The organism is Lachnoclostridium phytofermentans ISDg (assembly GCF_000018685.1).
Lineage (GTDB): Bacteria > Bacillota > Clostridia > Lachnospirales > Lachnospiraceae > Lachnoclostridium > Lachnoclostridium phytofermentans.
On sequence record NC_010001.1, the window covers coordinates 2,064,802 to 2,122,472 of the forward strand.

At 37.0% G+C, this 57,671-nt stretch carries 44 protein-coding genes and 1 riboswitch (2 of these 45 only partly in view); of the genes, 34 read left to right on the forward strand and 10 right to left on the reverse strand.

All coding sequences use genetic code 11. The features are described from left to right. Positions 1 to 522, forward strand: partial view of an ABC transporter ATP-binding protein gene (locus CPHY_RS08720; RefSeq protein WP_012199708.1) — the end only. The gene continues 1,320 nt to the left of window position 1, outside the view; 522 of the gene's 1,842 nt are visible here — the last part of the coding sequence; the start codon falls outside the window, past its left edge; its stop codon occupies positions 520 to 522. A 224-nt stretch (positions 523 to 746) separates the two neighbouring features. Beyond that, positions 747 to 1,412: a helix-turn-helix domain-containing protein gene (locus tag CPHY_RS08725; protein WP_012199709.1), complete on the forward strand. Its 666-nt coding sequence runs from the start codon at positions 747 to 749 to the stop codon at positions 1,410 to 1,412. 163 nt (positions 1,413 to 1,575) lie between these two features. Here the strand turns inward: CPHY_RS08725 and CPHY_RS08730 are convergent, their stop codons facing one another. From CPHY_RS08730 to CPHY_RS08740, 3 genes are all read right to left on the reverse strand, one after another. Further along, on the reverse strand, positions 1,576 to 2,910 hold the full coding sequence (locus tag CPHY_RS08730) for a cysteine desulfurase (RefSeq protein ID WP_012199710.1): 1,335 nt from the start codon (positions 2,908 to 2,910) through the stop codon (positions 1,576 to 1,578). Then, on the reverse strand, positions 2,900 to 3,844 hold the full coding sequence (locus CPHY_RS08735; protein ID WP_012199711.1) for a family 2A encapsulin nanocompartment shell protein: 945 nt from the start codon (positions 3,842 to 3,844) through the stop codon (positions 2,900 to 2,902). The genes CPHY_RS08730 and CPHY_RS08735 overlap by 11 nt, the downstream gene beginning before the upstream one ends. Before the next feature lie 323 nt (positions 3,845 to 4,167). Continuing rightward, positions 4,168 to 5,238: a lactonase family protein gene (locus CPHY_RS08740; protein ID WP_049762471.1), complete on the reverse strand. Its 1,071-nt coding sequence runs from the start codon at positions 5,236 to 5,238 to the stop codon at positions 4,168 to 4,170. A 552-nt stretch (positions 5,239 to 5,790) separates the two neighbouring features. Here CPHY_RS08740 and CPHY_RS08745 point away from each other — a divergent pair. The 8 genes from CPHY_RS08745 to CPHY_RS08775 all read left to right on the forward strand — a co-directional run bounded on the left by CPHY_RS08745 (position 5,791) and on the right by CPHY_RS08775 (position 12,840). Next, a complete protein-coding gene (locus tag CPHY_RS08745) occupies positions 5,791 to 6,801 on the forward strand; it encodes a polysaccharide deacetylase family protein (protein WP_012199713.1) in 1,011 nt (336 codons plus the stop codon). 159 nt (positions 6,802 to 6,960) lie between these two features. Then, entirely contained in the window at positions 6,961 to 8,754 is a 1,794-nt protein-coding gene (locus CPHY_RS08750) for a WD40/YVTN/BNR-like repeat-containing protein (protein WP_012199714.1), read from the forward strand. Between the two features lie 178 nt (positions 8,755 to 8,932). Next, positions 8,933 to 9,064: riboswitch (cyclic di-AMP (ydaO/yuaA leader) on the forward strand. A 142-nt stretch (positions 9,065 to 9,206) separates the two neighbouring features. Further along, positions 9,207 to 10,445, forward strand: a complete 1,239-nt coding sequence (locus CPHY_RS08755; RefSeq protein ID WP_012199715.1) for a cation:proton antiporter — start codon at positions 9,207 to 9,209, stop codon at positions 10,443 to 10,445. Positions 10,446 to 10,480: 35 nt separating this feature from the next. After that, positions 10,481 to 10,831 carry a hypothetical protein gene (locus tag CPHY_RS08760; RefSeq protein ID WP_012199716.1) on the forward strand — a complete coding sequence of 117 codons (351 nt, stop codon included), beginning with the start codon at positions 10,481 to 10,483 and terminating at the stop codon, positions 10,829 to 10,831. Between the two features lie 217 nt (positions 10,832 to 11,048). Then, a complete protein-coding gene (locus CPHY_RS08765; protein ID WP_049762334.1) occupies positions 11,049 to 11,654 on the forward strand; it encodes a GNAT family N-acetyltransferase in 606 nt (201 codons plus the stop codon). Between the two features lie 175 nt (positions 11,655 to 11,829). Beyond that, positions 11,830 to 12,183: a hypothetical protein gene (locus CPHY_RS08770; RefSeq protein ID WP_012199718.1), complete on the forward strand. Its 354-nt coding sequence runs from the start codon at positions 11,830 to 11,832 to the stop codon at positions 12,181 to 12,183. A 26-nt stretch (positions 12,184 to 12,209) separates the two neighbouring features. After that, positions 12,210 to 12,440, forward strand: a complete 231-nt coding sequence (locus tag CPHY_RS21670; RefSeq protein ID WP_157668686.1) for a DUF7666 domain-containing protein — start codon at positions 12,210 to 12,212, stop codon at positions 12,438 to 12,440. After that, on the forward strand, positions 12,385 to 12,840 hold the full coding sequence (locus CPHY_RS08775; protein WP_012199719.1) for a hypothetical protein: 456 nt from the start codon (positions 12,385 to 12,387) through the stop codon (positions 12,838 to 12,840). The genes CPHY_RS21670 and CPHY_RS08775 overlap by 56 nt, the downstream gene beginning before the upstream one ends. Before the next feature lie 412 nt (positions 12,841 to 13,252). Here CPHY_RS08775 and CPHY_RS08780 read toward each other — a convergent pair whose 3' ends face one another. After that, entirely contained in the window at positions 13,253 to 16,699 is a 3,447-nt protein-coding gene (locus tag CPHY_RS08780; RefSeq protein WP_012199720.1) for a beta strand repeat-containing protein, read from the reverse strand. Between the two features lie 73 nt (positions 16,700 to 16,772). Next, positions 16,773 to 17,855, reverse strand: coding sequence for a glycosyltransferase (locus CPHY_RS08795; protein ID WP_012199721.1), 1,083 nt, complete (start codon positions 17,853 to 17,855; stop codon positions 16,773 to 16,775). A gap of 252 nt (positions 17,856 to 18,107) precedes the next feature. On the opposite strand from CPHY_RS08795, the gene CPHY_RS08800 reads away from it, so the two are divergent. From CPHY_RS08800 to CPHY_RS08825, 6 genes are all read left to right on the forward strand, one after another. Beyond that, positions 18,108 to 18,599, forward strand: coding sequence for a MarR family winged helix-turn-helix transcriptional regulator (locus CPHY_RS08800; protein WP_012199722.1), 492 nt, complete (start codon positions 18,108 to 18,110; stop codon positions 18,597 to 18,599). Positions 18,600 to 18,783: 184 nt separating this feature from the next. Then, positions 18,784 to 19,965 carry an ArsA family ATPase gene (locus tag CPHY_RS08805; RefSeq protein ID WP_012199723.1) on the forward strand — a complete coding sequence of 394 codons (1,182 nt, stop codon included), beginning with the start codon at positions 18,784 to 18,786 and terminating at the stop codon, positions 19,963 to 19,965. Further along, positions 19,962 to 20,192, forward strand: coding sequence for a hypothetical protein (locus CPHY_RS08810; RefSeq protein WP_041703400.1), 231 nt, complete (start codon positions 19,962 to 19,964; stop codon positions 20,190 to 20,192). Before CPHY_RS08805 ends, CPHY_RS08810 begins: the two co-directional genes overlap by 4 nt. After that, positions 20,192 to 21,349 (forward strand): ArsA family ATPase, encoded by a 1,158-nt coding sequence (locus tag CPHY_RS08815; protein ID WP_012199724.1) that lies wholly within the window; start codon positions 20,192 to 20,194, stop codon positions 21,347 to 21,349. The genes CPHY_RS08810 and CPHY_RS08815 overlap by 1 nt, the downstream gene beginning before the upstream one ends. Positions 21,350 to 21,393: 44 nt before the next feature. Then, positions 21,394 to 22,650 carry a condensation domain-containing protein gene (locus CPHY_RS08820; protein WP_012199725.1) on the forward strand — a complete coding sequence of 419 codons (1,257 nt, stop codon included), beginning with the start codon at positions 21,394 to 21,396 and terminating at the stop codon, positions 22,648 to 22,650. 283 nt (positions 22,651 to 22,933) lie between these two features. Continuing rightward, positions 22,934 to 23,173, forward strand: coding sequence for an alpha/beta fold hydrolase (locus CPHY_RS08825; protein ID WP_012199726.1), 240 nt, complete (start codon positions 22,934 to 22,936; stop codon positions 23,171 to 23,173). Positions 23,174 to 23,219: 46 nt separating this feature from the next. On the opposite strand, the gene CPHY_RS08830 is transcribed toward CPHY_RS08825, so the two are convergent. The 4 genes from CPHY_RS08830 to CPHY_RS08840 all read right to left on the reverse strand — a co-directional run bounded on the left by CPHY_RS08830 (position 23,220) and on the right by CPHY_RS08840 (position 26,447). Then, a complete protein-coding gene (locus tag CPHY_RS08830) occupies positions 23,220 to 23,594 on the reverse strand; it encodes an aminotransferase class V-fold PLP-dependent enzyme (RefSeq protein WP_012199727.1) in 375 nt (124 codons plus the stop codon). A gap of 8 nt (positions 23,595 to 23,602) precedes the next feature. Next, positions 23,603 to 23,719 (reverse strand): aminotransferase class V-fold PLP-dependent enzyme, encoded by a 117-nt coding sequence (locus CPHY_RS22640; RefSeq protein WP_012199728.1) that lies wholly within the window; start codon positions 23,717 to 23,719, stop codon positions 23,603 to 23,605. Positions 23,720 to 23,977: 258 nt separating this feature from the next. Then, positions 23,978 to 25,051 carry a lactonase family protein gene (locus CPHY_RS08835; RefSeq protein WP_012199729.1) on the reverse strand — a complete coding sequence of 358 codons (1,074 nt, stop codon included), beginning with the start codon at positions 25,049 to 25,051 and terminating at the stop codon, positions 23,978 to 23,980. Between the two features lie 316 nt (positions 25,052 to 25,367). Next, a complete protein-coding gene (locus CPHY_RS08840; RefSeq protein ID WP_012199730.1) occupies positions 25,368 to 26,447 on the reverse strand; it encodes a lactonase family protein in 1,080 nt (359 codons plus the stop codon). 602 nt (positions 26,448 to 27,049) lie between these two features. Here CPHY_RS08840 and CPHY_RS08845 point away from each other — a divergent pair. The 8 genes from CPHY_RS08845 (at position 27,050) to CPHY_RS20760 (ending at position 39,535) form a co-directional block, all read left to right on the forward strand. Then, positions 27,050 to 28,114: a hypothetical protein gene (locus tag CPHY_RS08845; protein WP_012199731.1), complete on the forward strand. Its 1,065-nt coding sequence runs from the start codon at positions 27,050 to 27,052 to the stop codon at positions 28,112 to 28,114. Next, a complete protein-coding gene (locus CPHY_RS08850) occupies positions 28,089 to 30,425 on the forward strand; it encodes a helix-turn-helix domain-containing protein (protein WP_012199732.1) in 2,337 nt (778 codons plus the stop codon). The genes CPHY_RS08845 and CPHY_RS08850 overlap by 26 nt, the downstream gene beginning before the upstream one ends. Before the next feature lie 344 nt (positions 30,426 to 30,769). Then, on the forward strand, positions 30,770 to 32,662 hold the full coding sequence (locus tag CPHY_RS08855; protein WP_012199733.1) for an ADP-ribosylglycohydrolase family protein: 1,893 nt from the start codon (positions 30,770 to 30,772) through the stop codon (positions 32,660 to 32,662). Positions 32,663 to 32,863: 201 nt separating this feature from the next. Next, positions 32,864 to 34,420 (forward strand): ABC transporter substrate-binding protein, encoded by a 1,557-nt coding sequence (locus tag CPHY_RS08860; protein WP_012199734.1) that lies wholly within the window; start codon positions 32,864 to 32,866, stop codon positions 34,418 to 34,420. 196 nt (positions 34,421 to 34,616) lie between these two features. Next, positions 34,617 to 35,540 carry an ABC transporter permease gene (locus CPHY_RS08865; protein ID WP_012199735.1) on the forward strand — a complete coding sequence of 308 codons (924 nt, stop codon included), beginning with the start codon at positions 34,617 to 34,619 and terminating at the stop codon, positions 35,538 to 35,540. A gap of 18 nt (positions 35,541 to 35,558) precedes the next feature. Continuing rightward, on the forward strand, positions 35,559 to 36,461 hold the full coding sequence (locus CPHY_RS08870) for a carbohydrate ABC transporter permease (protein ID WP_012199736.1): 903 nt from the start codon (positions 35,559 to 35,561) through the stop codon (positions 36,459 to 36,461). A 157-nt stretch (positions 36,462 to 36,618) separates the two neighbouring features. After that, complete coding sequence (locus CPHY_RS08875) at positions 36,619 to 38,481, forward strand: glycosyl hydrolase family 28 protein (RefSeq protein WP_012199737.1); 1,863 nt, start codon at positions 36,619 to 36,621, stop codon at positions 38,479 to 38,481. 49 nt (positions 38,482 to 38,530) lie between these two features. After that, positions 38,531 to 39,535 carry an alpha/beta hydrolase gene (locus CPHY_RS20760; protein ID WP_012199738.1) on the forward strand — a complete coding sequence of 335 codons (1,005 nt, stop codon included), beginning with the start codon at positions 38,531 to 38,533 and terminating at the stop codon, positions 39,533 to 39,535. A 199-nt stretch (positions 39,536 to 39,734) separates the two neighbouring features. On the opposite strand, the gene CPHY_RS08885 is transcribed toward CPHY_RS20760, so the two are convergent. After that, positions 39,735 to 41,099: a discoidin domain-containing protein gene (locus CPHY_RS08885; protein ID WP_012199739.1), complete on the reverse strand. Its 1,365-nt coding sequence runs from the start codon at positions 41,097 to 41,099 to the stop codon at positions 39,735 to 39,737. 247 nt (positions 41,100 to 41,346) lie between these two features. Between CPHY_RS08885 and CPHY_RS08890 the strand changes: the two genes are divergently transcribed. The 10 genes from CPHY_RS08890 to CPHY_RS08935 all read left to right on the forward strand — a co-directional run. Then, positions 41,347 to 44,202: an endo-beta-N-acetylglucosaminidase gene (locus CPHY_RS08890; protein ID WP_012199740.1), complete on the forward strand. Its 2,856-nt coding sequence runs from the start codon at positions 41,347 to 41,349 to the stop codon at positions 44,200 to 44,202. A gap of 414 nt (positions 44,203 to 44,616) precedes the next feature. Then, on the forward strand, positions 44,617 to 45,567 hold the full coding sequence (locus CPHY_RS08895; RefSeq protein WP_012199741.1) for an ABC transporter permease: 951 nt from the start codon (positions 44,617 to 44,619) through the stop codon (positions 45,565 to 45,567). A gap of 11 nt (positions 45,568 to 45,578) precedes the next feature. After that, complete coding sequence (locus CPHY_RS08900; protein WP_012199742.1) at positions 45,579 to 46,511, forward strand: carbohydrate ABC transporter permease; 933 nt, start codon at positions 45,579 to 45,581, stop codon at positions 46,509 to 46,511. A 58-nt stretch (positions 46,512 to 46,569) separates the two neighbouring features. Continuing rightward, a complete protein-coding gene (locus CPHY_RS08905; RefSeq protein ID WP_012199743.1) occupies positions 46,570 to 48,075 on the forward strand; it encodes an ABC transporter substrate-binding protein in 1,506 nt (501 codons plus the stop codon). Positions 48,076 to 48,375: 300 nt separating this feature from the next. Continuing rightward, on the forward strand, positions 48,376 to 49,332 hold the full coding sequence (locus CPHY_RS08910) for a glycoside hydrolase family 130 protein (RefSeq protein ID WP_012199744.1): 957 nt from the start codon (positions 48,376 to 48,378) through the stop codon (positions 49,330 to 49,332). Positions 49,333 to 49,369: 37 nt separating this feature from the next. After that, positions 49,370 to 50,653 (forward strand): glycoside hydrolase family 125 protein, encoded by a 1,284-nt coding sequence (locus tag CPHY_RS08915; RefSeq protein ID WP_012199745.1) that lies wholly within the window; start codon positions 49,370 to 49,372, stop codon positions 50,651 to 50,653. A gap of 170 nt (positions 50,654 to 50,823) precedes the next feature. After that, positions 50,824 to 53,955 (forward strand): alpha-mannosidase, encoded by a 3,132-nt coding sequence (locus tag CPHY_RS08920; RefSeq protein WP_012199746.1) that lies wholly within the window; start codon positions 50,824 to 50,826, stop codon positions 53,953 to 53,955. Positions 53,956 to 54,193: 238 nt separating this feature from the next. After that, positions 54,194 to 55,915 (forward strand): sensor histidine kinase, encoded by a 1,722-nt coding sequence (locus CPHY_RS20765; protein WP_012199747.1) that lies wholly within the window; start codon positions 54,194 to 54,196, stop codon positions 55,913 to 55,915. Then, on the forward strand, positions 55,908 to 57,434 hold the full coding sequence (locus CPHY_RS08930; RefSeq protein ID WP_012199748.1) for a response regulator transcription factor: 1,527 nt from the start codon (positions 55,908 to 55,910) through the stop codon (positions 57,432 to 57,434). Before CPHY_RS20765 ends, CPHY_RS08930 begins: the two co-directional genes overlap by 8 nt. A 77-nt stretch (positions 57,435 to 57,511) precedes the next feature. Next, positions 57,512 to 57,671, forward strand: partial view of an ABC transporter substrate-binding protein gene (locus tag CPHY_RS08935; RefSeq protein ID WP_012199749.1) — the 5' portion only. It continues 1,361 nt past the right edge of the window; the window shows 160 of its 1,521 coding nt (coding positions 1–160); it begins with the start codon at positions 57,512 to 57,514; the stop codon falls past the right edge of the window.

Genomic DNA, 57,671 nt, shown 5'->3' on the forward strand with positions numbered 1-57,671 from the left:
CAGTTACGACGTGAAGATGTTCATGAACAATTTTGCATGGTACTTCAAGATACGTGGATTTTTGAAGGAACGGTCCGTGAAAATCTAGTATATAGTACAGAAAATGTTTCTGAGCAAACGTTAGAAGAGGCATGTAAAGCAGTTGGCTTGCATCATTTTATACGTACGCTTCCACATGGATATGATACGATGTTAAATGATCAATTGAGTCTATCGGCAGGACAAAAACAGCAGCTTACAATAGCGAGAGCCATGATTGCAGACCGACCAATGTTAATTCTTGATGAAGCTACAAGTTCTGTAGATACTCGTACTGAGTTAATCATTCAAAATGCTATGGATGAGTTAATGAAAGGACGTACTTCATTTATTATTGCTCATAGGCTATCAACTATTAAAAATGCGGATTTGATTCTTGTTATGAAAGATGGTGATATCATAGAGAGCGGAAACCATAACGAATTAATGAAACAAGGCGGATTCTATGCAGACCTATATAATAGTCAATTCGATGCGGCGTAATAAAATAATAAATAATTATATGATGCACTCATTTAAGTTAATGAGTGCATTTTGCTGTTGTAATATGTATTTTCTTTGTAGTTTTATATTTTTTGGTATATACTGGAGGAGAATAATAGGATTATGTAGTGTTTTAAAGATGAAAATACTCTTTCCTATTAGCAATCAAGGTCAAGAAATAGAATTCCTTATGAGATATACTTATGTCATTGGGAGGTGAGAAAATGGATGAGACTGAAACTATTATGTCGGTACAACGCATGCAAGAATATATTGATGTAAATATTTTAAGAAAAATCACAATAAAAGAATTAGCTGTTGCAGCAGGATATTCACCATGGCATGCTGCAAGACTGTTCAAAGAAGTTACCGGTAAGGCACCATTTGAGTACATTCGTGCATTAAGACTTACTAAAGCGGCATTAATACAACGTGATAGTAATGAAAAAATAATAGATGTAGCGATGGATTTTGTGTTTGATTCTCACGAGGGATTTACGAGAGCTTTCTCAAAGCAATTTGGTATGACACCAAGCAAATATAGTCAATACACACCGCCAATAAAATTGTTTATGCCTCAGAAAGTTTTCGATACCTACCGAGCATTTCATAAAGGAGGAAAAATGATGAGTGAAGCAAATATTACTAAATCTATATTTGTTCAGGTGATTGAGCGTCCTTCACGAAAGGTTTTGCTAAAGAGAGGAAAAAATGCAATCGACTATTTTGAATACTGTGAGGAGGTAGGTTGTGATGTGTGGGCAGTTCTTTCAAGTGTAAAAGAAGCGATGTATGAGCCAATTGGAATGTGGCTTCCAAGGCATCTTAAGGGCACCAGAAGATGCACCAAGATTTCAGCTTGCACCAATGGGATACAGAGGGTATATTGAAGCACGTCCTGTTAAAGCAATAAGCTAAATATTTAATACAAAAGTTGTCTTATGCTTTGGCTTACTTGTCCGCCAAGGAAGGGATTGCGGCCATTCCGGTGATGAATTGGGAAAAGTATTCTTCCAAAACCGGAAGGCCAATCGGCAGACCAAAATACTATATTTAAGTATACGTCTTTGTTATTAGTTTCCATAGAGTATCTATCAGTACATCGATCTCTCTGTAGGTATTATAAAAAGCTAATGAAATTCTGGCTGTGCTTTCTACGCCAAATCTTCTTAAAATTGGTAAAGAACAATGATGGCCTGTACGGACTGCAATCCCTTCTTTATCCAACATCTGTCCGATGGATTCTGTGGCAATACCGTTTAGTGTAAAAGAGATGACTCCAGCTTTTTCTGAGGCTGTTCCTATGACAGACAGTCCGGGAATATTACGTAAGGCATCAGAAGTATACGACAAAAGACTATGCTCATATTTAGCAATATGATCCATTCCTATATGCTGCAGATAATCCACGGCAGCACCTAGTCCCACAGCGCCTGCTATATCGCCTGTACCCGCTTCAAATCTTTGGGGTGTCAGTTGATAAGTAGTTTTTTCGAATGTTACATTGTCAATCATATTTCCGCCGCCTTGATAGGGCGACATTTCATTTAACGTATCCTTTTTACCATATAATATGCCGATGCCTGTGGGTCCAAATAGCTTATGACCTGAAAAGACAAGAAAATCACAGTCTAAATCATTAACATCCACTTTAAAATGAGGTACTGCCTGAGCAGCGTCGACCAAAACTTTTGCTCCATATTGATGTGCCATAGCAACAATGTCCTTAATGGGCGTTATTGTGCCAAGAGAATTGGATACATAGGAAGCGGCCACAATTTTTACTTTGGGTGACAACAGCTTCTTATATGACTGCATATCTATCTGTCCGGTATCATCGACAGGTATAATACGTAGTACAGCGCCTGTTTCCGCGCAAAGCATTTGCCAGGGTACAATATTAGCATGATGTTCGAGACAGGAAACGAGAATCTCGTCATCCTTATTTAGGTTATGTCTCCCATAAGATGCTGCTACCAGATTAATACCTTCCGTAGCACCTCGTACAAAAATAATTTCTTCGTAAGAAGAAGCGTTTATAAAATGTTTAATTTTGTTTCTCGCCGCTTCATAAGCATCTGTAGCCGTAGCAGCAAGGGTGTGTGCGCCTCTGTGGATATTTGAATTTTCGTGTTCATAGAAATAGGAAAGGCGATCTATAACAGGCTTAGGTTTTTGGGTTGTTGCGGCATTATCAAGCCAAATCAAGGGTTTTCCATGAACCTTTGTTGAGAGGATCGGAAAATCGTTTCGCAGCGCGTCCACATCAAATGTAGATGCATGTATTGGTGATTCATGACCTTCAGACTTATAAACACTTAAGACATCAATAATTGCATTTTCATATTCACTCCATGAACAATACGTTTGCATAAGTTCAATACTCATAATAATTACCTATCTCCACATCTTCCAGTACGGCAATGGCGTCATCTGTTAAAACAGCAGCCGAACAATAAATCTTAAGTAGATAGGTCCCGATGCCTAAATTATCAATTCCCATGAATCTAACCGATAGTCCCCTGGATTCCTCTCCCGGGAGCCCTCCTTGATGAAGTCCTATGACACCCTGTTTTTGCTCGCCGGTACGGATAAGCAGTATATTGGTTTTACCTGATTTCATTTCAGGTTTTCTAAGCCCGTCAACCAGAAGTTTATCAGTTGGGAAAATTGGTATCCCTCTCCATGTTATAAAATGTGAGTTGTACAGATTAACAGTAACAGGAGGAACACCTCTGCGTGTGCATTCGCGGCTAAAAGCGGCAATAGCTGTTGGATGGGCCAGAAAAAAAGAAGGCTCTTTCCACACTTTTGCAATCAGCTCATCCATATCGTCAGGTGTTGGATAGCCCTTTAACGTTTGAATGCGTTGGGAAGGGGCAATATTATTAATTAAGCCATATTTCTTATGGTTAATCAGCGAACTCTCTTGTCTTTCTTTCATGCTTTCAATACCTAAACGCAACTGTTCCTTGATTTGATCATAGGGTTTACTATAAAGGTCCGAAACTCTTGTATCAATTTTGATAATGGTTGAAATTGAGTTTAATATATATTCTCTGGGATTTGGTTCATAATCTATAAAACTCTCGGGAATTTTATTATCATCTTCATCCTGGGAACAAAGTACATCCAAAAGCGTTTCACCTTGTCTTACCTTATTTAACCTGAATATACCAGTATCCAATGATTTCCATTCCAACAGCCTTGTCAACCATCTTGGACTTATTGCGTCATACTGAGGGGCAGTTTTCGCTACATCGGCAAGATTATAAGCAGTATCAGCAGATAGCGCATCATTTTTTGTGTTTATATATTCCATATAATACTCCCTTATAAAACATAACATTTTTAACATTTTTTCCAAATATTATTAATTTTATACAAAAGTTAAGATAGTACAAAATATAAAGGCTGGATAGCAGTCCTGTTACCCAATGATTGTGCTTGTCTGCTCTAGTACCTGCTTTAGGCCCTAAACCAAATTTTCCTGATTATCTACAGGATCATAAAATTTTTAAAAGAAAATAAAAGCCACAATTTACCTGACAGGAGTGTAAATGACATCAGGCAAATTGTGGTTGAAATTAAGGGAAAAGGGCTGTATTTTTTTGCACTAAGAAAATGTAATTATAAACAGATTATTTAATATCTATTTGGTAAGCATAGGATCGCCAAACCTTGTGAACCCAAATTCGGAAGTTGTGTGTTGCTGAAAACTTGCTTTCGGATTAGTTTGCCTTCTCGGCCAGTGATGAAAACGCTGATGGATCCCTCATTTCCGTTTAGTACATACAGATAATTGGTACAAACACCACTATCAATTGGTGCACCAGACCCATCTTTCGTGTTATAAACAATATTTGAAACGCTCACATGTCCATCATATTCAACTTCATACGTTGTTATTGTGTGGCTGCCAGCATTGGAAGTATAGGCAAAACGTCCGTCTTCAGATAGTGCAACCCAACAGGTAGCTGATTGAAAATTCAAAATGGATGAACTGATTACAGAAAGTGTTCCATTATGATTAACTTTATAAGAAGATAATGCATTTGTTCCAGCCTCCGTAACCAGTAAAATTTCATTTGTAAAGAAAACAGAGCCAAAAGGTCCAGCACCGCTAGAATTACTGACGATAGGGCCGGTGAGGGATCCGTCTGGTTGAACGGTAAATACACTGATTAGGTTAGTGCTCTGCTCGGAGACTGCTATTTTTTTACCGTTATAATTGATGACAATGCATGTTGGATTGGCATTTTTTGAACTCAATGATTTAGTAGAGCCAATGATTTCGAAAAGCTTGCCGTTTTCGTCCACCTGAAAACCAGTTATATTGGACGCAATGCTGCTCCCATTGCCTGCATTTGTCACATAGAGAAGATTACTTTGAGTTGTTAGGCTTTTTGGGAAGAAACCGCCGGATTGTTTCACGTCTGCAAGAATCAGGGTTCCCGAGTTGGTGATTTTGAAGCTAGTGATACTATTGCTACCTGCGTTCACGACGAAGAGGAAATGTCCGTCATCTGATAGTATGATTGATCCCTGTGATCCAAGGGGATCAACAGCTTGGGCACCAGTGCCTTTACCGCCTGTTTTGTAAGCCTTAACAAATGTAAGATTATCACCGGAATCATGACGAATAGCTACAACTTCATTACAATCAGCAGCATTCGACATAGAATAAACCATGTATCCATGCCTACAATCTATCATATCATACATTATTTTACCACTCCTTAAACGATTTGTTTTTAATAAGAATAAGTACGCATTTGGCGACGTCTTATTGGTATCAATATATTCAATTTATTTACTAAAATGCCAAAATATTTATTGACCTTCAAGTAGGGGTAGAGCAAGACCATCAGCTATGCCGGTGGTTTCTATTGAACCGCTACTGCCGGAATCGCATGAGTGGTGTGAGAGGAGGTAGCTGAAATAATCAACTACCTCCTACTATTTATAATGTGATAAAAAAAGTGCATCAGCGACATAGCCGAAATAACCATGTAACTTGATTTCGATTATCCTTATATCGGCCTCGGAAGCTCCACATCAAATGATTGGGTTGTAACGAAAGAACTTGCATAAAATTACATTTTATGCTAATATAAATTTGTAAATATTTACCATATTATGCATGCAGTATTTTTAAATGCTAAGGGCTTCGAGGGTGGTCTTGATTAGCATTTCCTAGTAGCATAGTAGTGTAACAACTCTGAGTTGAGATGTATATTGTTAATCAATCTGAAAGGAGGAACACATATGAAACGAAAAGTGAATTTATTACTAGCTCTTATATTGTGTTTTACGTTTGCATTTCCTGCAACTAATGCACTGAGCGCAACTACCAGATATGAATGTGAGAATATGACCCTTGGCGGTCAGTACGCCGGAAAAATTAGTTCGCCGTTCACTGGAGTCGCTTTATACGCTAATAATGATTACTGCCAAACCGGTAATATTACCTGGAACAATACCCAGAAGACTATTAGTATCAGGGGGAGTTCAAGTAATTCGAATACCGCTACAGTGGTTGTGAAGATGAACGGAAATGAAATGGGTAAGGTGAATTTCACCGGTACTACTCCTACGGTACAGTCCTTTACCTGCACCCCGCAATCCGGTTCCTACCCGGTCCAGCTTATTGTGACCAACGATAATGGGACTTGGGATGTCTACGTGGATTACTTGGAGATCAGCGATACCAGTAGTGGTGGAGGCGGCACCAGCGGTAATGTTTATCTTACCTTTGATGACGGACCACTTAATGGAAACTCACCAACCCTGATTAATAACCTAAAAAGTGCAGGATGCAGCCAGGCCACTTTATTCGTCTGGGGTAACAGGATCAGCAGCAACCAGACTGGCTGGAATGCCTACTTAAATTCCGGATTTAGCCTCCAGAATCATAGCTGGACGCACTCGCATATGACCAGCTGGAGCTATCAACAGGTCTATAACGACCTCCAACAATGTAACCAAGCTATCCAAAACGCCGGGAAACCAAAGCCTACGAAGATAAGGCTTCCTTATCTCGAGAGCAACTCAACGATACAGCAAGCTTGTTCAGCACTGGGCCTGTCGATCGTCAGTCCTAATGTTGACACTCAGGACTGGAACGGCGCCAGCACACAGTCAATCGTTAATGCTTGCAACAACTTGCAGGCCGGTGGTAACCCGTTGATGCATGATGGATATCAGACGACTAACTCGGCTATAGCCACCATCGTTTCGAATCTAAGGAACCGTGGTCTCGGTTTTGCACAATACTAAACTGTAATGGCATAAAAAGCCGCCTGTTTAAAGCGGGCGGCTTTTTATCTACAATTTTGGACATGTAATCGGATACCTATAAATAATCTAATATATTGATTAAGATAGGCTCCTTCTCACAATCCAAGGAGAAAAGATTTCTCAATTAAGGAGAAAAACATGAAAAAGATTTATCTATCTCTATTGCTTGTGCCATTGTTATTGCTTGCAGCATTCTTATTAGTTCCTAAAAAAACGTCCTCTGCACCATGGATACAAACCAATGGACCATACGGTGGTTATATTCATTGTTTCGCAATTGAGGGTAAGAATATATATGCCGGAACGGAAGGCGGTGGCATTTTTCTTTCCAGCGATGGTGGTACAAGCTGGAATGAGATCAATTCAGGATTGACAAATAAGAATGTCTATTCCCTAGCTGTAGGTGGTACTAATATCTTTGCCGGAACCGGCAGCGGTGTTTATATCTCCTCCAACAACGGAGAAAGCTGGAAGTTGATCGATTCAGAATTAACCAATACGATTGTCCTATCTCTTGTCATAAATGGCACAGATATCCTCGCCGGAACCAGCAGCGGTGTTTTTCTTTCTGCCGACAATGGCACAAGTTGGAGAAGTATTAATTCGGGTTTGACATCCGCTAATGTCAATTCTATAGTCATAAGCGGAGCAAATATCTTTGCCGGAACTCAGGATGGCGGTATTTTTCTTTCTACCGACAATGGTAGTAACTGGAGTCCGGTTAATTCAGGTTTAACAAACCCTCATATAAATTCGCTCGCTATAAGCGGCACTACAATCTTTACCGGATCATATGGTGGCGGTGTTTATCTTTCTGACAATAACGGAAAGAGCTGGAAGGCTGTTAATGAGGGCTTAACAAACAAGTACGTCAATTCTATTGCCGTAAGTGGAACGGATATCTTTTCCGGAACTGAAGACGGTGTATTTCTTTCTTCTGACAACGGAAATAGCTGGAGTGGTGTTAGTTCCGATATGACAAATAATTATATTTTTACTCTTGCCGTAAGTAATACTAATATCTTCGCTGGAACTAATGGCGGGGGTGTTTATCTTTCTACAGACAGCGGCACTCATTGGGATGCTATTAATTCCGGTATGGCAAATACTCATGTTGGAGCTTTTGCAATGAATGGTACCTCTATTTTTGCCGGAACGAATGGGGCAGGAGTATTTCACTCTGAGAACAACGGTGAAAGCTGGAAGGAGATCAACTCCGGTTTGACGAACCCTTATGTCTTTTCGATAGCTGTAAGCGGCTCTAATATCTTTGCTGGAACCAATGGCAGGGGTGTTTTTCTCTCCAGCGACAATGGTTATAGCTGGAGGGAGGTTAATTCCGGCTTGACAAACCAATACATATATTCTCTTGTCGTCAGTGGCTCTAATATCTTTGCCGGAACCTTGGGTGGAGGTGTTTTTCTCTCTACTAATAATGGTATAAGCTGGTACCCGGTTAATTCGGGTTTGAACAACAATTATGTCGGTTCTCTTGTCGTGAGCGGCTCTAATATTTTTGCCGGAACTTTTGGTGGTGGAGTATTTCTTTCCACCGACAACGGTGCAAGCTGGAGTGCAGTCAATTCAGGGTTATCAAATACTCAGATATTTTCTCTTGCTATGGACGGAACCAATATTTATGCAGCAACTCCTGGCGATGGTGTTTTTATATCCACCGACAACGGTACAAGTTGGCGACCGGTTAATTCAGGTCTGACAAGCACACAAATCGATTCTCTAGTCGTCAGGGGCACAACAATCTTCGCCGGAACCTATGGCGGCGGAGTTTTTCATTCCACCAATAATGGCACTAGCTGGAGTGAGGCTGATTCAGGATTATTAAATATTGATGTTTATTCTTTTTGTATAAGCGATACGAATGTCTTTGCCGGAACGAATGGCTGGGGTGTCTGGAAACGGCCATCAAATTGAGTCTCCAGAGGAAGAAAGAGATAAAAGCCTTTCTTCCTTTTGGGTTAGTAAAATATATGCTCAACTAGGAAAAACTAATTGGAATATCAGAAAATAAACCGAAATAATCCTGTAAAAACAATTAAAAATGAACAAAACGGCCATTAATTTGACTATTTTGCACGTCTATGCTAAGCTAGATGAAACAAATCCGAATATCTTTATGGTAGTGGGGGAACCAATTTCAGGGGTGAATCTTAGTATTTTAAGAGGGGCAGCTTGGGAGCCCTAATCCGTCAGCTAATCCCATAGGAGAATACCAAGCGAATGACGAAGCTCAGTATGAGTTAGTTTATCCGCTTTTTTGATGTGCAAAAATATACTAATAGGGAGGCTCATAGTAGGAGAGTGTCAATATTTGCAAAAAGCGTTAAACTTGTCTAAGGTTTAATATTATTATTTGGAGGAAAAAATTGAATTTACTATTGAAAATCAGTATTGTGATGCTTGTTGGAATTATAGGCGGGAAGGCAGCCAAAGTTTTTAAACTTCCCAATGTATCCGGATATTTGGTAGCAGGATTATTTTTAGGACCCTCATTTTTAAAATTTATTGGTTCAAGTGATATGGAATCATTTTCTGTAATAAATGAATTAGCCTTAGCGATAATTGCATTTAGTATAGGAAATGAATTTGTTATTAAAGATATGCTAAAATTAGGGAAGTCCATCGTAATTATTACCCTAGCAGAGGTTGTCGGAGCAGTTGTTATTGTTTTTTCGGTTATGTATTTTTTACTAAATCAACCTTTTGCATTTAGCATTGTAATAGCATCTATGTCAGCTGCTACGGCACCGGCTGCAACTTTATTAGTAATAAGGCAGTATAACGCTCATGGACCATTAACAAGAACAATATTACCGGTAGTTGCTTTAGATGACGTTTTTGGAATAATAGCGTTTGGAATTGCCATGTCTTTGGCTAAGTTAGCGACTGGACAACAGGATTTTTCCATAGGGCAAATGCTTAGCGGATTGGTTATTGAGATAGGCGGTTCCATTTTACTGGGCTTGGTTCTGGGATTGTTGCTTACTATTATATCAAAGAAATCCAGTGGTCGTGACGAACTTCAGGCTGTCGCTTTAATGGCGATTGGCATCGCAACAGGAATTTCGATTAGTTTAGGATTATCACCTTTATTAACATGTATCATGATGGGTACTACAGTAGTAAATGCTTTTAAAAAGTCAAAAAGAGTTTTTGATTCGATCAATGACTTTGCATCTCCGGTCTATATCTTATTCTTTACATTAGCGGGTGCCAGCTTGGATCTAAGTATCTTAGTCAGCGTTGGAATTGTGGGGGTCGCTTATGTGATTGCAAGAGCCGGGGGAAAAATGCTGGGTGCATGGAGCGGTGCGAAAGCGGTAAAAGCCGATCCAAAAGTTACGAAATACCTTGGCTTAGGGTTACTCCCTCAAGGTGGTATATCGATTGGTCTTCTTGTTCTGGTTCGCCAGCAATTACCGGAATTCGCCGTGGCTATTGGTACTATTATCATGTTTAGCGTTCTAATTTATGAAGTAACAGGTCCTATATTTGCTAAGATTGCGATACAAAAAGCCGGTGAAATTGAAGGACTAAATAAGAAGAATGAAAAATTTAGCAATAAGAAAAATAATGTTTCTCAAGTTGCGCAGTTTAATGATTAATCAAATTAATTAAAATATAAAACTGAGGTGGAATTATGCATGTTTTGTTCATTGTATTAAATGATGTTGATAGTATAGATGATATTTTATCTGGTTTTGTAAGGGAAGGGATTAGTGGCGCAACCATATTGGACAGCCAGGGAATGGGAAGTGCTATTGTGAATAATGATAACCGGAATGTTCCTCTATTTAGCACATTACGCATGCTTCTAAGCGACTCACATCCCTATAGTAAAACGATTTTTACCGTCCTTGAAAATGAGAAGATGGTTGATAAGGCGGTAGCAGTAGTTCAGGAAGTTGCGGATGGCATTTCAAGTACTGGGGTAGGATTTATGTTTACCGTTCCCATCGGTAAAGTTTATCAGATGAAATGTGAAGACTAATCGAATGATATAGCAAAAGACCCTAGTTCGTAATCCGAACATAGGTAAATACACCGCACCGATGGGCAGAAAATAAAGGCTATTCTAGTATAAATAAACCTGTGGTAGCGTTTAAAATCATATTGAAAACCTATTGAAAAGCTTGCCTGATCTGCTATAATGGAATATGGTTAGTTGATGCTAACTTGAATCGAAACACAAGGAGTGGATGAGAATTATGATAAAAGTAACAAGCGTGAGTGAAGAAAAAATAAGAGAAATCGGGGAAAAAATAGGTCAGGCTTTCTGGGCTGAGAACTGCGGGGTGGCAACGCTTTTTTCAGAGAAGGAATGTATCTCATTCTTTCGTATCATTACGCAAGTTTGTTACCGTGCAGGTTGCCTTTATACAACCTCTGATAATATGGAAGGTTTTGTGGTGTATTACAGGAAGAAGGAGAAGCCGGCCCTTCGCTATCAGATGCAGATGCTGCGTTTGTTTCTGAAAGAAATACCAATGTCAACATGGCTTCATTTTCTGAAAAACCAAAGAGGATGGAAGGGCTTTGAAGCGAGGTGTAAAAAGGAGCCGGACTATGTGTGCGTATTCATGCTAGTGGTGTTAAAGGAGTTCCAGGGAAAGGGATTTATGCGGCAGATGCTTCATGACCCCTTTGCAGTAGCTAAGGAAAAGCATATTCCCTGCGTGCTGGACACGGATACCCTGTTAAAAACGCAAAAGTATCAGCACTGCGGCATGAAGATTGTAGTAAGAAACGATATTCCGATACGTTTACCATGTATGCGATGGAATATAGGTAATACTATGATATATAAGTGTTAATAAGAAGGTGTTTGAAATCTACTTATAAGTAAATAATGAAATAGTTAAACTGATTGATAGAAGATTAAGGGCGATTATTGGGATTATAAACAAGAATACATAGTGAAATCAACCTTCATCTTGATATATTATGTAACAGGTTGCTTAAAATTTTAATAGTATTAAGGAGCTTGTAATGGAACATAAATTCTATATAAATTCAAGACATGGTTATGCCGTTATGTTAGAGCAATATAAAGCCATGCATGAGCAAATTGGGAATGCTCGTTTCTTGCCTAACCACGATATGAAGAAGGATATCGTTTATGATATAAAACCGGAGTTTGGCAAGGGAACCATACAAATATATAACTTGCTTGGCAATGTTATGTTACTTATCTATGATTTTGTATTTTATGAAGATATCGTAACAGTATTTGACTTAACCGATAATTATTTTGAAATTGAATACTGTATAGATGGACGCATGTATATAGAAGCAGAAAGCATTTGGAGTAAAAAAATAGTTCGGTTTGGATGTTTATTATAAAATCAAAGAATTGTGGAGGTAATGAAATGAGTGAAACAACAAAATGCTACCGTTTCGTGAAAGATGACATGACTTCTGAAAATGGGAGCTTCTCTTGGGAAATCGGGGAATGGAATCAAGTAAGTGGAGAACTCGTCTGCTGTAGTAATGGCTTACATGCCGCTCAAAGAGATTCCTGTGATAGTTCTTCAAAGGTTTGCTGTGTGGTGTGCTACGGATTGCCTAAAATATTACGAGAACAACTATCCAGACGATAAAAAGTTGCACGAATGTATCCAATTAGCAGAAAAATATCACGATCAAGCTAAGGCGGATGAGTTAGTCAAAATGCGCGAGTCGGTTTCTGTCATTACGGTTGGCGGCGCTGCGGGACGCGCTGCTGCATCCGCCATTGCCGCTCTGTTTTCCATTCTTGACCCTAATTCTGCTTCATGGGCAAATGCCGCCGCTCACCTTACTGCTGTTGCTACCGATACAGCAATGACACTCGTTGATGCACAATCCAAAGCTCATAATGTCGCAACGGCGGTGAATGCCGCTAATATTGCCGATAATGCAGCAATAGCGGCTCATAGGGCTGCCGCCGCTGGTGCCATTGCTCACGATGCTGATGTAACCGCTTCTCGAAATACCACACCTGCCCGATACTGCTGCTGATGTTTACTATTCTTCTTTTGCCGCTTTTTCCGCACTTGACACTGATGTGTATTACACCAAGCAAAATGAGAAGCTAATAGAATTGATAGAGCAGACAGTATGGAATTGTTAGTTAAAATAATCATCCGGCGGTAACATCAGCTGGGTGCCCGCCGGCATGTATTCGCTCATTTTCTGCAAATCGGGCATTTCCTTAATGCATGGCTAGCAGCATTTGCATGATCTCGTCAAAATGAAGAAGATATCAATTCTTTATAAGTACAGGCGATAGTAATAAATTATATTTAACATAGAGGATATTAGTTCTACAACATAGACTTTCTTCTGTTTATATAATAAAACTCTGGTCCATAAGAATAAAACTTATAGACCAGAGTTGAAATATTATATCAGCTTATTATCATAACTCTTTTTACGAAACTTGTGTGATAACAAGATGTGCTGAAACAGGTCTTGTTCCACCGGCAAGGGGAGTGATAGTTAGTGCTGTTGAATTACCTGCCGGATTTCGTACGGTGAGTATTGAATTTATGACTGTTGTGGTTACAAGTGCCATACCTACAATCTGAGAAGTGCCTGTTGCTCGTCCGGCCACCGTATACGCTAAATCTGAGCCACCAAGCGTCAAAATCAATTGGCCTGCTTCGTCTACACTGACTTGAAACAATACTTGATACGTGCCAATTGCAGCCAAGTTAAATGAGCTGGGACCAGTACGGGTAATGGCTAAACCACTCGTAGGTCCATCTTGAGGAAAGCTTACATCTGTGCCAGGCGCAACTGTTGCTGAATTATCTGGAGGCATCAATGCAAAAAAGTCTGAAAAGTTTAATACTCCAGTAGCTCCAGTAGCACCTGCAGGACCAGTAGCACCAGTAGCTCCCGTGTCACCTGTTAATCCAGTGGCTCCTGTTGCACCAGTAGTACCCGTCGCTCCAGTATCACCTGCAGGACCAGTAGCACCAGTAGCTCCCGTGTCACCTGTTAATCCAGTGGCTCCTGTTGCACCAGTAGTACCTGTCGCTCCAGTATCACCTGTTGGACCGGTAGCACCAGTAGCTCCCGTATCACCTGTTGGACCGGTAGCACCTGTTGCACCTGTGTCGCCTGTTAATCCAGTGGCACCTATTGCACCAGTAGTACCCGTGGCTCCCGTATCACCTGTTGGACCGGTAGCTCCAGTAGCTCCCGTATCACCTGTTGGGCCGGTAGCACCTGTAACTCCTGTGTCACCTGTTAATCCGGTAGCACCTGTTGCACCAGTAGTACCCGTCGCTCCAGTATCACCCGTTGGACCGGTAGCACCTGTTGCACCTGTTAATCCAGTAGTACCTGTCGCTCCAGTATCACCTGTTGGACCGGTTGCTCCAGTAGCTCCCGTGTCACCTGTTAATCCAGTGGCACCTGTTGCACCAGTAGTACCCGTCGCACCAGTATCACCTGTTGGGCCAGTAACACCTGTAGCACCTGTGTCACCTGTTAATCCAGTGGCACCTGTTGCACCAGTAGCACCAGTAGCACCAGTAGCTCCAGTATCACCTGTTGGACCGGTAGCACCAGTAGCTCCCGTATCACCTGTTGGACCGGTAGCACCTGTTGGACCGGTAGCACCTGTTGCACCTGTGTCGCCTGTTAATCCAGTAGCACCAGTAGCTCCCGTGTCACCTGTTAATCCAGTGGCACCTGTTGCACCAGTAGTACCCGTGGCTCCAGTATCACCCGTTGGACCGGTTGCTCCAGTAGCTCCCGTATCACCTGTTGGGCCGGTAGCACCTGTAACTCCTGTGTCACCTGTTGCTCCTGTTGCACCAGTAGTACCCGTCGCACCAGTATCACCCGTTGGACCGGTAGCACCTGTTGCACCTGTGTCGCCTGTTAATCCAGTAGTACCAGTAGCTCCAGTATCACCTGTTGGACCGGTTGCTCCAGTAGCTCCCGTGTCACCTGTTAATCCAGTGGCTCCTGTTGCACCAGTAGTACCCGTCGCACCAGTATCACCTGTATCACCTGTTGGGCCAGTAACACCTGTAGCTCCTGTGTCACCTGTTAATCCAGTGGCACCTGTTGCACCAGTAGCTCCAGTATCACCTGTTGGACCGGTAGTACCAGTGGCTCCAGTATCACCCGTTGGACCGGTTGCTCCAGTAGCTCCCGTATCACCTGTTGGGCCGGTAGCACCTGTAACTCCTGTGTCACCTGTTAATCCGGTTGCTCCTGTTGCACCAGTAGTACCCGTCGCTCCAGTATCACCCGTTGGACCGGTAGCACCTGTTGCACCTGTGTCGCCTGTTAATCCAGTAGTACCAGTAGCTCCAGTATCACCTGTTGGACCGGTTGCTCCAGTAGCTCCCGTGTCACCTGTTAATCCAGTGGCTCCTGTTGCACCAGTATCACCTGTATCACCTGTTGGGCCGGTAGCACCTGTAACTCCTGTGTCACCTGTTAATCCGGTTGCTCCTGTTGCACCAGTAGTACCCGTCGCTCCAGTATCACCTGTTGGACCGGTTGCTCCAGTAGCTCCCGTATCACCTGTTGGACCGGTTGCTCCAGTAGCTCCCGTATCACCTGTTGGGCCGGTAGCACCTGTAGCACCTGTGTCACCTGTTAATCCGGTGGTTCCTGTTGCACCAGTAGTACCCGTCGCTCCCGTATCACCTGTTGGACCGGTTGCTCCAGTAGCTCCAGTATCACCTGTTGGACCGGTAGCACCTGTAGCACCTGTGTCGCCAGTTAATCCAGTAGCACCTGTAGCACCTGTGTCACCTGTTAATCCGGTTGCTCCAGTAGCTCCAGTATCACCTGTAGCACCTGTGTCACCTGTTAATCCGGTTGCTCCTGTTGCACCAGTAGTACCCGTCGCACCAGTATCACCTGCTGGACCGGTTGCACCAGTAGCTCCCGTGTCACCTGTTAATCCAGTAGCACCTGTTGCACCAGTAGTTCCCGTTGCTCCCGTATCACCTGTTGGACCTGTAGTACCGGTTGCCCCTGTATCGCCTGTTGGGCCGGTAGCACCAGTAGCTCCTATGTCGCCTGTTAATCCAGTAGCACCTGTTGCTCCCGTGTCACCTGTTAATCCAGTAGCACCAGTAGCTCCTGTGTCACCTGTTAATCCGGTGGTTCCTGTTGCACCAGTAGTACCAGTCGCTCCCGTATCACCTGTTGGGCCGGTAGCACCAGTAGCACCTGTGTCGCCTGTTAATCCGGTTGCTCCTGTTGCACCAGTAGTACCCGTCGCTCCCGTATCACCTGTTGAACCGGTAGCACCTGTTGCACCTGTGTCGCCTGTTAATCCAGTGGCACCTGCTGCACCAGTAGCTCCTGTGTCACCTGTTAATCCGGTAGTACCTGTTGCACCAGTAGTTCCCATTGCTCCCGTATCACCTGTTGGACCGGTAGCACCGGTTGTCCCTGTGTCGCCTGTTGGGCCGGTAGCACCTGTTGGACCAGTAGCTCCTGTGTCGCCTGTTAATCCAGTTGCCCCTGTTGGTCCTTTTGGTCCTTTTGGTCCTGTTAGACAACAACACTGTTTACAATGACAATTTCGGTCATAATCGCAGTCATCACAATCACAATCACAATTGCGCTCGCAATAATTATTGCGGTCGCACTCTCGGTTGTGTTCGCAATTATTATATCGGTCACACTCTCGGTCGTACTCGCAATCGTACTCGCAATCGTTATCGCAGCCGTCACAATCGTAATCGTGCTTGTAATCATAATTGCGGTCGTGTTTACAATCAAAATCGTGTTCGCAATCATTATCTCGGTCGTGTTCACAATCGCACTCGCAATCGTTATTACGGTCACAAACAAAGTCGCGTTTATATCTTTTGTTATAATTTTCAAAAAATGACATTATATTCACCTCGCTCGTATAATTTTTTAGACAATATTGTCTAATTTATTATATGAAGAGGGGAAGAAATGAGTTAATAAGATTTGTCTTGTTTCAATGATGCAAAATAATTTCTGTTGTATAAAACTGCATTTGAATTTGGCTTATACTTAGCAGCAGCTTCATTAAACAAAACCGCTTTTTCAATTTCACCCAATTTATCGTAACATACAGACAATTCAAGATTCGGTATAAAGCCCCAATAATCATTGAGTAAAAAGCCTAATGTGTTTGGTTTTTCCAAGTGAGTAGCTAATAAAAACCACTTTGAAGCCTTTTGGTAGTCATTTTTATTTATATAGAAATATCCAAATTCACAACATATTTCTGCTCTGGGTGCATCATAGTTAAAGCTTCTTATTAGTGACTTAAGGACTTTATCTTCTTGATTAAGCATTTTGTAGCATAATGCCAAGCTGTAGCAGGAAGCTATATTATCTTCTACCCACCCCAACTTACCTTCAAGAAATTGCTCAAAATAATAAATAGCTTCTATATATCTTTTGTGGTCTTTTAACTCACGTGCAAAATAATATAGACTTCTCGGACTAAGTTTTTTGCCCTCTTGTACTTGATTTTCGTAAATTTTCAAATTTCGGTCGGTGTAAGTGGCTTCTTTTTTATGTGTTATGAAAATATCATTGGCATAATATATGTTACCTCTAAGTTCAACGTATTCGTGTATGGGATCATTCCATACGTAATTTTTTTCTCTTTTAAACAACCGTCCTCTTGTTGAAGTTAAAATTGGGTTGTTGTCTTTATCAAAATGAGTATTATATTTAAACGTAACAATATCAATATTTGTATCTAATTCACTTTTTAGTTTTAATATTTTTTGTTTGTCTTCTTCGGTTATGATATCATCGGCATCTAACCACATCTGATACTCTTTGGTTGCTTTTGAAAAAGAGTAATTTCTCGCTAAAGAAAAATCATTTGCCCATTCAAAGTCATATACTTTATCGGTATATTGATAGGCAATCTCTTTTGTTTTGTCTGTCGATCCTGTATCTACCATAATAATTTCATCTACCACATCTTTTGCACTTTCAAGACATCTTGATAAAACATCTTCTTCATTTTTAACAATCATACATAAACTAATAGTAATCATTTTAATCTCCAAATCAGTGTAGTGAGTTGACACTTTAAACTTTTATTTTCAATTATTATATTTTATGTACATACTTATAGAATTGTGAATAAATACACATACCTGTTTTGATTTAACCCAAGTCACTAATAATTTGTTTCAGTTATTTTACTTTTGCGTATTAAAGCTTATGAAAGATGCCCTCAGCATAAACTCTATTGACAAATAAATACTTCGGGTGTAGAATTAATTTAATTCGAAGGAGGAAATATATTGCAGTTAAATCAAAATAGTATAGAAGATATTTTATTTGAGTACGTGGAACAGTTTCGCCTTATTATTTCTCCGGAGACTTGGGGAAATGTCTTGATGGAGTGCTCAAAAAATGAAATGCTGGTGTTACTTTTTCTCTACCGAAAGGGAGAAAGCAATATGTCACAAGTTGCCGAGTATCTCAATACACCTCTAAACACAGCCACAGGTATTATTACCCGAATGGAGAATAAGAAGATGGTTTCGAGGAACCGTAATTCGGATGATAAACGGGTGGTAACCATTATATTAACTGACATCGGGAAGCAACAAATTGACGGAATTATCAAGAATTTTGCACGGTATGGTCAGCGGTTGATGGATGATTTGACACAAGACGAATTGAAGATCCTTATGTGTGTTATGGATAAAGTACTTAATATGCTACGTGATGTGCAACACCAGGATAACCAAGAGATGACTAAAAAGATAAGAAAGATACCAATTGAATAAAAAATCAAAGATTAGAGAGTGCGAACCAAAGGTTCGCTTTTCTAAAAAAATATACTTCGGACGTGGAAATATTCGAAGATTGAAGTTTAATATAAGAATTATTAGAATTGGATATTTAGAAAAGAAATGAAAAAGGAAAAACTAAATGAAGTTTATGAGAACATAAAAATGGAGGTATTTTTTTATGACCAGAATGCTTATATTCACCGGTAAAGGCGGTGTCGGAAAAACAAGTGTCGCCGCTGCACATGCCAGAAATTCATCCAATGAAGGTAAAAAGACCCTAATTGTAAGTACTGACATGGCTCATAATCTTAATGACATATTTAACCTACGTATCGGAAAAAGCATTCAGGAAGTATCCGACAATCTATATGCTCTTGAGATTGATCCGAATTATATTATGCAGGAAGATTTTGCAGATATGAAACAGGCGTTTACAAAAAAAATTGAATCATTCGGAATTCCGATGGGTAATATTGGACAGTTATCAATGTTTCCCGGAATGGATGAACTCTTTTCACTCTTGAAGCTTATGGAAATCCATGCAAGTGGAGAATATGATCGAATCATCGTTGATTGTGCTCCGACAGGGGAAACTCTTGCACTACTTAAATTTCCGGAGCTGCTTGCTTGGTATATGGAAAAGTTCTTTCCGATAGGTAAAGTTGCCATGAGGATTTTAGCACCGATATCAAAGACTTTTTTCAAGATCCAATTACCAGATAATAATGCCATGACTGATATTGAGAAATTATATCTGAAGCTGATAGAGTTACAGGATTTTTTAAAAGACCGTCAAACAACATCAATTCGGATCGTTACTATGCCAGAAAAAATGGTGGTTGAAGAGACAAAGCGAAACTTTATGTATATGCACCTATATGATTATCACGTAGATGGTATTTATATTAACCGCATTTTACCTAAATATATGGATAATCCGTTCTTCAATGAATGGATAGCCATTCAAAATCAATATATTGAAGAACTAGAGGCGGTTTTTGAAGGTATTCCTATTTATAAAATCCCTTGGTTTGACACGGATTTGAATGGTTTATCCGGTGTAGATCGTATTGAACAAAATGCCCTGAAAGGTAGGGATGTTTTTGGTGTACATGAGGAGTTGTTTAGTCAATGCTTCGAAAAAGTCGAAACCGGTTACAATCTACTATTAAAGCTTCCGTTTATTGAAAAGGGAGAACTGAGTCTACACGAATCTGGAACAGATATTATCCTTAAGATTGGAAACTTCAAAAGGTGTATACCGAAACCTAATTCCTTAAGAAATTATGTTGTATCAGGTGCGAGGTTATCTGAGGGCATATTAACGGTTAATTTTATGGAAGGAGAGATAAGGCAATGAATCGAACCGATATAATGGTATTTTCGCAAAAGATGATGGAAGCAAAAAAGATGGAGGTAGAGGCACTAATGTATCTGTTACCGGAGCAGACTCAAGACCATATGAAAGTAATTGGAAAAGAACTGGAGTCCATGATCAAAGAGTGCTTTGTGGTACCTGAAGGAACTCAGCAGAAAAAATCGAAAAAAGCTTCTACATCAGGAACTAGAAAGGTGGATATCGATTGATGAGAATAATATTATATACCGGAAAAGGTGGAGTAGGAAAGACTAGTATCAGTGCAGCCACTGCTGTTAAGCTTGCCCAAGAAGGTAAAAAAGTCTTGATAATGAGCACTGACCAAGCTCACAGCCTGGGAGATTCATTAGGTTTTTCGTTAAATGGGATACCTCAAACAATTGCTCCCAATTTGGACGCCCTTGAAATTGATGTTGTTGAAGAAAATGAGAAAGCATGGGGGAACTTTAAGGGATTTTTCAAGGAGTTACTTACATCTCGAGCTGAAGGTGGCATTGAAACGGAGGAGCTTCTTGTCTTTCCTGGATTAGAAGAATTGTTCGCACTGTTCAAAATATTAGAAATATATGAGAATGAACAATATGATGTGCTAATAGTTGATTGTGCACCCACAGGAGAAACGCTAGCCCTTCTTAAATTCCCGGAATTGTTTGGGGATGTGATCAGCAAGGCTTTACCTATGAAAAGAAAGACTGCTAAAATTGCACGACCATTAGTGAAAACATTGACTAAGATACCAATGCCAAAGGATGAAGTCTTTGATGATTTTGAGCGGTTAATGGATAAGTTAGGGCGACTACAGGTGCTGATGCTTAATAAAGATATCGTATCTTTACGGATTGTTACTACGCCTGAGAAAATCGTCATCAGTGAAACGAAAAGAAATTACACCTGCTTGCACCTGTATAACTATAATGTGGATGCAATCATTATAAATAAGGTGTACCCTAAAGAAGCTTTAGAAGGCTATTTTAATAAATGGGTAAAATTACAGAAGGATGGTCTAAATGAGATTAGAGAAAGCTTCAGAGAAATTCCAGTGTTTGAACTTCAATTACAAAAGCAGGAATTAAAAACAATCCCGATACTTGAAAATCTGAGTAGTTTATACGGAACATACAATCCCATTGATGTATTGGCAAAGGAGGAAATATATACGATAAATAAAGATGGAGATATCTATATAATGGCGATCAGCCTTCCTTTTGTTGATAAATCAGAGATGGATTTAGTGCAACAAAACGGAGAAATTCAAATTTCATTTAAGAACGAAAAACGCTGCCTAACACCCCCGGATTATCTGAAAGACAAAGAGATATCAAGTGCTAAAATGGAACAGGGTAAGTTAATCATATATTTTGAGTAAAATTAGCAGAATCCTCACTGCTTGAATTATATATAAAGAATCCAATGGTTTGTAAGGAAATTGAAAAAGTATTTGAGTCATATACTGGCAGTAAACTGTCTGATGTATTTATTATTGATAGCATACCCAAAACTGTAAGTGGTAAGAAGCAAAGATTCCAAGTTCAATTTGCTAAAGAAATAATAAGAGTAAATGAACCGGAAACCGTAAAACATGAAAAACCATCTTCTCTCTTGGAGATTCAAATTGCAAAAGTTTGGGAAAGTGTTCTAAATGTACCTGTTTATGATATATACACTTCATTTTTTAAGATGGGGGGAGACTCTCTTGCAGTATTTGAATGTGTTATACAACTAAATAAATTAAATTTGTACATTTCTTCAGAATATTTCTTTTCACACCCAACAATAGCTGAGTTGGCTAGGAAAGCGGAATTAGAAGAAGGCGCTATTATCGCAGAACAAGAAGTGGCTGCTGGCTTTGCAGACCCTTTGCCATTCCATTGTAGTATATTACATAAAAAGCATATCAATCAATGGAATTTCAGCTGTTTATTAGATTTGGACCCAATGCCAACCAACGATACTCTAAAAAATATTTTGAAGTATCTTATTATGCAGCATGATGGCTTGCGCTATAGGTTTAAAATTGAAGGTTCAAACATAACAGAATATATCGCTGAAGTTGAAGAGAGTGCTTGTATCGAACTAATCAGATATAAAGAGGAAGATAACTTAGAGCCTGTTTTTGCAAAGTATCAGGAAACTCTGGATATTACGCAGTGTCCTCTTAAATTGGTTGCCTTTTATAAAGAAGATGAGGATTACGGAAAATTACTTGTTATGTGGCATCATGTATTAGGCGATGCTTATTCCATAGGTAAATTCATGGAGGATTTCATTGATATTTATAGAACAGTAGTTGTGAATAAGAATGAATATATATTGAAAAGAAAGACTACATCCCTGAAGCAATGGAGTGCTATAGTAAATAAATTCGCCTTTGATAAGGAATGCATAGCAGATATTGATTATTGGAAACAGACTTGCAATTCAGATAATATAATCCCAACTGAGTATAACTGGAGTCTGAGAGATAATATAATGGATTACGAAAAAATACACGAATTCTTATTATGCCGAGTTGATGATTTAAAAGATGCGGGAGAGCTACAATATAAACTTCTAGCAGCATGGTCAGAGACTATAAGAAAATGGACACAGCAAGATGAAATAAATTTATCGTATACTTTAAATGGGCGTCACGGTATAATTATATGCAAAGATTCACTATTGTTCTAAAATACATAGTCAGAAAACAATACAGCATCTTGCTAACGAACTTAAAAACCAAGTTCAGAAATTTTGTGAATATAAGACTGATGAGTCATCTAAATCAGAGTAGAGCTATTCTAAGTGATGTTCACAGCCTTTGAGAAGCTTTAGAGGATATGGTTTTGAAAGGGGGTTCGACTCCTCTCACCTTCACCAAATCAAAACGTCAATATCGATACAATTCTGACGAGCCGGAAAGTCCAGTGATACTGGGCTTTTTCGGTTTTTAGGGATTATTTTTATCAATGAAGTGCTGTTTTCAGATTTAGAGACAATAAATGTTCCAACTTTAATTATTCACGGTATTCATGATAAGGTGGTTCCATTTCAACTTGGTCAGATACAAAACGAAAGCATTAAAAATTCAAAGCTCATACCGTTCTATTACAGTGGTCATGCAACTTTCTACGATCAAAAGGATGAATTTAATGAAGTGTTAGTAACGTTTGTTGTATTCTTAAGCCATAATGAATTAATGGAACAAGGTTGATTCTATGCAAAACCGGAAGGTCAATCGGCAGACCATAATACTATATTTAAGTATACGTCTTTGTTACTTGTTTCCATAGAGTATCTATCAGTACATCAATCTCTCTGTAGGTATTATAAAATGCTAATGAAATCCTAGCTGTACTCTCTATGCCAAATCTTCTTAAAATCGGTAAAGAGCAATGATGGCCTGTACGGATAGCAATCCCTTCTTTATTAAGCACCTGCCCGATGGATTCTGTGGCAATACCGTTTAACGTAAAGGAAATGACTCCAGCTTTTTCTGAGGCAGTTCCTATGATAGACAGACCAGGAACATTACGTAATGCTTCGGAAGTATACGTAAAAAGCCTATGCTCATATTCCGCAATATTATCCATTCCTATATCCTGCAGATAATCCACTGCAGCACCTAGTCCCACAGCGCCTGCTATATCGCTTTAGTAACAATTTCCTTAATAGGCGTTATTGTACCAAGAGAATTGGATACATATGCGGTAGCCACAATTTTTACTTTGGGAGACAACAGCTTTTTATATGACTCCATATCTATTGCGTCATACTGAGGGGCAGTTTTTGCTACATCGGCAAGATTATAGGTAAGGTAGTACTAATAATAACGGCTAGCGGCTTTAGACATCGGACTTGGATGAGACCCAATACTTTGTAGAAATGAGCTTGGCAGTAAATAAAGATCACAATTTGCCTGACAGGTGTGCGAAAATGATATCAGGCAAATTGTGATTGAGTTAAGGGAAAATGGCTGTATTCTTTGGTACTAAGAAATGTAATTATAAACAGACGATTATTTGGTAAGGCATAGGATCGCCAAACCTTGTGAACCCAAATTCGGCAGTTCTGTATCTCTGATAACCTGTGTTCGGATTAGTTTGCCATCACGGTCATTATGGAAAACGCTGATGAAACCCTCATTTCCATTGAGTACATACAGATTGTTGGAACTAACGCCACTATCAATTGGTGCACCAGACCCATCTTTCGTACTATAGATAATATTTGAAACACTCAGATGTCCATTATTTTCAACTTTATACGTTGTTATAGTATGGCCACCAGCATTGGAAGTATAGGAAAAACGTCCGTTTTCAGATAGTGCAACCCAACAAGTAGCAGTCTGAAAATTCAAAACGGATGAACTGATTACAGAAAGTGTTCCATTATGATTAACCTTGTAAGATGATAATGCATTTGTTCCGGCCTCCGTAACCAGTAATATTTCATTTGTTAAGAAAACAGAGCCAAAAGGTCCGGAGCCACTGGAATTGCTGACGATAGGGCCAGTGAGAGTTCCGTCTGGTTGAACGGTAAATACACTGATTAGGTTAGTGTTTTGCTCGGAGACTGCTATTTTTTTACCGTTACAATTGATGACAATGCATGTTGGCTTGGCATTTATTGAACTCAATAATTTAGTAGAGCCTATGATTTCGGTAAGCCTTCCTTTTTTGCCCACTTGAAAACCAGTAACATTGGACGCAATGCTGCTCCCGTTTCCTGCATTTGCCACATAGAGAAAATTATGGTGAGTTGTTAGGCTTATTGGCAAGAAGCCGCCAGATTGCTTCACATCAGCAAGAATCAGGGTTCCCGAGTTGGTGATTCTAAAGCTAGTGATACTATTGCTGCCTGCGTTCACGACGAAAAGGAAATGTCCGTCTTCTGATAGTATGATTGATCCCTGTGAACCAAGAGGATCAACAGTTTGGGTTCCAGTGCCTTTACCGCCTGTTTTGTAAGTCTTAATAAATGCAAAATTATTACTGGATTCCTGACGAATAGCCACAACTTCATTACAATCAGCGGCATTCGACATAGAATAAATCATGTATTCATGCCTACAGTCTGTCATACCATACATTTATTTACCACTCCTTTATACGATTTATTATTAATAGGATAAGTACGCAATTTGGCGTTAGGTCTCATCTTAGTATTAATATATGATATATCTACAAAAATGCGAAGAAATCAATCATACTCAATTTCCCAGAGTATGGAATCCAAATGGCAACCGCCAAATACGACCGCATACATAGCAGGAGGCCGCTTATTCTCCAAAAGAAGAATGAGCGGCCACATGTTTTTTAAAAAACCACCATAAAATTGTAATTGAAATGAAGGGAAATTGGCTGTAGTTGTGGTGTTAAGAAAAATGTAATCAATAAACAGACGATCTAATTTCTATTTGGTAGGCATAGGATCGCCAAACCTTGTGAACCTAAATTCGGAAGTTGTGTATTGCTGAAAACTTGTTTTCGGATTAATTTGCCTTCTCGGCCAGTAATGAAAACGCTGATGGATCCCTCATTTCCATTGAGTACATACAGGTAGTTGGTACAAACGCCACTATCAATTGGTGCATTAGACCCATCTTTCGTGCTATAAATAATATTTGAAACACTCACATGTCCATCATATTCAACTTCATACGTTGTTATTGTGTGGGTACCAGCATTGGAAGTATAAGCAAAACGTCCGTCTTCAGATATTGCAACCCAACAGGTAGCTGCCTGAAAATTCAAAACGGATGAACTGATTACAGAAAGTGTACCATTGTGATTAACTATGTATGAAGATAATGCATTTGTTCCAGCCTCCGTAACCAGTAATATTTCATTTGTTAAGAAAACAGAGCCAAAAGGTCCGGACCCGCTAGAATTGCTGACGATAGGACCGGTGAGGGATCCGTCTGGTTGAACGGTAAATACACTGATTAGGTTAGTGTTCAGCTCGGAGACCGCTATTTTTTTACCATTATAATTGATGACAATACATGTTGGTCTGGCATTTTTTGAACTCAATGATTTAGTGGAGTCAATGATTTCGGTAAGCCTACCGTTTTCATCCACCTGAAAACCAGTTATATTGGAGCCAATGCTGCTCCCATTGCCTGCATTTGCTACATAGAGAAAATTACGGTGAGTTGTTAGGCTTTTTGGGAAGAAACCATCGGACTGCTTCACGTCTGCAAGAATCAGGGTTCCCGAGTCGGTGATTTTGAAGCTAGTGATACTATTACTGCCTGCGTTCACGACGAAAAGGAAATGTCCATCATCTGATAGTATGATTGATCCCTGTGAACCAAGAGGATCAACAGTTTTGGTTCCAGTGCCTTTACCGCCTGTTTTATAAGCCTTAATAAATGTAAAATTATCACCAGAATCATGGCGAATGGCTACAACTTCATTATAATCAGCAGCATTCGACGTAGAGTAAATCATGTATCCATGCCGATAATCAATCGTATCATACATTTTTTAACCACTCCTTAAATGATTTGCTATTAAAAAGATAAGTACGTAATTTGGTGCTAACGTCTCCTTGGTATCAATATATTCAATTTATTTACTAAAATGCGAAAATATTTATTGACCTATAGCAACCGTATTCATTGCGTCCACTCCAGTTCTATACTAATTTACTAATAAAGTATCGATTTGCATTGCTTCATAAAAGTATGGACCATGAGTATTTTGTAGAAATATACTTTCCCCATCACCTAACATAATCGGATTAAAAAAAAATATAGAAACTAAAAGAGGCTAAGTTTTTAGGTCGATTTCAATGACTATAGACTTAGCCTCTTTTCTTATGCTAAAATACAGGAAGGAATAACTCAACTCCAAACTCAAATGAACTTGATAAGAAAAATTTTATTGCGGTAAAATAGAGTTTACAAAAGAGGACACAAAAAGCGAGGAAATAAATTTATTTTACATAGTATGATTTGAACAGGGAGGGAAGAAATGCAGGGATTAAAGAAGTTAAGTAGCTCTATTGGGATGGTAATAAAAAGTCAGGACACAACTTGCTTTACCTGCTATTGTACTTTAAAAATGAAAGGGATGGACATAAAATGAAGAAAATTTGTACTATCTTTACGATTATAGGAATCATGTTAATGCTGTTTATCGTAGTTGTTACCACTCAGATTTATCAAAATTCTACGGATGATTCTACGATTATGTTTTCAAATGTGTATTATGGTTTTATTATAATTGATTTTTTGTGTTTTGCTGTTGGCGGCTCCCGTCTGGTTTATAAGCAGTTTAAAAAATGGAGTGAGCAGATAAAGCTAATTTTGGAAACAAGGAAGACAAAGAAAATACCAGCAAAAAAATCAATATCGCAGCACAAGGCTCCGATTCCGGCTGCAATCCGGTTTCAAAAACCGAGTGTGCCTGATAATGTGTCACAGCCGCAGCGGATTCAGTCACTATATCTTTGCGAAAACATTCATCCGCTGGTTACGATAAGGTATATTGTGGGGATTATAATGATGGTAGGAACATTAGCATCCATACCGGTTTTGGCGGATCAGTTGCCGCCAGATTACACATTGGCCTACATAACAGCTGCGACTGTATTATTTTGGAGCGGAATTATAATCTTAAGAGCAGCCAGAATAAATAGAAAGCTGCAAAAGACAACGGGTTTTGTAATAACAATGGATGGTTTTCTCTATTATCTTAGTATGGACCTGAGGGTATATCAGGATAACAGGATGCCGTTTACAAAGGTCGGAGAAATTATCCATAATAGCAGGGAAATTCAACAAATAAGTGAAGCTGAGAGAACACAGGAGGCATTTTTAAATAGTAAGGAGGCAAAAGAGGAAATTGAAGAATGCCTGAATGGAAATAAGGTTCGGGGGCTATTTCGTATAACCCGCATGGATGCACCGCAGATCCTACGAAAAAACACAAGTAATATTCAAATAAAGTTTTGGAATGAAAATTCGGTTCGTGTCGAAAAGATAACTTTATTCAAGAATAACAAAGGCTTTGAGCAGATTTTAGGTGCCATAAAGAAACTGGACCAGAAAATTGACTATAAACAATTCGAAAAGCTGAATAAAGTGGGTATTTCATTACAATATGAGGAGAGAAAAGAAATTGGAAAATACAAATCAAAACTTTAAGAATAATAGTTTCTTTAAGAAAGTACTTTTTAGTATTATAACACTGATAATTATAATAATACTAACCTATGCGACTGTTACATACATAGGGATGAAAAAAACTATTTTAGATGTGAAAAATTCTGCCAATATGAATGAGTTGGCACAAGCGAATAGTACAATAAATTATTTATTTGAAATGACTAAAAATTTGGCCTTATACATTTACCAAGATGAGGATTTGGTTAAGCTTTTGCATATTGAAGATAAAGAATTTTTAAATAGTTTAGATTATATAAAGTTACGAACCAAATTGAACACCTATACCCATACATTTGAGTTCTCAGATAGTATTATTATATACAATAGCAAATTAGATTTGATAACTTCTACGGAATATTCCATTCAAAACTATGATAAACCATTGGCGAATGCCATTAAAAAATATATTAACAATGATATGAAGGAATATGCAGAGTTTGCTATTTTAGACTATTTGGAGGAAGACGGTAAAAAGAATACTGCGTTTTTGTTTGGCTTAAAGGACTGGAAGTTTATTACTCCGGATAATCAAACAACGATTGGTATTCTAATTAAACCAGAATGGTTATTCGATAACTTAGAGATTATTAATAAAGCTGATGCAAATCAAGAAAAAGAAATATTTATATTGGATAATAAAGGGGAATTATATAGTTCCGATGCAAAGTTAGTAAAAGATGAGAGTTTAAATGAATTAAAAAATATAGTAATGAATCAACCTCAGAATAGTGACTACTTTGATGTTTATATACATAATGTAAAATATAAAGCCACCTACATAAAAAATGAAATGTGTAAATGGAAAATTATATCGATTCAGCCTTATAATGTGTTTATGTCACAGTTATATAAAATTACGGGAATATTTATCGCCATAACATTTACTATCATTTTAATAGCCTTAGGATTAGCTTTTATTTTTACAAAACATATTTATGTGCCTGTGAATAAAGTGGTAAAACAATTTATCCATAAGAATAAAAACATAAGTAATGATTTAAAAATTGAAGACGAACTAGGTTTTATTGTAAAGAGCTACGAAAATGCTGTATCCCAGATTTCTATACAACAAAGTGATTTAAAAAGTTCTAAAAAATATATAAGAAGTTATTGGATAAAAAGACTCCTAATGGAAAGTAAAATGCTCTCTTTAGAGGAGTTGAAGAAAAATGATGTAGAAGAATTATTGAATGTCAATTTATTAGAAGAGTTTATCATTATTATTCTAAATATCGATGAAAATGGAGAATTCAATAGACATACTATTGAAAATCAACGTATATACCGCTATGCTATTGAAAATATTTCTCAAGAAGTTATAGGTGAATCATTTCCTTGTAATATAGTCGATATGGGTGAGGAGAACCTTGTAGTTTTAGTCAGCCTAAAAGATACAAAGGGAGTAGTAGCTCAAATAGAAGAATGTGTCAGAAAAATACAGCAGACAGTTGTTACTTATTATGAATTCTCTCTATCAGCAGCAATTTCTGATAAAATAGAAAATTATAGCGATATTTCTAAAAGCTATAAAAAAGCTTTACATTTATTAAGTTATAAATTGATCTATGGAAATGAATGTATGATCAAAGAATCAATGCTAGAAGAAATATTCGAATCAAATAAAGAAATGTTTATTTTACAGAAAGAGCAAAAATTAGAAGGTCTTTTCATAAGTGATAAGGAAGAGTTATTCAGAACAGAAATAAATGAAATATTTGAGACGATTAAAAACATGAAATATAGTGAAATTATGAGTAGTATTAACTACTTAAGCTTTTTGTTCTATAAGATTATTAAGATAAACTTTCCAATGCAGTTCAATGAACAAATAAAGCAAATGAATATATTAAATAAGAATATATTTAACAGTGCTAGCTTGGAAGAAATTAAAGAAATTTTTATTGAAATTTATATCAATATTCATAAAAATCCACAAGAGAATATTTCAACCACCAATAACATGTTAGTAAGTACTATTATTCAAATTATTGAAGAGAATTATAAAGATCCTAATTTGAGCCAGGAGTGGATTGCATCTACTTTAAAGCTTTCTTATAGTAATGTCGGAAAGGTATTTAAATTAGTTGAGAAAGTTTCGATAGCGGAATATGTGAATAAGGTTCGGTTAAAATACGCTTGTGAGTTATTGGAAAATACGAATTATAGTATAAATGACATTTTTAATAGTGTAGGGTTTGTAAATCAAAGTTATTTTTTCACCTTATTCAAAAAATATTTTGGATGTACTCCGAAGCAATATCAATTACAGAAGAAGTTTAAACAATTTTGATTGAGTACTGCTACAATAAACTTTCAAGAAATGCAAGATATATAATGTCTGTATAAAGAGAGGGCAAACTATTTGTAAACGCCTTTTGCTTGAATGAAAAACATCTGGGCTTATAAATAAGCTTTATCATTATACATAAATAGGGAAACTGTCAACAAAATGTTGGTGGTTTCCCTTTTCACTTTGCTACGGAAACACGAATCAAAGAAATAAATAAAATTCAAAGTAGTAGAAACTTAAAATCAGAGAAATGAAAAAATTAGATAGTAGGAATGAAACGCAATGGAAGCTATGATAGAAATATCACTATAACTTAAAGTGTTTAAAAGAATAGGAGGAAGAAAATGAATATTACGTATGAAAAGTATTTTGATAAGGTGTATGGAGGTTGGATAGGAAAATGCCTTGGAGGAGCGGCAGGTGCACCTGTAGAGGGATTTAAGAAATTAATTGAATGCAAAGACTATAAAGAAATGTTAAGAACAGATTTGCCAAATGATGATTTGGATTTACAACTACTATGGTTAGAGGTACTGCAAAAAAAAGGATTCTATATTACAGCAGAGGATTTAGCTCATGCTTGGGATAAACAGTGTTGGTATCCCTTTAGTGAATATGGTATCTTTCTTAAAAATTATGAAAGAGGAATTATGCCACCTTTAAGCGGGAAGTTTAATAATCCTCTATTTTGTGAAGGAGAAGGGTCCCCTATACGGTCGGAAATTTGGGGAATGAGCTTTCCAGGGAAGCCAGAAATAGCAGCAAAGTATGCTGAAATGGATTCAAGCATAGATCATTATGGCGAATCTGTTTGGATTGAACAATATTATGCAGCTCTAGAGGCAAGTGCGTTTTTTGAGTCAGATATCCTAACTTTATTAAGAGAAGAGTTACACTATTTGCCAGAACTTTCTAGAGGTAGGAAATGTGTAGAAGAGGTCATCTTATATTACCTTTCAGGAAATAGAGATTGGATAAAAGCGCGTACACGCATGCTGCAAAGATACGGTCATCATGAATTTACGAACGCTGTTACTAACTTAGGAATTGTTATTATCGCATTGCTGTATGGAGAAAACAATCTTGATAAAATCATTAATATTGCTTTTCGATGTGGATTTGATACGGACTGTACCTGTGCTACGGCAGCTTCTATTTACGGAATTATGATAGGATATCAGGCTATTGATGAAAAACTGAAGAATGCAATAGGAGACACCTTTGTAGTAGGAATTGAGATAGAGAGCAGTAATCGTTCTATTAAAGTGCTTGCTCAGGAAACCTGTGAAATTGGAATCAATGCGATGCAGATTGGTGGCAGTGAAATTATTAATATCCCTAACGATATCATATCCAGAATATTATTAGAGATAAAAAAAGAGCTAGAAATTAAGGTATTGTATAGGCAGCAGCCGGCAATAGGGTATATGGATCATTGTGAATTTGATGTACAAATTACCAATCAATCTGACCAAATGATAGAAGATGTTGTAAACTTTGAAAATGTTCCAAAAGATTGGGATATAAACTTTAGAGAACAAGCCATAAAAGTGCCAAGTGGTGAGACTGTTATACTGACTGTTCATATCACTACAAATGAGAAGGTTAATGTGATTAATAATACAAATATAATTACCGTAAAGCTAGGCAAGCATAAAAAAGATTTTGGAATTGCTGGAGCTATGATATGGAAAACGATCGGACCTTTTACAGAGGAACTTGTAAAAGAAGATAGAGAGGGGTTGCCTTCCCCGCATGGTGAAGGATGTATTCTACCAACTTTAGAGTGTATGGTAAATAATGCGGTATATCTGGACAAGGCTTATATAGAGGAAAGTAACTTTGATGATGCTTTTAAATCAGATTATATTACGATGAATGAATATGAAGATTTACTGCGTTTAGATGAAACACTTACTTATAAAGGCCAGGGATGTGTTTATCTGGAGCAGACAATTATCTCACCAGAGGAAAGGGAGGTATGGTTGGTAATAGGAAACAATGATGGTATTAAAATTTGGATTAATGATGACCTGGTACTGAGTAAAGATGAGATACGATTGTGGACCCCATATAATAATTATGAGATTGTCAAGCTAAGAAAGGGCGAGAATAAGGTTGTATTAAAATTGCTTAAGAGAACAGAGAACTTGAAATTTAGTTTTGGGATTAGAAAGTATGAAGGAGAACACTTTCATAGAAAACGTTGGTACGTAGATTTTAAGTCTAAACTGTAATTTGAATAATAAGCGAAAATTCAAAGTGGTAAAAAGCCAAAAATCGAAGAAATTTGGAAAATGAATACTAGGAATACTGTGGAATATTTAATATCATAAATTCGAGCTCAAATTCATTTTTTGTGAGGAGGATGATATGGGAAAGAGAAAAAGATAAGTATTATCTAGAAGGACGAATACGAATAAAAAGGAGAAAAAAGTATGAAATTAAGAAAAATGTTATCAGTTCTTATGAGTGCTATGGTAGTAGTTTCTATGGTGGGGTGTCAAGGAAATAAGGGGGTTCAGGATTCATCAAAAGGTACTAATGTATCTGAAGTAAGTGGCAATAATAATAGTGATTTGGAGTTTGTAGAATTAAACTACTACGTACCGGCAGCACAGGTGCCAGCTGGATTAAAGGATGCTCAAAAAGCTATCAATGAATATTTAAAAGAAAAAATAAATGCTTCTATTAATATTAATGTTATAGACTGGGGATCTTATGGTCAAAAAATGAATGTTAAGGTGGCATCAGGTGATGACGTTGATATTATGTGGACTTCACAAATGAGCGAGTTTGGATATGGAACCAATGCTATGAAAGGCGCGTTCTTAGAATCCGAGGAGTTATTTAAACAATATGCCCCTAAAACATGGGAAATCATGGGACAATACTGGGATCAAGTACGAGTAAACGGAAAAATTTACGGAATGCCAAATCAATTAGGATATGCCAAAGAAAATGGATATCAGGTACGTAAAGAATTTGCTGATAAATATGGACTAAATACGGAATATACCAACAAGACAATTGCACCGGGAGAGGCGCTTAGGGTAGAAGGATTGGAACCTTATCTTGAACAAGTAAAGAAAAATAATCCGGATATGATACCGTTATTATGCGGAGTAAGTGGATTGGTTCCAGGAAATTCAGCAGAAGTATCTATGGGGTTATGGAATATTAATAACTTTGCATGTACGGATATGGAAGATAATGATTTAACGGCATTGAATTTTTTTGAAACAGCAGAGTATAAGGAAAGACTGGAATTAGCGAGAGATTGGTATTTAAAAGGATACATAAATCCAGATGCTGCTACTGTAACAAATTGGACGCCTTTGTTAAATCGTGCAGGTGCGGTTTATGGAGATGTTGGTGTCGGAACTGGAGTAGAAAAGATGCCAAGCTATTGGCAGCCTTGGGGTGGAGAGATTGCGTATATTCCTACATCTGAGACATTTACAGCCGCAACAGCAGCCCAGGTATCCGTATTGGCAATAGGGAAAAATTCTAAGAATCCTGAGCGTGCAGCCATGTTCCTAGAATTATCCCATTCAGATCCGGAGTTAGTACATTTATTATGCTATGGAGTGGAAGGTGTTAACTATACAAAAGATTTAGTATATTATACACCGATCAAAGGAAACGAGTTTGGATTGGACGATTGGACGAATGTTAACTGTCAACTAAAACTTTTGGTTGAGGGTCAGCCGGTTGATTCCATAGAAACAGAAAAAGAACGTAATAATAATGCAAAAGCTCCTGGGTTTCAAGGTTTTGTCTTTAATGAGGAACCTGTTAAAACAGAGATAGCAAATTGCAACTCTATTATTAAAGAATATACTCCAAGCCTTCAAACAGGAGCAGTTGATATTGATCCTACGTTACAAGAGTTTAATCAAAAATTAAAAGCAGCAGGAGTTGACAAAATTATAATAGAAACACAAAAACAAATTGATGCATGGAAAACAGCAACGGGATATACAGCTAAATAAAGTTAGGTGGTAAAGAAGATAGTATTACTTTAGATACATAATTAGAGTAATACTATCTGTCTATAGGCAAGAATTAATGAATGAAAAAAGGATTGATTATTTGCAGTTTGCAATGCTGATATTTGGTTCTATCAGTAGAGTGAGCAATTATCTTGTTTCGTTATCAAGATAATTTTACTTATAAAAAGGAGATAAAATGAAAGACTTTTTAAAAAATGAAATGATATTGTGGAAAAAAAATAGGGGACTGACCATATTAACTTTACCTGCAGTAATCGTACTAATTGTAATGTGTTACCTACCTATGTTTGGAATTATTATTGCATTTAAAGATTATAATTATAGCTTAGGAATACTAAATAGTCCTTGGAATGGTTTTAAAAACTTTGAATTTTTCTTCAAATCTTCCGATGCCTGGCGTATAACGAGAAATACTTTATTGTATAATTCAGCTTATCTTATTGCTGGAACCAGCATATCCGTACTATTTGCTATCTGTATGAATGAGCTAAGTAAAAGATGGATTAAAGTATACCAAACAGTTATGTTTATACCATATTTTATTTCATGGATCGTAGTGGGATATTTAATGACATCTTTTTTAGATACACAATATGGGTTAATGAACAGAATCATTAGTACCCTTGGTGGAAATACCATAGGATGGTACAATACAAAGGCATATTGGCCCTTTATATTGATTTTTATGAATATATGGAAATATGTAGGGTATAATACGGTAATTTATTATGCAACAATCATTGGAATAGACCCATCCTATTATGAAGCGGCTAAGTTAGATGGAGCTGGTGGTATTCAAATGATAAAATATATTACATTACCAATGTTGAAAAAAATAATTATTATTCTTTTTATACTTTCGTTAGGTAATATTTTCAGAGGTGATTTTGGATTACATTATTTTGGAACCAATAATGCAGGAGCACTTTACTCTGTTACAGATGTTATAGACACATATGCCTTTAGAGCCTTAAGACAAATGGGAGATATCCCGATGGCATCAGCAGTAAGTGCTTTTCAATCAACAGTTGGGTGTATTACCATACTTATTGCAAATAGAATAATAAAAAAAATAGATGCTGATGCAGCCCTATTATAGTGGTTAGGAGATAAGAGCATGAAAAAAAAGAATAAAAAAAGTAAACTAGTTAGCATATGCATTCATATAACGTTTCTTATAACGTGCTTATTAATTATTATTCCATTTGTATTGACAATAGGGATTTCTATCAGTAGCGAAAAAGATATCTATACATATGGATATAGAATAATTCCCAAGAATATAGATTTGTCAGCATATAAATTATTATTTAGTGCGCCGGAGGTGATCGTAAATTCCTATTTAGTAACTATCTTAGTAGTCGTTATAGGTGCGCCACTAGGGCTCGTAATGACTGCTATGATTGGATATGTTATTTCTAGAAAAGATTATAGATACAAGAAAATATTAACTTTCTTTGTTGTATTTACCATGCTATTTAGTGGAGGAATGGTTTCTTATTATATGACAATGACAAAGGTATTGCATGTTCAAAATTCATTATGGGCACTAATTCTTCCGGGCTTAGTGAGTGCTTATTATATTATTTTAATGAGAGGTTTTATGTCTGATATTCCAATGGAAATAATTGAATCGTCAAAAATTGACGGGGCTAGTGAAATAAAAACATTTACCAAGATAATTTTGCCGCTCTCCAAACCTGCTTTGGCTACCATAGGATTGTTCATGGCATTTAATTATTGGAATGAATGGTATAATGCACTTTTATTTATGGATGGGAATAAGTTAGTTCCATTGCAATTACTATTAGTAAGAATGTTAAACAGTGTTGATGCAATGACATCAAATCCTCAAGTTTTACAGCAGATGATGATGAGCGGAATGGATATTTCGACAATACCGACATTAACCCTTAGAATGGCAACGGCTATTGTTGCAGTAGGGCCGATGTTGCTGGTATTTCCATTTTTTCAAAAATACTTTACAAAAGGAATAACTTTAGGTTCTGTAAAAGGTTAAGGCTTGCCTGTAAAAGGGACAGTTTATCCATTTCTATGTAACACAAATGCAATACCGGATATTAAACTGCAGTAGCATAAAAGAATCTACACCAGAGATGCTTACATGGTGAGGTGTGTATTCTAAAAATGAAAAGGAAAAAGGAGAAGTCTTTGACATGAAAAATAGAATAGACAATATTTATATGCCAATCGATATAGAACCTAATAAAAATTTTTCTGTAAAAGTTAGAAGTGAAAACGATCAACAGTGGCAAGAATTATTTGTTTACAATGTGAGGGTAGGCCACCAACAAACACCTTATGTAAACAGTGGCATGGTCAAGTTTGATTTTGAAGGAGCCATAGAAATTAGTATAGATTATAATGTCAGTGATATAGCATCCTATGAGATAAGACCAACCTCTTACCATATTAGTGGGAAGCAGGAAGAAAGAAATATTAAATTCAAGTTACATCAGGATGGAGAGAATTCTAAAAAATTAGTTGTAAGAATAAACGATAATTGGGAGACCGCTTGTTTGCACATTTTGTCAAATCCTATAGAGGAAGAAAAGCCAGTTAAGTATGCTGAAAATATTCACATAATAAAGGCAGGTGATGAAATTCCTTTTTATTTACCAAAAGGGAAGGATACCTATTATTTTGAAGAAGGAATACATGTTCTGCCTGGAGGCTTATGGATGGAACATGATTTAAAGAGAGTATATACAATCGACAGATTTTTAATAGAGCAAAGCCCTATTGTTTTATTAGGATACGCCGATGGATTAAGTTGTGAGATGCCACAAAAATACATAGTGGAAGGCAAAGAAACAGAGGAAGAACATTATAAGATATTATTTGATGGTAGAGATAACTTGGCGCTTGGCATGATAGAAGAAAAAATTGCGTCTATTAATGTAAGATATGTAAGAATACGTTTACTGGGAAGTATAGGTGAGCGTTTTAGATACTCCAATGCGATAAAACAATTTAGAGTATATAAGGAGAATAGTCATGAGGATTTAACAGTTCAGGCAGAGACAAGAGCAGCCACTCCTAGTATACTGAATGGAAAAGGAGTCTCTGAAACAGGATACAGTAATTGGCATGCAGCAGAAAGCTTTTTCTTGTGTCAGGATCATTATAAAGTGTATTTAGCAAATGGATCTGTTGTTAAGGGGGCATTTGCGTCAGATGAAGTCAACCATATTAAAATATATGGCAGAGGTATTTTGGATTGCACAGAGCTTAAACATTTTTTTAGGGTAGGGAGTGAAGATCGTACAGGTGCTATATGGCTTATTAGTGGAAAGAATTTAGAAGTAGAAGGAATCACTGTATTAGATCCTCCTATGTGGTCAATCGTGTTAAATAATGGTGAAAACATTAAGGTTAGAAATGTAAACCTCATAGCATCAGCGTTAAATGCGGACGGTATACATTTTAGCAGTAGTTCCAATGTTGAAATAGAGAATTGTTTTATAAGAACTTGTGATGATTTGATTGTATTGTATCATTATGGAAAAGCACAGAATATTACCGTAAAAAACTGTGTATTATGGAGTGATGATGGTCATGCGTTTTTGTTTGGTCTAGGAAGTGTGAAAGATGCCCCTATAAAGAATATAAAAGTATATCAATGTGATATTATTGATCATAGAGCAGCCTGGGATTTTATTAAATATTCCGGTGCAATTAAGTTGTGGCCAAACGGGGGAAATCTTATGGAGGATGTTGTGTTTGACACGATTAATATTGATAGTTTTCAAATGCCAGAGAAAGCATCCGTATTTAAATTAACTACTCATGAACGCCTTGAAAATGAGGGGCATGGCATTTTAAAGAATGTTCTACTAAAAGACATATATTATTGGGGATCAGGAGAGCAAAATGCATTAATCCAAGGAGTTAATGAGGCATTTCATATTGAAAATGTCAAGATACAAAACTACTGTAGAAACGGTGTGAGAGTGAAGGATACGAATGATGGGCACATTACAGTAAGTGGTTGTGTTAATGGGTTAACAATAGAGTGATACAACAAATTGGAGTATTTTAATGGCCGCGTCAAAGGAGTGAACAAGTATGAGTAATAATATAACGGAAAATGAAAAATTAAGCGATATATTAACCAGACCGGAATTGAAAGAGCATAAGAGGGAGATCAATTTTGTAGAGGATTCTGATGGAATGCAGTTTTCCGATATGAGTCTGCAAGGAATCGCAAAAATGGTGGGGACCTGGAATGCGGAAAGCATGGCGGAAGGACTGAGCTATCTTTCTAAGAAAAGTAAGTGGGAAAATGTTTTTTTTGATATCTGGACAGAGGCAGACATTAGACAGGATAGTTCAAAAGAAAACACTTCGCTAATGGCATTCACCGTAAAGAAAAAGAGTAAGTTTGTGCTAATCTGTGCAGGAGGCGGTTATGCGTCGGTTGCCTCTATGGTTGAGGGGTTTCCTATTGCAAAAAGAATCAATGAGCTTGGATATACAGCATTTGTTTTAAAGTATCGTACAGGGAAACATGCTCTGGCTCCTAATCCTCTGGATGATATAGCACAAGCAGTCAGGTTCATACTGAATAATACCGAAAGATTTAATATAGATACCAAAGATTACGCAGTGGCAGGGTTTTCAGCAGGAGGACACCTGGCGGCTTCCTTTGGATTGGAGCATATTGGATATCAACATTATGGCTTACCAAAGCCAGGAACAATGATTCTAGCATATCCGGTAATAACAATGACCGATAAAACACATTGGGACTCTCGTAAAAATCTTTTGGGAGAAAAAAATGTCCATAATCAGGAACTGATAAATAAATATTCTATTGAATTGAATATAACCTCAAGTTATCCGCCTTCCTTTGTATGGCAATGCAATCAGGATAATATAGTTCCGCTCGAAAATACCCAGATGCTTGTTAAGAGGCTTAAGGAGGAAAATGTTCCTTGTGCATATGAAGTCTTCCAAAGTAATGCCCATGGCTGGGGGATGGGAAAAGGTACGGATGCGGAAGGATGGGTTGACCGCGCAATAGATTTTTGGAAAGATTCCTTTAAACCAGCTTTAGAGAAAGACATATAGATAGACGAAATGGCTTTATTTTGTGCCCTGAGGCATTAAATGAAATTGAATATATAGACCCTATAAAAGAACCATATCTAAAATAGTTCATTTTATAGGGTCTATTTTCATTTGCTCCTTTTACCACGATTTATCATTAGGAATGATTTACTTTGTTTGATTAGAAATAAATTAAAACAGAATTAAATAGATGATAAACTTAATATAATTCAAACTCATAAATCCTAGCAATATTGGAAGTAGTTTGCGTTCCGGCAGTAATGTATAAGCGAACGTAACGGGCACTAAAAGTTATTACAGTACGATCTGTAATATTGGAAGTGTTATTTGTTACGGTATCCACATCAGTCCAATTGATGCCATCCGTGCTTTTTTGTAACTTAAAATCCTTGGTATTATAAGAGGTGCTCTCGCCCCCAACACCGGCATGTTGTACAACCCATCTTGATATGTTATAGGTTTGACCTAAGTCGATTTTTAACCATTTAACAGCATCAGAGTTATCAGAGCACCATTTACTATTACCATAGCCATAGCCTGCAATAGAACCGTCTACTGCTTTGTCCGGTGTTTCATTTGTTACATACTGATTTGCTGTTGCTGATTTATTGAGAGCAATATTATTTGAAGTTGGTGGTGTTGGTGTAGGCGTAGGTGTAGTGGTAAATACTGAATTAATTGCATTCGCATAGTCGGCTGTTGAATTTGGACTTGATAACTTCATTAAATCGTCATATAGCCAGATAAATCCACCTTCGGAGGAGGACTTCCAATTGGTAAGCTTTGATTTAACCGAGCTAGCAGAGTCTCCTTGACTTCCGCTATGCAAGCACCAGAGTCCGGGAATCACATTCGTGCCCATGATGGATTTCCAGGAAGAAGGGCTATTACCTGCTCCGCCATCGTAGCATTGCAAGTACACACGATCAACAATGGAACCAAGTTGGGATTTTACACTACTCCAAAAGCTTGAGGAAGTGTAGGGACATAATGTTACCTTCATGCCCATAGCAGCACACATTTGTCCAAATTGTACCGTTGTATTTACATTGTATAAGGATTCATCATCGAAATTTACCGCATCAGCGCCAGTAGCATTTTTCAGAGCTAAAAAATTACGATATAGTATTGTATTTGAACCGGTACCATTTGCATTAATTAATGCCTGAATATTCTCAAAATCACTGCATCCCCAAGCTCCAATGCTTATCTCAACGCGAGTGACAGAGGTGGTACCAGTTTTTAAGGATTGCCATGCAGTAGCCCATGCAGGGTCTCCTACGTAATTACCGTTTTGACATACAAGTTCATCGTTGATGTATAAGTCTCCATTCGGATGAGGATGTACTGACCAGATAATTACTGTGTTAAAACCAGAAGCTTTTAATTGATTCATTACTGGTTGACCGCCTGTAACAAAAGGGCCTCCTCCAAAAATTGCAGAAACAGCGGAAGAGGCTGCTTCCACCTTGCTCGGTGAACTAAAGATTGTAAAGCATTGGAACAATAAACATAATACTAAAAGTAATCCGAAGTGTTTTTTAACGACGCATCTTTTTAACATTTGTTATACCTCCTTTATACTTTTTTAGAAGAGTCTGAAGTTACGACTCTTCTTATTTTTAGTATAGAAGCGAGCTTTTCAATATTCAAAGTGAAAAATTTTATATTTAATGGAGTAATTAAAAAAATGTAAAAAAATAGTAATTACAAGCTAGAATCCATACAACGATTATGGAATTATTACACTTTCCCATTGAAGCATAAGTAAGTAAACTAACAGTACATTTAAATTTTTAAAGGAGGAAGTTATGAAAAAACAATATTATAAGTTTGTGTCAGTAGCCCTGATTGCTACAATGTTCGTTACCGGCTGTAGCAAGAATTCTTCCGACATAAAGGATAATGCCACAAACTCAGAAGCAGTTGTCACAGAGGCAGTACAAGTACCGGAGAAAGAGCAGGCACCGGAGGAAAATCAAGCACCAGGGAAAATAGTTTATAGGGTAACACCGGAATCAGAATCCGATATGAAAATGATGAATATACCAAATGCTCCTTATTGGTTCCCGGCAGAGCTGTTGGAATGGAATCCGAAGGAAGCCAAAGATTTAGATTTGTATGTATCGAATGTTCCCCTGAAAAGTAGAGTAGATAAGAGTAAGCTAGTGAAAAGTAATAAGACTCAGATAGCAGATTTTAAAGTTGCTGCATTGTCCATCATGAATTCCAGGACAAGCGGAAATTCTCCGCATGGATTGAATCGCTTCAATGCAAATACATTCTCCTATTGGCAATATGTAGACCAATTAGTATATTGGGGAGGTTCTGCTGGAGAAGGCCTCATTGTACCACCTACGGCAGATGTAACGGAAGCAGCTCATACCAATGGTGTTCCTGTATTAGGTACCATATTCTTAGCACCGGAAGCATGGGGCGGTAAAATAGTATGGTTAGATGATTTCTTGAAGACCGATGAGAATGGTCAATTTTTATTAGTGGATAAGTTAATCGAAGTATGTACGGTACTTGGCTTTGATGGCTGGTTCATTAATCAAGAAATGGGCGGAACGAAGGAAGCTCCATTAACGAAAGAACATGCTGATAAAATGTTATCATTTGTACAGCAATTTAATGAAAAGTCAGCAGGTAAGTTCTCCTTCATATGGTATGATTCAATGACTGAAGAGGGCGAAATTGATTATCAAAATGCTCTTACTGATAAAAATGATGCTTTCCTGGTTGATGGAAATGGGAAAAAAGGTGCGGACAGCATGTTTTTAAATTTCTGGTGGGCAGCACGTGAATTAGCAGACCAGGAGTTGTTAGTAAAATCCAATGAAAAAGCGAAAGAAAAAGGAATTAATCCTTATGATCTTTATGCAGGCATTGATGTTCAGGCAAATGGTGTTATGACCCGAATTAACTGGGATTTATTCGAGAAGAATAATGTACCGCATACATCCATAGGGTTATATTGTCCAAGCTGGACCTATTTTGCAGCAGATAGTTTAGATGCTTTCGAGAGATATGAAAATCGTATGTGGGTTAATGAACATGGTAATCCAACGATTCCGACAGAGGTTTCACAATATGACTGGCATGGTATTTCTACATATGCAATCGAAAAAACAGTTGTAAATCAATTACCTTTCATCACAAATTTTAATAAAGGAAATGGATATAACTTCTTTGTAAATGGTGAGAAAATCTCTTTACAGGATTGGAATAACAGAAGTATTACAGATGTTATGCCAACCTACCGCTGGATTTTAAATCAGGAAGAAGGTAATAAATTAAAACCGGGTATTGATTATGCAGATGCATATTATGGCGGAAACTCAATACGCTTATATGGTGCAATGGAAACTGATAAAAAGTCTGAATTAACATTATATAGCTCTGATCTGGCAATTGGCGATAAAACGAAGGCCTATGCGATGCTGAAAGCAAACTATAAAGTAAATGCAGAGTTAGTATTAGAATTAGAAGATGGTTCCAAAGAATATATCAAAGGGGATAATACTCTAAACACTGAATGGGCAAAAATAGTGTTTGATCTATCTAAAGTAAAAGGAAAGACTGTTAAAAAGATTGGCTTTAACTTTACCTCTTCTAAATCGGATATGATTCTCATCAATATGGGTAATCTTACTATTTTTGAAGAAAACACAGTGGCTCCAACGACTCCTGGTAATTTAAAGATTGCATATCAGCAATTTGATGATGATGGACTATTTGCAGGGGTTAAGCTAGCATGGGATGGCGCTTCTAATGTTAGATATTATGAAGTATATAAAATTAATGACGACGGAAGTAAATCCTTTCAGGGAGCTACTACAGCAAAAGCACATTACATGAATGCTTTGGTCAGGGAGGAAGGAGAGAAGAAGTCAACCTTTGAAGTAATTGCAGTAAATAATATGCAGCAAAGAAGTCAAGGTACTACGGTAGTAATGGAATGGCCGAATATTAGTTTACCGAAAGCAAATATGAAGGCTTCTAAAACCTTAGTTGCTCCTGGGGAAGTAGTAGAATTTACAAGCTTATGTTCTCAAAACACTACAGGTTATGAATGGTCCTTTGAGGGAGCAGATCATGCTGCTTCAACAGAACAGAATCCAAAAGTGACATATTCTAAGGAAGGCGTTTATAATGTTAGCTTAGTTGCTAAGAATGGGGAAGGAACAGCCGAATATAAAGTGGATGGTTTGATTGTAGTTCGTAGTGATGCTTCCGGTGATATTCCTGTAGTTTCAGAAGGTAAGACCACAAGTGCTTCCGGTTATGTAAATGAAAATGAAGCACCTAGGTTTGCAGTCGATGGAAAAACAAATACAAAGTGGTGTGCAACAGGTTCAGCACCACATGATATTACCATTGACCTTGGTGAAAATAAAATGGTTAGTGAAGTTTACATGGCTCATGCAGAAAAAGGAAACGAAAGCTCTGATATGAATACTTCATGGTATACCATTGAAACTAGTCTAGATGGAAAGAGCTTTGAACCTGCCATTGAAGTTAAAAACAATGCTTCGGCTGAAACATTAGACGCATTTAAGCCAAGAGAGGCACGTTATGTAAAAGTTACAGTGATGAAACCAACACAAGGTTCCGATACCGCTGTTCGTATTTATGAAATTCAAGTTCATGGGCTAGATAAATAAACCTTTAAAACTGTCTTTATCTACAGCGTTTAGCTAAGATAAAGGCAGTTTTTTATAATGAAAGAAAAGACACAGACCGCATTCAAGGTTCTGCTAAGAAAGTTTACAAAGCATGCTTATTTATTCATGACAAGTGAAGTTACTAGTTCGCTTCTGCTGTTCTAATATTGTTTCTGATTTTTTTTGATCAGAAGGCAGAGTTATTATATATATTTACCAAAAAAACAGATTAATACATAACTCGTTTGTTAAAATATACCTATAAAAAGTACAGCATATATGAAATTATTCAAGTTTAAACGTCCAATTTTCTGAAGTATACTTAATAGTGTAAATGAGATGTGCATGGAGGATGTAATAAAATGATATGCATTTCTTTGTAAGAAACGACAAAAAAAGAAAAAGGTGTAGAGTATGAAAAAACAAAAAAAAAGAAACCGAGGCCGATGGAGGAAAGATGATACCCAATTAACTCTTTTGGCTTTACCGACAGCAATTTGGTACTTATGCTTTTGTTATATGCCGATGTTTGGTATTATCATGGCTTTTAAAAATTTTAGAATCATTGATTCGTCGAAGAATTTCTTTTATAACTTACTAGCCAGCGAAACAGTAGGATTTAAGAATTTTAAATTCTTATTTTCCAGCGGTTCAGGAGGATTGGTTATAAAGCTAACATTATTATATAACCTGGTATTCATTGTACTTGGAATTGTAGTTCCGGTAACGCTATCCCTTATTATGAGCCAATTACATAGCAAAAAATTCGCAAAAACTTGTCAAACCCTTATGTTCCTTCCATTTTTTATGTCTTGGGTAGTTGTTACTTATTTTGTATTTGCTTTCTTAAGTCCAGACAAAGGGTTAGTGAATGAGATGTTAAAGAATTTCGGTCGTAATCCGATTAGTTGGTATCGTGAGCCAAAGTATTGGCCAGGTATTTTGATCTTTTTAAATACTTGGAAGGGCATGGGATATGGAATGGTAGTTTACTTAGCAAATATCACAAGTATTGATGGATCACTATATGAAGCGGCAATGATCGACGGTGCAACAAAATTACAACAGGCAAAATACATCACCCTACCTATGATGAAATACGTGATTATCATGATGTTTATTCTAGCGACCGGTGGCATTGTTCGTTCTGATTTTGGTCTATTTTATCAAGTGACAAAGGCTTCGAATTCCTTATATACAGTTACCGAAACAATTGATGTATTTATTTTCAAGATGATTAAGGAACAACCTAATCCGAACATGGGAGCAGCAGCAGCGTTCCTGCAATCAGTTATCGGATGCTTATTGATTCTGACTACCAATAAGATCGTTAAGAAAATAGATAATGATAGTGCAATTATATAGGAGGTAGACAGATGAGAAAGAAAGAAAAAGATTTTGAAGAAACTCCTATCAAATATAATTGTATCAAACCTGCTACAAACGTTATATTCAGCGCGATTTTCTTCCTATTAGCTGTTCTATGTGTTGTGCCGACAATTTTTATCGTAATCCTATCTTTTTCGAGTTCAAAAAGTATAGCCCAAGTGGGGTACTCCTTCATTCCAGTTGAATGGTCCTTGGAGGCCTATGAATATTTATGGAATAATTTTGATATGATTAGCAGAGCATTTGGGGTTTCTATTTTTGTAACCATATCAGGTGTTATTATCGGACTTTTACTTACAACATCAATGGCTTATTCCTTATCAAGAAGTAATTTTAAGTTAAAAGGATTTTTTACCTGGGTGGTATTTATCCCAATGGTATTCGGAGGCGGTTTAGTTTCCACTTATAATATTTATACATCAGTACTGGGATTAAAGGATTCTATTTGGGTTCTTATTTTGCCTATGGCGGTATCTTCTTTTCATGTTGTAATCTGTAAAACATTTTTTAAGACGACGATTCCGCAGTCCATCCTAGAATCTGCTGAGATCGATGGAGCTTCACAATTTAGAATATATTTTCAGATGGTACTGCCAATTTCGAAACCCCTACTTGCAACCATTGGTTTATTATTAACCTTTGGCTATTGGAATGATTGGTGGTTATCCCTTATGTACATAGATAATAAAAAGCTGTATTCCCTGCAAGCTGTATTAATGAGCGTAGAACGAAACATTGAGTTTCTTGCAAATAATGCAGATGGGTTAAGTGTATCTGCTGCAGAATATGCAATGAAGATGCCAAAAGAACCTATGCGTATGGCTATGGCAGTAGTCATCGTTATACCAATTGCGTGTGCATATCCATTCTTCCAAAAGTACTTTGTAACAGGTTTAACGGTAGGTTCTGTAAAAGAATAATTGTATTATTAGACAACAAAATCGTTGTTTAATATAAAAAAAAGAAGGAGAGAGAAAAATGAAGAAAATTTTAAGACCTTTTAGTATGATGCTAGTTTTGCTACTATTGCTAACAAGCTTAGCAGGATGCGGGAAAAAACCAGAGAACACGGAAACTACAAAAGACACAAAAGTAACTGATTCTGGCAAAGAAAAACCAACAGCAACCACGCCTGCTAAAAAAGACCCAGTAATGTTGCGTTGGATTCAAATTGGCGGTGAACCAAAGAATTATGACAATGTATTAAAAGCATTAAATGAATACTCCATTGAAAAAATTGGTGTTGGAATAGACTTTACATACCTGGATTGGGGTATCTGGGGAGATAAAGTAAAAGCTATGTTAAACTCCGGTGAAAAATTCGATATTATGTTTGTAGGTGGCAGTGAATATAATATGGGCGTTTCCTTAGGCGCTTTCGCTGATATCTCAGAGCTTTTAAATGAGACTCCAGACCTTAAATCATTCCTTCCGGAAAAAGTTTGGACCGGTGCTAAGATTAGCGGAAAAATCTATGGAGTACCTACTTACAAGGATTCTTCTCAGACACAATACTGGGTATGGGATAAAGAAATCGTTGATAAGTACGGGATTGATTACGAAAATATCAAAACAGTTGTAGACTTAGATCCTGTATTACAAAATCTTCAAAAAGAAATTAAAGCTGGTAATATTGAAGGTACAAATTATGCATTTACAGTTGCAAGAGATGGTATCAATGGATTTTTGATGAACTATGAACGTCCGATGCCAGCACTAGGTGTACGTTTTGATGACCAGAACGCCAAAGTAGTAAATGTATTCGAGCAAGAAGATATTATGGAAATCTTAAACTATATGCATAAATGGAATAAAGAAGGCATTGTAAATCCTGATGCTGCAACCTTGGAAAATGGTCCAGCTTGGAATATTGTAAGTTCAGGTCAAGGCTTCCCTGGTGCAGATGTATCTTGGTCAATCAGTCGTGGTAAGACAACGATAAGTACTCCTTTCTATGGTCCGATATACTCAACGGATAGTATTTTAGGATCAATAAATGCTATTTCTTCCAGTTCAGCATACAAAGCAGAAGCTTTGAAATATCTTGAATTATGTAATACGGATCCGAAGATGAGAAATATGCTGGCATATGGTATTGAAGGGGTAGACTATACCGATCATGGAGATGGAACAATCACTCGTATGGATAATTGCTATAGTCCTGCATCTTATTCACAAGCAACATACTTTATATTAAAAACAGTTGCACCAAATGCTCCGGATCAATGGACAAAGGTTCAAGAATGGAATGAACATGCAACAGCATCTGTATTGTTAGGCTTCGCATTTGATCGTTCCAAGGTGGAAAATCAAATGGCTGCTTGTGACCTGATTTTATCAAGATACAAATATGAGTTATATACAGGTACAGTAGATCCAAAAGTTGCAGTACCGCAAATGTATGAAGAACTAAAATCAGCAGGGTTAGAAGACATTCGTACAGAATATCAGGCACAGATTGATGCTTGGAGAGCAGGCAAATAAATAAAAAACGGTAACAATAAAAATATGGTAACAAATAAAAATATGGTAACAAATATCAAGTAGTGATAATTCTTAATAAAAAGATAAGTATCCTTGTATGAGATATTTTGTACAAGGATACTTTTACTGCAATTAATGATGGAAACAATTTATAAATGCGAATTTATGTGATTTTTGCAATTAAATAAAAGATGTAGATTAGAAGCAAGTAGCGCAAGCGGAAAAACTTGCCTGTAGCAAGGGGAATACCCGCTTTGTCATTGACTGTGTGCATATATGAGGTTGAAAAGGAGATTGAAGATGAAAAATATACCATGGGAACCAAGACCTGTTGATTGTGAGGATGTTGTTTGGAGATATTCAAAAAATCCGATTATACATAGAAATGAAATCAAAAGAAGCAATAGTATATTTAATAGTGCGGTGGTACCTTTTAAAGATGGTTATGCAGGGGTATTTAGGTGTGATGATAAAAGAAGAGAAATGTTACTCCATGCTGGATTTAGTGTAGATGGAGTGAAGTGGAATATAAATCCTGAACCAATCGAGTTTCAATCTGAAGTAGAGGATAGCGAACCATTTGAATATGGGTATGATCCAAGAGTATGTTTCATTGAAGATAGATATTATGTTACTTGGTGTAATGGATATCATGGTCCTACCATTGGAATTGCATATACCTTTGATTTTGAAACCTTTCACCAGATGGAAAATATATTTTTACCTTATAACAGGAATGGTGTTCTGTTTCCAAGAAAAATCAATGGGAAATATGCGATCTTAAGCAGACCGAGTGATACGGGACATACTGCTTTTGGTGATATTTTTTATAGTGAGTCACCGGATTTGATCCATTGGGGAAGACATCGTCACGTAATGGCACCTAGAGGTTGGTGGCAATCCACAAAAATTGGAGCCGGACCTGTACCGATTGAAACAAAAGAGGGTTGGCTACTGTTTTATCATGGTGTACTGACCTCCTGTAATGGGTATGTGTATAGCTTTGGAGCAGCAATGCTAGACCTTAATGAGCCTTGGAAAGTAAAGTATAGAACAGAACCATATTTATTATCACCACAAACATTATATGAATGCGTTGGTGATGTACCAAATGTTGTTTTCCCATGTGCAGCTTTACATGAAGAAGAAAGTGGCAGAATTGCAATTTACTATGGCTGTGCAGATACTGTTACAGGTGTATGCTTTACCATGAGGGATGAGCTAATTGATTTTATGAAAAAGAATTCCAAGCTTTAATGTTTAAACAAGAATAGTTCATAGGGAGAAGGGAAAAATGGAAACTTCAAAAGCGATAGAAGAATTATTTGAGACGGTAAAACAGAAATTAACGGGTATGGAAAAAGTATATATGGCATTTGAAAAATGTTTTCTCAATACAATCACCACTACAGTTAAAAGGTTAGACGATGGTTCTTCCTATGTAATTACAGGTGATATTCCTGCTATGTGGCTTAGAGATTCCACTTGTCAAATCCGCCCGTATCTAGTATTAGCAAATAAAGATTTAGCGATAGCTCAGATGATAAAGGGGCTAATTCATAGGCAATTTAAATACATACGGCTAGATCCTTATGCAAATGCCTTTAACGAAAGCGCCAATGGACATTGCTGGGAACAAGATGAATGCGGCATGGGACCTTGGGTATGGGAACGAAAATATGAGATTGATTCTTTATGCTTTCCAATACAGTTAGCGTGGTTATATTGGAAAACGACAGGTGATACCACTCACTTCGATAAAAATTTTAAGAATGCCATTAAAGTAATTATGCATACATGGAAGCTGGAGCAAAATCATGAGGGGAAATCTCAGTACCATTTTATTCGAAAAAATACCTTTTTTAAGGATACGTTATCGAGAGAAGGGAAAGGGGCGTTAGTAAAGCCAAATATCGGATTGACTTGGTCAGGCTTTCGTCCAAGTGATGATGCTTGTACCTATGGCTATTTAATTCCATCGAACATGTTCGCTACCGTTGTATTAAACTATGTGGAAGAGATTGCAACAGAGGTTCTAAAAGATGACAGCATAGCAAAAGAAGCTCTTCTGTTAAGAAAAGAAATCGGGGACGGAATTGAGAATTACGGTATTGTGAACACAGAGGAATTTGGCCGCATCTATGCATATGAAACAGATGGGTATGGCCAATATAATTTAATGGATGACGCGAATGTACCAAGTTTACTATCTATTCCTTATATCGGATATGTGGGAAAGGAAGAAGAGGTTGCTAATAATACAAGGCGATTTATATTAAGTCATTCAAACCCTTATTACTTTGAAGGTAAGATGTTATCAGGAATCGGAAGTGCTCATACTCTATCAAACTATGTCTGGCATATAGCGGTTGCAATGGAAGGTTTAACGAGCGAGAAAGTAGAAGATAAGCTTCAGTGTATAAACCGAATCATGAATACATTAGGTGAAGATTTGTTAATGCATGAAGGAATTTATGCGGATGATGCCGTAATATACACCAGAGAATGGTTTGCATGGGCGAACTCACTTTTTGCTGAATTGGTACTAGATTTTTGTGGTATAAAGGCAGGAATTTAAAATCTAGAATTTGTTCATAAAATCTAGAATTTATTAAGTTGAAAGACAAGGTAAAGAAAATTACTATTTTATTAAATAAATGTTTATGAGTAGGTAACAAGGTTTGAAATAAGCAAGCCTTACCTCAGCTCGTAAGCATTTTGATGAAACATTTTTCATAGGAGGGCACAATGTTTTATACAGAGCGAAAATTGGAAAGAAGAATTGATGAATTAAGCAATTATCGATATAGAGATGTGATATCTTTTCAGGAGTTATATGTAAAAGAGGATGTCGAGAAATTAGTAAGACCAGAGGTACCAACAACCTTTGGCGATTTTAAGACAATGAATGTTGGTGAAACCTGGTCTGGCCGCGATTGTTATCTTTGGCTACATAAGGAAGTTACCGTACCTGCTGATTGGGATAAAAAAAGAGTGGTAGGTATTTTTGATTTCGGAAATACCGGAGCTGGTAATAATTCTGGTTTTGAATCCCTATTGTACCTAAATGAGCAACCCTATCAGGGAGTTGATGTAAATCATAAAGAAGTTTTTTTGAAGGAAGATTTGGTTGGTAAGAACGTAAACTTCACATTTCGTTTGTGGTCAGGACTTGAAGGCGGAGGAGTACCACATGCACAGGAGCACAAAATAAATCGTGCTGACTTAGCATATTTAGATGAGAAAACAGACGATTTATATTATTTATCTTTGATGATACTTGATACTTTAAAAAATCTTGATGAGAATAATGCCATTCGCAGCGAATTAAAAATTCATTTAGATAATGCCTTTAAATTAATTGACTGGTCTTATCCAAATAGCGAAGAGTTTTACCAGTCGGTGCACGAAGCGGATGATTACCTTAATGAGAAGATTGATGGTATGGATAAGAACTCTCTTGTCAATGTCAAATGCATAGGCCATACCCATATCGATGTGGCATGGTTATGGAGACTAAAGCATACAAGAGAAAAATGTGCACGTTCCTTCTCTACTGTTTTAAGATTGATGGAAGAGTATCCGGATTACATATTCCTGCAAACGCAGCCACAACTATACGAATACATCAAAAATGACTATCCTGAAATATACGAGGGTATTAAGAAGCGAATTGCCGATGGTCAATGGGAAGTTGATGGAGCCATGTGGGTGGAGGCGGATTGTAACTTAACAAGCGGAGAATCCTTAACCAGACAAATTCTTCTTGGCAGTAAATTTATCAAAGAGGAGTTCGGAAAGGATGTGGAATATCTATGGTTACCGGATGTATTCGGATATTCCTGGGCACTACCTCAAATTCTTAAAAAGTCCGGTATCGATATGTTCATGACAACGAAAATAAGCTGGAATCAATATAATCGTATGCCTCATGATACGTTTAATTGGCGCGGAATTGATGGAAGTGAAGTTCTGACACATTTTATTACTACGCCTGACCCATGGAGTGAACCCGGATCCTGGTTTTATACTTATAACGGTAAGCTTACACCAAAGACAGTAAAAGGCTCTTGGGATGCTTATAAGGATAAGGATATCAATAAGGATATTTTAATCGCCTATGGATATGGAGATGGTGGTGGCGGTGTAAATCGTGATATGCTGGAACAAAGAAGAAGACTTGATAAGATACCGGGATTACCAAACATAGAAACAAGTACTGCAAAAGACTATTTTAATACATTAAAGAAAACAGTTAAAAGCTCAGACCAATATGTTCATACTTGGGATGGGGAGCTATATATGGAATATCATCGTGGTACCTTTACCAGTCATGCTTACAATAAGAAAATGAATCGGAAAATGGAATTCTTATATCGTGAGACGGAGTGGCTGACCGTAATGGCAGCTATGCTATCAGGTTCTTTACACACAGCAAAACAAGAGGATTTAACAAACGGTTGGAAAATTCTATTAACCAACCAATTCCATGATATAATTCCTGGATCTTCGATTAAAGAAGTATATGATGATTGTGTTGTTGATTATAAGCAAGCAGAATCGATTGCAAATCACGTGAAAGAAGAAGCATTACAACTTCTTGTTCGTGAATCAAAGGATACTTATACAATACGAAACAACTCAAGCTGGCTAAGAAACGATTGTGTTGAAATACCATACGATGGCAGGAAGGGCAATTTTGTAGACGAAAAGGGTGAAAACTTAAAAGCTCAATTGGGTCCTCATAGCTGGATTGTTTATCTGCAAAATGTAGCGCCGATGGGATTTGCGAAAGTAAGATTTATAGAGGCTGCTAGGGAAGAAGAAGTCCTACCTTTTGAGTATTCTAATCATTGTATTGAGACACCTTTCTACTTGATTCAGTTAAACAAAGAGGGTCAGATTACATCGATTTATGATAAAGAAAATAAACGACAGGTAATTGCACCTGGAGAACGAGCAAATGTTCTTCAAGTTTTTGAAGATAAGCCTATGGATAATGATGCATGGGATATTGATATTTTCTATCAGGAAAAGATGAGAGAAGTAAGTGACCTAGAACACTTTGAGATAAAGGAAATAGGAACACTTAGAGCTGTATTCTCATTCCAATGGAAGTATATGAATTCTGTGATCAAACAAGATATGACCTTGTATGCATATAGCAGAAGAATTGATTTTGAAACCTATGTGGATTATCATGAAAAACGACAATTACTAAAGGTAGCCTTCCCGGTTGATATAAGATCTACCTATGCAACCTATGATATCCAATATGGTAATGTAAAACGACCAAATCATTGGAATACTAGTTGGGACCAAGCTAAGTTTGAGACTGTGGCTCACAAATGGGTAGATTTGTCCGAATATAATTATGGTGTAAGCTTACTGAATAATTGTAAGTATGGTCATGATGTAAAGGATAATTTACTTCGATTAACTTTGATTAAGACAGCGATGCATCCGGATTATTTACAAGACCAAGGCGAGCATTCTTTCACCTACTCTTTGTTACCTCATAAAGGTGATTTTGTGAAAGGAGAAACTGAGAAGGAAGCATTTGCACTCAATCAAAAATTAGAAGCGATTGCTGGCGAATGTGTTCTTCCTAATAATTATAGCTTTGTCTCCATCGATAATGAGTACATTACGATTGATGCAATGAAACAGTCAGAGGATAAAGAGTACTTAGTCGTACGCTTCCATGATTATAGTGGCTCAAAGAATATAGTTAAGTTACAGACTGGTTTTAAAGTAACAGAATGGGTTGAGGCTGATTTACGGGAAAGACCGATGGATGATACCCATTATGATTCGGATATCATTTTAGAAGTAAAACCATATGAAATTAAGACGATTTTAGCTAAGGGAATATTTTAACCTGGGAATATTCGCATTGATATGAATTAAGTATAGTTACGCAAAAAGAGAGTATTACTCTCTTTTTGCGTATAATCATAACAAGTGGAGCAGTAGACTGGTCCATTTTGTTTACAGTAAGGAAAAGTAGTAAAGAGCGCTTTTCCTTGTCTTCGTATAAGTGAATTTCTTATAAATCTTGTTGCTGAATCTATCCATAAAATGTAGAATGATATGGAAGGGAGGTTAATGTACGAACGTGAAAAATTTGAATCGAAACACAAGAAATATATATACGAGACTTATTATAACGTACATGTTAGTACTGATAGGTATCATTGTAGCTATGGAATTTTATATCATTGCTAATTTTCATAAAGAAGCGCGGTTTAATGATTTAGAGAATATGAAAAGTATGAACCAGGATGTGTATGAATACCTCGAAGAAACTGCTTCCATTGCAGAGGATATACACCATAGTCTATATCTAAACAGACAGCAACTACAAGATGTTATATGGTTATTAGATTTATCTTTAGAAGAATATTACAATAAAAAGTTAGGGTACTATACGGATAATAAAGGAGTTGATTTCATGGGAGTCAATTCATTTATGAGTGAGGCCATATCAAGATATTCTAATATAAAAAACATAGCATTAATAAGTATCAAGAATAGTGTCATGCATAAGTATGAGGTAGATGGTAGCTTAAGAAATGCTGTGTATGAATTGCAACGAGATATGCTTAATGAAAAAACGTTGGTTATTGATGACAGTATCATTTTCCAAAATATTATTCAAGATCCCAGCACCTTTAAAACAATAGGTTATATTCAAGTAGCATTTGATAAGAGTGGTTCTGCAAAATTTGAAAAGCGTTACAACAAAGTAAAAATGTTAGTATATTTGGACTCTGGCGATATCTTATATACTACAGAAAAAGAAAAATTTCAAGATGTTGATGTTGCATCAATTGTAGAAAAGGGCAATTTTGAGTCTTCCTACGGTGTTAAATACTATCGTCAGCATAAAAAGGATATTAATTATATTACCTATATTGATAACAAAGAATTCGGCATCATACCAATTGCTGATTACATCATGTTCGTCTTAGTGGGGCTTTTATTGTTGTTTATTGGCAGTAATATCGTTAATTGGCGTCTTAGAAAGCTTACCACAAGGTTGAATAAAATATTAGCCGGTATGGAAAAAGCTATGGAAGGTGATCTAAATATTCAGCTAGAAGTTGGGCATGAAGATGAGCTTGATATTATCTCTGAATATTTTAATGAAATGTGCTGTAATCTTGATTCTTATATACAGAAGAGCTACATCGCACAAATAGAACAAAAAACCGCGGAAATGCAGGCCTTGCAAAGCCAAATTAATCCTCACTTCTTATATAACACTCTAGAAGCTATTCGTATGCAAGCAATCTGTAATGATGATAAAGAAGTAGGAAAGATGCTGTATGGTCTGTCAGTGGTATTTCGAAGTCAAATAAAAGAGGATAACATAATCACATTAGCAAAGGAAGTTTATTACTGTAAAAAGTATGTAGAACTTTTTGAATTCAGATACAAAAATAAATTTAAATTTGAATTAAATTTTCCCGAAATTTACATACAGGTTCCAATCATAAAATTCATCATTCAGCCTATTATAGAAAATTATTTTGTTCATGGCATTAGACTAGAGGATGAAAATAATACATTAAGTATCAATATATATGAGGCTAAGAATGATTTAATCATTGAAATTAAAGATAATGGCAAGGGAATGGCGGAGGATCAAATACTTGATAAGCTAAATGAAATGAATCACGGGGGGAATAGCCAGGGGTCAATTGGTTTATTAAATGTTCATCGTCGTATGGTAGCTACTTACGGCAATGATTATGGTCTAGGAATTAGACAGAATAATCCAAATGGATTGATTGTAACAATAAAAATTCCATTTAGGGGGGAATCTAATGTATAAAGTATTAATTGCAGAAGATGAAGATATTATTCTTGCAGGTATTAATAAAATTATTGATTGGGATGAACTTGGGCTTGAGGTGGTATGGTTAGCACATAATGGACAAGAAGCTCTTTCTATGTTGGAAAAGGAAGCAGTTGACATTATTATTACCGATATCAACATGCCGGTGATGAGTGGTTTAGAATTTCTTTCTCAAATAAGAAGTGAAAATAAGCGAACTCGATTTATTATATTAAGTGGTTATGACGATTTTACATATGCACAGAAAGCAATTCCTCTTAGTGTAGAAAATTACATATTGAAACCAATTAACGAGGAAAAGCTGCATGATGTGCTAAATCAAACAGTACATAAATTGATTACGATTGATAATGAAAGCAAATATACGATTGCTTCTCAGCAGAAGTTATTAAAGTTTCTATCAGGGCAAATGAAAGAGGGTAAAGATACCTTTATCAAGGAAACAGGTCTCCGGATAGATAAACCTTTTGCCATTGTAGCTAATGTAAAATTGAAGCCAAGAGATAGAAACGGGAAGGAATTAGATGGAATTACTAGTTTTATCGGTAAAAAATTCATAGAATTAGATTTGCAGACTTTAATTTACGACAAGGATGAATTTCTTATTATCTTTCAAAGTAATCAGATGGATTATAATTACGCAAGAGACAGAATGGAAGAAGTGCAGTCTCAGATAGAGGCATTTTATGAGATCACAACCTTTATTACAATCAGTTCTATATTTCATGATTTAGATGGTATTTGCGGGGCTTTTCAAGAAACGAAAAAACTACAAAAGTACCTTATCATAGCTGGTTACGGCAATAGTATTGATAAGAGATATTGTAGTGGAAGAAAATCAACAGAGATTAGTCTGGATGAGAGCTTAATCGATAAGTTAATTTTAGCAAAAGATAGAACTGGAATCAGTAAATATATTGATGATTTATTTAGGAATCATATTGAAAAAGAAAAGATAACAAGTGATGCAGTATATCATTTAGCAATTAAACTGGCATTATCACTTCAACGTGTGGTCCGCGAATTCAAACTATCTTATGATAATAACATTAAGAATTTGGTAGAAGTAATTGAAGAGCTTTTCAAAGCGGACGACCTTTCTGATATCAAATCTATCTTTTTAATTGAAATCATGGAGATTATAGATTGCATCAATATAGGAGATTCGCAGTATACACCTGTAGTTAGACAAATCTTAAGCGATCTAGAAGAGTGTTATAAAGAAGATATTAATTTGAAAGTTCTAGCGCAAAAGTATTGTATGAATACTTCATATTTAGGTCAAATATTTCAGAAGGAGGTAGGGGTGCCTTTCTCTCAATATTTAACGAATATGAAGAATTCGAAAGCAAAAGATTTAATATTAAATACCAATCTAAAAATTAATGACATTGCTAAGGAAGTTGGTTATCCGGACGTAAGTTACTTCTATAGAAAATTCAAACAGTGCTACGGCACATCACCAGCTTCATTAAGAGAACTTAAACAATATTAGTACTTCCAATAAGTTGTTTAGTAATACTAGTTGAAAAGACATAAAAAGTAAAGTTATCAGGAGAGAGGTAGAATACGATGAAAGATAGCTTAAGGGTTATAATCTCAACACTAGGTATTATTTCAATAATTGTTATGATGATAGGATGTAGCCTCAGGAGTGAGGATGAAGTCTATACTCAGAATGAAGTCTCTAAACAAAATAAAGTTGTGGAACTAATATGGTATCAACTAGGTG

What these genes read in the sequence shown, in the direction of transcription:
- CPHY_RS08725 (WP_012199709.1), top strand. Translation starts at nt 747, where the DNA reads ATGGATGAGACTGAAACTATTATGTCGGTACAACGCATGCAAGAATAT.
- CPHY_RS08730 (WP_012199710.1), bottom strand. Translation starts at nt 2,910, where the DNA reads ATGAGTATTGAACTTATGCAAACGTATTGTTCATGGAGTGAATATGAA.
- CPHY_RS08735 (WP_012199711.1), bottom strand. Translation starts at nt 3,844, where the DNA reads ATGGAATATATAAACACAAAAAATGATGCGCTATCTGCTGATACTGCT.
- CPHY_RS08740 (WP_049762471.1), bottom strand. Translation starts at nt 5,238, where the DNA reads ATGATAGATTGTAGGCATGGATACATGGTTTATTCTATGTCGAATGCT.
- CPHY_RS08745 (WP_012199713.1), top strand. Translation starts at nt 5,791, where the DNA reads ATGAAACGAAAAGTGAATTTATTACTAGCTCTTATATTGTGTTTTACG.
- CPHY_RS08750 (WP_012199714.1), top strand. Translation starts at nt 6,961, where the DNA reads ATGAAAAAGATTTATCTATCTCTATTGCTTGTGCCATTGTTATTGCTT.
- CPHY_RS08760 (WP_012199716.1), top strand. Translation starts at nt 10,481, where the DNA reads ATGCATGTTTTGTTCATTGTATTAAATGATGTTGATAGTATAGATGAT.
- CPHY_RS08765 (WP_049762334.1), top strand. Translation starts at nt 11,049, where the DNA reads ATGATAAAAGTAACAAGCGTGAGTGAAGAAAAAATAAGAGAAATCGGG.
- CPHY_RS08770 (WP_012199718.1), top strand. Translation starts at nt 11,830, where the DNA reads ATGGAACATAAATTCTATATAAATTCAAGACATGGTTATGCCGTTATG.
- CPHY_RS21670 (WP_157668686.1), top strand. Translation starts at nt 12,210, where the DNA reads ATGAGTGAAACAACAAAATGCTACCGTTTCGTGAAAGATGACATGACT.
- CPHY_RS08780 (WP_012199720.1), bottom strand. Translation starts at nt 16,699, where the DNA reads ATGTCATTTTTTGAAAATTATAACAAAAGATATAAACGCGACTTTGTT.
- CPHY_RS08795 (WP_012199721.1), bottom strand. Translation starts at nt 17,855, where the DNA reads ATGATTACTATTAGTTTATGTATGATTGTTAAAAATGAAGAAGATGTT.
- CPHY_RS08805 (WP_012199723.1), top strand. Translation starts at nt 18,784, where the DNA reads ATGACCAGAATGCTTATATTCACCGGTAAAGGCGGTGTCGGAAAAACA.
- CPHY_RS08810 (WP_041703400.1), top strand. Translation starts at nt 19,962, where the DNA reads ATGAATCGAACCGATATAATGGTATTTTCGCAAAAGATGATGGAAGCA.
- CPHY_RS08815 (WP_012199724.1), top strand. Translation starts at nt 20,192, where the DNA reads ATGAGAATAATATTATATACCGGAAAAGGTGGAGTAGGAAAGACTAGT.
- CPHY_RS08820 (WP_012199725.1), top strand. Translation starts at nt 21,394, where the DNA reads ATGGTTTGTAAGGAAATTGAAAAAGTATTTGAGTCATATACTGGCAGT.
- CPHY_RS22640 (WP_012199728.1), bottom strand. Translation starts at nt 23,719, where the DNA reads ATGGAGTCATATAAAAAGCTGTTGTCTCCCAAAGTAAAAATTGTGGCT.
- CPHY_RS08835 (WP_012199729.1), bottom strand. Translation starts at nt 25,051, where the DNA reads ATGTATGGTATGACAGACTGTAGGCATGAATACATGATTTATTCTATG.
- CPHY_RS08840 (WP_012199730.1), bottom strand. Translation starts at nt 26,447, where the DNA reads ATGTATGATACGATTGATTATCGGCATGGATACATGATTTACTCTACG.
- CPHY_RS08845 (WP_012199731.1), top strand. Translation starts at nt 27,050, where the DNA reads ATGAAGAAAATTTGTACTATCTTTACGATTATAGGAATCATGTTAATG.
- CPHY_RS08855 (WP_012199733.1), top strand. Translation starts at nt 30,770, where the DNA reads ATGAATATTACGTATGAAAAGTATTTTGATAAGGTGTATGGAGGTTGG.
- CPHY_RS08860 (WP_012199734.1), top strand. Translation starts at nt 32,864, where the DNA reads ATGAAATTAAGAAAAATGTTATCAGTTCTTATGAGTGCTATGGTAGTA.
- CPHY_RS08865 (WP_012199735.1), top strand. Translation starts at nt 34,617, where the DNA reads ATGAAAGACTTTTTAAAAAATGAAATGATATTGTGGAAAAAAAATAGG.
- CPHY_RS08870 (WP_012199736.1), top strand. Translation starts at nt 35,559, where the DNA reads ATGAAAAAAAAGAATAAAAAAAGTAAACTAGTTAGCATATGCATTCAT.
- CPHY_RS08875 (WP_012199737.1), top strand. Translation starts at nt 36,619, where the DNA reads ATGAAAAATAGAATAGACAATATTTATATGCCAATCGATATAGAACCT.
- CPHY_RS20760 (WP_012199738.1), top strand. Translation starts at nt 38,531, where the DNA reads ATGAGTAATAATATAACGGAAAATGAAAAATTAAGCGATATATTAACC.
- CPHY_RS08885 (WP_012199739.1), bottom strand. Translation starts at nt 41,099, where the DNA reads ATGTTAAAAAGATGCGTCGTTAAAAAACACTTCGGATTACTTTTAGTA.
- CPHY_RS08890 (WP_012199740.1), top strand. Translation starts at nt 41,347, where the DNA reads ATGAAAAAACAATATTATAAGTTTGTGTCAGTAGCCCTGATTGCTACA.
- CPHY_RS08895 (WP_012199741.1), top strand. Translation starts at nt 44,617, where the DNA reads ATGAAAAAACAAAAAAAAAGAAACCGAGGCCGATGGAGGAAAGATGAT.
- CPHY_RS08900 (WP_012199742.1), top strand. Translation starts at nt 45,579, where the DNA reads ATGAGAAAGAAAGAAAAAGATTTTGAAGAAACTCCTATCAAATATAAT.
- CPHY_RS08905 (WP_012199743.1), top strand. Translation starts at nt 46,570, where the DNA reads ATGAAGAAAATTTTAAGACCTTTTAGTATGATGCTAGTTTTGCTACTA.
- CPHY_RS08910 (WP_012199744.1), top strand. Translation starts at nt 48,376, where the DNA reads ATGAAAAATATACCATGGGAACCAAGACCTGTTGATTGTGAGGATGTT.
- CPHY_RS08915 (WP_012199745.1), top strand. Translation starts at nt 49,370, where the DNA reads ATGGAAACTTCAAAAGCGATAGAAGAATTATTTGAGACGGTAAAACAG.
- CPHY_RS08920 (WP_012199746.1), top strand. Translation starts at nt 50,824, where the DNA reads ATGTTTTATACAGAGCGAAAATTGGAAAGAAGAATTGATGAATTAAGC.
- CPHY_RS08930 (WP_012199748.1), top strand. Translation starts at nt 55,908, where the DNA reads ATGTATAAAGTATTAATTGCAGAAGATGAAGATATTATTCTTGCAGGT.